We start from the raw sequence: 56674 nt of genomic DNA, 5'->3' as shown, positions 1-56674 counted from the left end.
CACGCCCGATGCCGACCAGCTGGATGCAACGCCAGGCCCTGGCGGTCCACGAACGCGCCAAGCAGGCCGACATCGTCATCACCACCGCCCTGATCCCGGGCCGCAAGGCTCCGACCCTGCTCAGCGCCGACACGGTTGCCCAGATGAAGCCGGGCTCAGTGGTGATCGACCTTGCCGCAGCCCAGGGCGGCAACTGCCCGCTGACCGTCGCCGACCAGGTGGTGGTGGAAAACGGCGTGATCATTTGCGGCCCGACCAACCTGGCGGGTGCCGTCGCCGCCGACGCATCGGCCCTGTATGCGCGCAACCTGCTGGACTTCCTGAAGCTGGTCTTCAACAAGGAAGGGCAGTTTGAAATCAACCTCGAAGACGACATCGTCGCCGCGTGCCTGATGTGCCGCGACGGCCAAGTCATCCGCAAAAACGCCTAAGCAGGGATTCAGACGATGGAAGAGCTTATCTCCCCCGGTATCTACAACCTGATCATCTTCGTGCTGGCGATTTATGTCGGTTACCACGTGGTCTGGAACGTTACCCCCGCACTGCACACGCCGTTGATGGCGGTGACCAACGCAATCTCGGCGATCGTGATCGTCGGCGCCATGCTGGCCGCTGCGCTGACCGTGACTCCGCTGGGCAAGACCATGGGCACCCTGGCCGTGGCCCTGGCGGCCGTCAACGTGTTCGGCGGCTTCCTGGTGACTCGCAGGATGCTTGAGATGTTCAAGAAGAAAGCCCCGAAAGTAAAAGAAGAGGCGCCGAAGTAATGAGCATGAATCTTGTCACGACGCTCTATCTGATCGCGTCGATCTGTTTCATCCAGGCCCTCAAAGGCCTGTCGCATCCGACCACTTCGCGGCGCGGCAACCTGTTCGGCATGCTCGGCATGGCGCTGGCGGTGCTCACCACCGTGGGCCTCATCTATAAGCTGGGCGCTGAGCTTGCCACTGCCGGCATCGGCTACGTGATCGTGGGCCTGCTGATCGGCGGCACCGCCGGCTCGATCATGGCCAAGCGCGTGGAAATGACCAAGATGCCGGAACTGGTCGCCTTCATGCACAGCATGATCGGCCTGGCCGCGGTGTTTATCGCCATTGCCGCCGTGGTCGAACCGCAATCCCTGGGCATCGTCAAACACCTGGGCGATGCGATCCCGGCCGGTAACCGCCTGGAACTGTTCCTCGGTGCCGCCATCGGCGCCATCACCTTCTCCGGTTCGGTGATCGCCTTCGGCAAGCTGTCGGGCAAGTACAAGTTCCGCCTGTTCCAAGGCGCACCGGTACAGTTCGGCGGCCAACACAAACTGAACCTGGTGCTCGGCCTGACTACATTGGGGCTCGGCCTGACCTTCATGTTCACCGGCAACCTCTCTGCCTTCGCGCTGATGCTGGCCCTGGCGTTCGTGCTGGGCGTGCTGATCATCATCCCGATCGGCGGCGCCGACATGCCGGTAGTGGTGTCGATGCTCAACAGCTACTCCGGCTGGGCTGCGGCAGGGATCGGCTTCTCGCTGAACAACTCGATGCTGATCATCGCCGGCTCGCTGGTGGGCTCCAGCGGTGCGATCCTGTCCTACATCATGTGCAAGGCGATGAACCGCTCCTTCTTCAACGTGCTGCTCGGCGGTTTCGGCAATGCGCCGGATGCCGGTGCGGCGGCCGGCTCGAAAGAAGCGCGCCCGGTGAAGTCCGGCTCGGCCGACGACGCCACGTTCCTGCTGACCAACGCCGATACCGTGATCATCGTGCCGGGCTATGGCCTGGCAGTGGCACGGGCACAGCATGCGCTGAAGGAACTGACCGAGAAGCTGACCCACCGTGGCGTGACCGTGAAGTACGCGATCCACCCGGTGGCCGGCCGCATGCCCGGACACATGAACGTATTGCTGGCCGAGGCCGAAGTGCCTTACGACCAGGTGTTCGAGATGGAAGACATCAACTCCGAATTCGGCCAGGCTGACGTAGTACTGGTGCTCGGCGCGAACGACGTGGTCAACCCGGCCGCCAAGAACGATCCGAACTCGCCGATTGCCGGCATGCCGATCCTCGAAGCGTTCAAGGCCAAGACCATCATCGTCAACAAGCGCTCGATGGCCAGCGGCTATGCCGGCCTGGACAACGAGCTGTTCTACCTGGACAAAACCATGATGGTCTTCGGCGACGCCAAGAAGGTTATCGAAGACATGGTCAAGGCTGTCGAGTAACACTGCGCCAGCGCAATACCCGAAACCCTGGCCTGCAGTAGGCTAGGGTTTTTTATTGCAGCATGAAAACCGACCAAAGGCCCTAAATCGCTGCCCGGCATTCGACCATGGTAGCGGGCCGAAAACTTTTGAAATCACTAAACTGCGCACCTTGCCTCCGTATCTCGAGATAACAATCCATGTACCGTGATCGTATCCGCTTGCCTTCGCTGTTGAACAAGGTCATGAGCGCGGCTGATGCCGCCGCACTGATCGAGGACGGCATGACCGTCGGGATGAGCGGCTTTACCCGTGCGGGTGAAGCCAAAGCCGTCCCTCAAGCTCTGGCCGAACGTGCCAAGACGTCGCCGCTGAAAATCACCCTGATGACCGGCGCCAGCCTGGGCAACGATCTCGACAAGCAACTGACCGAAGCCGGCGTACTGTCGCGACGCATGCCGTTCCAGGTCGACAGCACCCTGCGCAAGGCGATCAATGCCGGCGAGGTGATGTTCATCGACCAGCATTTGTCGGAAACCGTCGAACAACTGCGCAACAACCAGCTCAAGCTGCCTGACATTGCCGTGATCGAAGCCGTTGCGATCACCGAACAAGGCCATATCGTGCCGACCACTTCCGTGGGCAACTCGGCCAGTTTCGCGATTTTCGCCAAGCAAGTGATCGTCGAGATCAACATGGCGCACAACCCGAACCTGGAAGGCCTGCACGACATCTACATCCCGACCTATCGGCCGACGCGCACGCCGATCCCGCTGGTAAAAGTCGACGACCGCATTGGCAGCACCGCGATCCCGATTCCGCCGGAGAAGATCGTCGCCATCGTGATCACCAACAAGGCTGACTCGCCTTCCACAGTGACGCCGCCGGACGCCGACACCCAAGGCATCGCCAGCCACCTGATCAACTTCCTCAAGCAGGAAGTGGACGCCGGCCGCATGACCAACAAGCTCGGCCCGCTGCAGGCCGGGATCGGCAACATCGCCAACGCCGTGATGTGTGGCTTGATCGATTCGCCGTTCGAAGACCTGACCATGTATTCGGAAGTGCTGCAGGACTCGACGTTCGACCTGATTGACGCCGGCAAGCTGAGCTTCGCCTCCGGCAGTTCGATCACCTTGTCGGAGCGACGCAACAGCAACGTGTTCGGCAACCTGGAGCACTACAAGGACAAACTGGTGCTGCGCCCGCAAGAAATTTCCAACCACCCTGAAGTGGTTCGTCGCCTGGGCATCATCGCGATCAACACCGCGCTGGAGTTCGACATCTACGGCAACGTCAACTCCACGCACGTGTGCGGGACGCGGATGATGAACGGGATCGGCGGCTCGGGCGACTTCGCGCGTAACGCGCACCTGGCAATCTTCGTGACCAAGTCGATTGCCAAGGCCGGGGCGATTTCCAGCGTGGTGCCGATGGTCAGCCACGTCGACCACACCGAGCACGACGTCGACATCCTGGTGACCGAAGTGGGCCTCGCCGACTTGCGTGGCCTGGCGCCACGGGAGCGCGCACGGGTGATCATCGACAACTGCGTGCATCCGGACTATCGCGATGCGTTGAACAAATACTTCAACGCCGCTTGCGCGATTGGTGGCCACACCCCTCACGTCCTGCGCGAAGCCCTGAGCTGGCACATTAACCTGGAAGAAACCGGGCACATGCTCAAGGATTGATCGATACACAACCGAGCTGATGCACACAGTTTCATCAGCTCGGTTGCACCACCCTCCTTTCTGTAAAAAACTGTACTGCTGTACCGGTCTTTTCCTACCGAAATATCCCACACCCTTCTTCTAAAATGCCATTTTTGCACTGTTTCAGTGCGGACAGGTACAGTTGCCCCATTTCCGTACAGTACAGCCGCTATAAACAGTTAACTGGCCCCTCACAATACAGGTGAACTGTATCTAGAGAGTCTTGCGCGGGAGGAGGATCATTGGCATCAGTTAAACCACTACCTAATCCCGCCACAAGCGGAAGGATGTCATCATGGAACGTACACTCAGTTCCGATCTGTTCTTTGAAGAAAAAGCTGTAAGCACCCAGGCTTCCCTGCCTCTGCGCGTTATCGCCAACCTGATGCTGTGGCAGCGCCGCATCTCCAGCCGCCATCAACTGGCTCGTCTGGATTCGCGTCTGCTGGCTGACGCAGGTATCAGCGAAGCACAACGCTACGAAGAGCTGAGCAAGCCGTTCTGGCGCTAATGAGCGCTCGCTGGCCCTGACCCACCGGGTCCACAGCCAGCAACCTGATTCGTTAAGCAAAGCCCGCCCCGGGTCACCGGAGGCGGGCTTTGTTGTGTCTGGGCCCGGGTGTTTTCGGCCCCGAACAGATCGCTTGCAAAGCAACCAGTACAGTTAAACTATTATAACAATTAGGCAGTACAATTTAGCGCCGGTGTATCTGTATCGGTCGAAACGATCCGCTCAACATGGTCTTCCAAAAAAAAGACCCTGTAAGGCGCTCCCCATGCACCCACAAACCCCGCGCACCACGTTGTTACGCCGCACCGTCGCCACGCTCGCCAGGTGGCGGCAACAGGCCCGAGAACGACACCAACTGGCCCAGCTCGACCCACGAGAGCTGTCCGACGCGGGTATCAGCCCCGGCGAGCGCCAGGTCGAGCTGTCCAAGCCGTTCTGGCGTGACTAGACAGTCAAGACGCTATTCGAATGGACAGGCCGCGGCTTAATATCCGGTCACCACGTGGCGAACCGTGTAGAACGGGCGTCTGATGCTCAATGGCATCCACATCCGTTTCACAGTGGCCGCTGCGCGTGACCTTATTTGTTCATCTACAGGAGTAACCCCATGTCCCGTCTTCGCCTGCTGAGTGCCGCCGCCCTGTTGGCCCTCGCCGCCAACGCCCATGCGTCCAGCCTCATCGTGACGACCGACTCGATCGTCGGCGCATTGAAAGCCACCTCCGATGCCAGTTCCGATGCCACCTCCTCCCTGCGTGACAACAAGGTCGTGCGCGCCGCCCGTGACGACGCCGCCAGCTTCGTCGCCAGCCAAGGCGCCATTCGTGGGGTCAAACTGGAAAGCGCTCTGGCACAGATCCGCCAGCAAGCGCCACAACTGAGCGCTGCGACAGACGCACAACTGGCCCAGGCTATTCTGGCCATCTGAAAACCCGTCGGAACAAGGGAGCGCCAGCCGCTCCCGGATGCCTCGACGCTGGCTCTCGCCCGGGCATTGCGCTAGCCTTGGCGCTCGCTTTCAGTTGTCGAGTCCCATGGCTTTTTCATACCGCCTAGTGCTGGTTCCCGTGATGTTTGCTGCCGGCTGGTCGCCATTGGCTTCGGCCTTTGATCTGTCCACCCAGAGCACTGTGGTGAGCGCTTATGCCACCAGCAAAGTGACCTCCGCGCCGTTTGACCGAAAGTGGGTGCTGGCCGCCCAGGATGACGCTGCCGCATTCATTGCCACTGACGGCCGATGGCGGGGGGCTCGGCTGGAATCAGCGCTGGATCGTCTGCGCCGCAGCCGACCAAAACTTAACGCCAGCGACCTTGAACTGGCGCAAGCAATTCTCGTCCAATAATCATCTTTGTATTTCGGAGTCATTCCATGCGTAGCCCGCTGATCGCCGCCGCTCTCGGCCTGCTGTTGTTGACCGATGTCGCCCACGCGCAGACCTTGAAGGCCACCAGTAACATCATCGTCCGCGCCTCCGCGCGCACCATTGATTTCACCTCGGACACCACCACCTCCATCCGCGACTCCAAAATCGTGCGCGAAGCCCACGATGACGCCGCCAGCTTCGTCGCCAGCAACGGCGAGATCCGTGGCGCACAACTCGAAGCCGCCTTCGACACCCTGCGCACCCGCCTGCCGGAAGCCCGTGATGCCAGCGACCAGACCCTCGCCGAAGCCATTCTCGCGCTGTGAGGCGTCTCATCGCCTGGCTCCTGGCCGGGGCTGTGCTGTTGTGTGCCGGCGCAGCCCAGGCCAGCCTGCAACTGCGGCTCATTACCGAAGGTTTGAGCCCAGCCGAACAGCAGGCCAGCCAGGCGTTGCTCGATGAAGCGCTGCGCTCACTGCCGCCGCGCTTCATCGAACAGTTGGACCGGCGCATCGATGTCGGCTGGACCGACAAGATGCCCGCCAACGCCTACGGCCAGGCCTCCCTGGTGTCCGAGCTGGACCTCAACCGCAACCTGCTCGCCAGCCTGACCGACGGCAGCGCCGCCACCCGCAAGACCAACCGCCCCCACGGCACCGTGCGCCGGGAAATGCTCGCCACCGTGCTGCATGAACTGACCCACATCTACGACCGTGCGCGCCTGTGGCCCAGCGCCGAGCGCGCGCTGATCCGACGCTGCAGCCGCCAGAACAACATCACCGGCCTGGTCGGACTGCCCGATCAATGCCGTGGCCAGAACGACCGCCGCTTCACCCTCAGCGACGACCCGCGCCTGCTCGACCTCGCCGGCTGGCCGCAATACGTCGGCCGCCGCGGTGAGCGCGAGCAGCACAACCGCCAGGTCGCGCGCAGCCCGGACCTCTACGAAACCAGCAGCCCGCTGGAGTTCGTCGCGGTCAATATGGAATATTTCCTCCTCGACCCGAGCTACGCCTGCCGCCGCCCCGCGCTGTTCCGCTATTACAAGGAACACTTTGGCTGGGCGCCGCCCGCGCAAGACACCTGCGCCAAGACCTACGCCTTCCTCAACGCCGGCAACGATTTCGCCAAGACGCCCCTGGGCCATGTCGACCCGGAACGGGTCTACGAAATCGATTACCTGCTCGCCGAAGCCAACCAGAACCTGGTCAGTCGCTGGGGCCACAGCATGTTGCGCCTGGTGATCTGCGCGCCGGGGCGCCCTCGCGGCCCGGACTGTCGGCTGGATCTGGACCAGCATCTGGTGTTGTCCTACCGCGCCTTTGTCGGTGACGTACAACTGTCGAGCTGGGACGGCCTGGTGGGCAAGTACCCGTCACGGCTGTTCGTGTTGCCGCTGGCCCAGGTCATCGACGAGTACACCAAGACCGAGTTGCGCGGCCTCGCCTCGGTGCCGCTGAAGCTGACGCGCCGGGAGATCGAGGACACCGTCGAACACGCGGCCGAAATGCATTGGAGCTACGACGGCAACTACTTCTTCCTGTCCAACAACTGTGCGGTCGAAGGCCTGAAACTGTTACGCAGCGGCAGCGCCAACCCGCAATTGACCGGTCTGGACAACATCACGCCCAACGGGCTGCTGGAGGTCCTGCAGGCGCGCGGCCTGGCCGATACCAGCGTGTTGAACGACAAGCGCGAGGCGCTGCGTCTGGGCTATCACTTCGACTCGTTCCGCGAGCGCTACCAAGCGATGTTCGACGTGCTGCGCAAGCGCCTGCCGATCCAACAGACCCAGGTCGAAGACTGGCTGTCCCTGAGCGCGCAAGAGCGCCGCCACTGGTTCGAGCAGGCCGACCTGCGCACCAGCGCCGCATTACTGCTGCTGGAACAGGCAAGCTTTCGCAAGCAATTGATGCTGGCCCAGGACGAAGTCAAACAACGCTACCTCGGCGCCCGCGAGCTGAAAAATGGCGGCATGGAGAAAGCCAACGCCACGCTGCAGCAGATTCTCGCCAACAGCGGCTTCCTCAGCCGCCCGGCAGAACTGCTGGGCAGCGGTGGCTACGGCTTGCCGCAACCTTCGGAGTCCAAGCGGCTGGAATCGGAAAGTGCCGAGCGCCAGAAACAGCTGCAATCCCTGACCGGCGAACTGGATAAAGAGGTGAGGGCGCTGCTGGACCCGTCCCGCGCCGCCGAGATTGCCGCGTGCGAAGCCAACCTCAAGCAGGTTGGCGAACATCTGCGCAAACTGCACAAAGCAGCGGGCGGCCTCGAATTGCCCTGAAAATTTGCGCATACACCAGCTGAATGTGGGAGCGAGCCCCCTCCCACATGTTGATCTGCGCAGGCCTGGAGACCGTGTGTCATTTCCACCTCACCTGTTTGATCAACGAAAGCTGGCTGAAAGCTTACGCGTCTAGGATCGCCCCCACTGCCGGCAACAGACCGGCTGTTAACAACAACAATGGTGATTCCCGATGTCCGCTCGCTCCCGCCTGTTCGCCCCCACTCCACCCGTAAGCCTCGTGCCTCTCGTTCTGCGCTGACCCCACCCGGTTCGCCATTCCTTAGCCGCGCTACGCCTGGAGTATTCCTATGCTGACTTTCCTTGGCTTTGCCATGGTCATCACGTTCATGTTCCTGATCATGACCAAGCGCCTGTCCGCGCTGATCGCCCTGATCATCGTGCCGATTCTGTTCGCGCTGTTCGGCGGTTTCGCGCCGAAGATCGGCCCGATGATGCTCGAAGGCATTACCAAGCTCGCGCCGACCGGCGTGATGCTGATGTTCGCCATCCTCTACTTTGCCCTGATGATCGACTCCGGCCTGTTCGACCCGGCCGTGCGCAAGATCCTCAAGATGGTCAAGGGCGACCCGCTGAAAGTCTCGGTCGGCACCGCCGTGCTGGCCTTGGTGGTGTCCCTCGACGGTGACGGCGCCACCACCTACATGATCTGCGTGGCCGCGATGCTGCCGCTGTACCAGCGCATCGGCATGAGCCCGCGGATCATGGCCGGCCTGATCATCCTCGCCGGTGGCGTGATGAACATGACGCCCTGGGGCGGCCCGACCGCTCGCGCCGCGAGTGCGCTGCATGTGGACCCGTCAGACATCTTCGTCCCGATGATCCCGGCCATGGCCGCCGGCGTGGTCGCGATCCTGGTGATCGCTTACATGTACGGCAAGCGCGAACGTGCGCGCCTGGGTGAACTGCACCTGCAGGGCGACGAGATCGATCACAGCGAAATCAGCGTGTCGCAATACCCGGATGCCCGCCGTCCGAAGCTGATCTGGTTCAACGGCGTGCTGACCCTGGCGCTGATGTGTACGTTGATCGCCGGCCTGTTGCCACTGCCGGTGCTGTTCATGGTGGCGTTCAGTATCGCGATGATCGTCAACTACCCGTGCCTGCAACAGCAGAAAGACCGCGTCGCCGCCCATGCCGGCAGCGTACTGGCCGTGGTGGGGTTGATCTTCGCTGCAGGGATTTTCACCGGCATCCTGTCGGGCACCGGCATGGTCGACGCCATGTCCAAGAGCCTGCTGGCGGTCATTCCAGAAGCCCTGGGCCCTTACCTGGCGGTGATCACCGCGCTGGTGAGCATGCCGTTCACCTTCTTCATGTCCAACGATGCGTTCTACTATGGCGTACTGCCGGTGCTGGCCGAAGCCGCCAGTCACTATGGCATCACCGCCGTAGAAATGGCCCGCGCCTCCATCGTCGGCCAACCCGTACACTTGCTCAGCCCGTTGGTGCCATCGACTTACCTGCTGGTGGCCCTGGCCGGTATCGAATTCGGCGATCACCAGCGCTTCACCCTGAAGTGGGCAGTGCTGGTGTGCCTGTGCATAATGTTCGCGGCGTTGCTGATGGGGATTTTTCCGCTGTTCAGCACTCTATAATCGTACCGACTCACCGCGCGGCGCTGCAGCTGGCGCGGTTTAACACTCGCTTAAAGGAATACACATGGAATGGCTGACCAATCCGGAAATCTGGATTGCCTTCTTCACCCTGACGGCCCTCGAGATCGTCCTGGGCATCGATAACATCATCATGATTTCGATCCTGGTCAGCCGCATGCCCAAGCATATGCAGGCGCGTACCCGGATCTTCGGCCTGGCCCTGGCCATGGTCACGCGAATCCTGTTGCTGCTGTCCATCACTTGGGTCATGCGCCTGACCGACGACCTGTTCGTGGTCTTCGGCCAGGGCATTTCCGGGCGCGACCTGATCCTGTTCTTCGGTGGTTTGTTCCTGCTGTGGAAAAGCTCCCAGGAGATGTACCACGCCCTGGAAGGTGAAGACGAAACCCACGAAGAGCCCAAAGGCGCCGGTGGCAAGTTCATCTACACCATCATCCAGATCGCGATCATCGACATCGTGTTCTCCCTGGACTCGGTGATCACTGCCGTCGGCATGGTGTCCCACGTACCGGTGATGATCGCGGCGATCGTGGTCGCGGTGCTGGTGATGATGGCAGCGGCCGGCACCATCAGTGACTTCATCGACAAGCACCCGTCGCTGAAGATGCTGGCGCTGTCGTTCCTGGTAGTGGTGGGTACCGTGCTGATCGCCGAATCCTTCGACGTGCATGTGCCTAAAGGCTACGTCTACTTCGCCATGGCGTTCTCGCTGGCGGTGGAAGCGGTGAACATCAAGATGCGTACCGCCATCGCGAAAAAGAAGAAACAGCAGGACCCTGTGAAACTGCGCAAGGACATTCCGGGTCAATAATCTTGATCCGCTGCTGAAATGGGGCGTTCGCGCCCCATTTTTTCATCTGCACAAAACTGACTTCATGACAGTTTTGTTTCAAACCCGACTTTAGCTATGCGATGCTGGCGCACAGCCCTTTCGCCAACTACAGCTTAAGTACAAGACGTAGAACGGCACGCGGCAATTCTCATTGGCTCCTGTTGGAGCCCACCCACACGGGGGGCCGAGCATGCTGACCTTGCTCAATCTGCTTTCCGCCGTGACCCTGCTGATCTGGGGCACGCATATCGTCCGTACCGGCATCCTGCGGGTCTACGGTTCCAACCTGCGCCACGTCATCGGGCAAAACATGTCCAAGCGCTGGCTGGCGTTCGTCGCCGGTATCCTGGTGACGGCCATGGTGCAGAGCAGCAACGCCACCGCCATGCTGGTCACATCGTTTGTCGGCCAGGGCCTGATGGGGCTGATGCCTGCCCTGGCGACCATGCTCGGCGCCGACGTCGGGACGGCGCTGATGGCCCGGGTGCTCACCCTGGACCTGTCCTGGCTGTCGCCGCTGCTGATCTTTCTCGGGGTGATCTTCTTCCTCTCGCGCAAGCAGACACGGGCCGGGCAATTGGGTCGGGTCGGGATCGGCCTCGGGCTGATCATCCTCGCCCTGCAGTTGATCGTCGAAGCCGCCGGGCCGATTACCCACGCACAGGGCGTGAAGGTGCTGTTCGCCTCACTGACCGGCGACATCCTGCTCGATGCGCTGGTCGGCGCGTTGTTCGCGATGATTTCCTACTCCAGCCTCGCCGCCGTACTGCTGACCGCCACCCTGGCCGGCGCCGGAGTGATCGGCTTGCACGTGGCCATCGGCCTGGTGATCGGCGCCAACATCGGCAGCGGCGTGCTGGCCTTCCTCAGCACCAACATGCAGAACGCCGCCGGACGCCAGGTGGCCCTGGGCAGCCTGTTGTACAAATTGATCGGCCTGTTGCTGATCATCCCGGTGCTCGACCCGCTCGTGTTGTGGATGGACAGCCTGGATTACAGCGCCCAAGGCATGGTCATCAGCTTCCACCTGCTCTACAACGTCAGTCGCTGCCTGATCCTGCTACCGAGCATCGGCCCGATGGCCCGGGTCTGCGCGTGGTTGCTGCCCGAACGGGAAGAGACCAACGGCAAGGCCACGCCGCGCCACTTGGACCTCGCCGCCCTGGCCACGCCAAGCCTGGCGCTGGCCAACGCGGTGCGGGAAACCCTGCGCCTGGGCGACCTGATCGACAACATGCTCACCGCAATGCTCGAAGTGCTGCGCGGCAAACAGACGGCCATCACCCAGGAAATGCGCAGCCTCAGCGACGACGTCGAGGCGCTCTACAGCGCGATCAAACTCTACCTGGCGCAAATGCCCCGCGAAGACCTCAGCGAACAGGACAACCGCCGCTGGGCCGAGATCATCGAGCTGTCGATCAACCTGAAACTGGCCGGCGACCTGATCGAACGCATGCTGCGCAAAGTCCAGCAGCAGAAAACGTCCCAACGTCGCCAGTTCTCCGAAGTGGGCCTGGAAGAACTCACCGGCCTGCACAGCCAACTGATTGCCAACCTGCGCCTGGGCCTGTCGGTATTCCTCAGTGCCGACCCGGAAAGCGCGCGCCAATTGCTGCGCGAGAAACGTCGCTTCCGCGCCCAGGAGCGGCGCCTGGCCCATGCCCACGTCAGTCGCCTGCAACGCAAGATCGTACAGAGCCTGGAGACCAGTTCCCTGCATTTGGAACTGATTGCCGACATGAAACGCTTGAACTCATTGTTTTGCAGCAGTGCTTATGTAGTCTTGGAAACGTCCGACACCGGCGCGCTGTCCGCCGAAGATATTGCCGACATCACACATTCGCCCTGAACGTAAGACGGCCGCTGAAGTCAGTTAACACTGACCTCACTCGCCAGGAAGCCAGTTATGCGTCGCCTGTTACTCGCCTGCCTGCTCATGGGCTCTGCACACGCCTTTGCCTTTGACCGCCTGCACGTCGAGGGTTACACCTTGCCCAACGGCCTGCAACTGCTGCTCAAACCGGGCACCGAACGCGGGCATGTGGCGATTCGCCTGGTGGTCGGCGTGGGCCTGGATGACTTCCGTTGCGAAGACAAGGAACTGCCGCACCTGCTCGAACACTTGTTGTTCAGCGGTATCGACGGCGGCGGCGAAGGCGACCTCGAAGAACGCATGCAAGCCCTGGGCGGCGAGTGGAACGCCTACACCAGCAACGCCGACACCACCTTCGTGATCGAGGCGCCCGCGCAAAACCAGCGCAAGGTCCTGGACCTGCTGCGGGCGATCCTCACCCGCACCGAACTGACCGACGCCCATATCAATGCCGCCAAGCAGGTGGTCGAGCGCGAAGACGGCGGCCATTACTCGCACCTGCAACGCCTGCTGGACCGCCAGGACCTGGGCCACACCGCCAGCAACCAATTGGCGGTCGAACTGGGCCTCAAGTGCGCCGAACGCGCCGAGGCCGGCCAGTTGACCCGCGACCAGTTGGAGCAACTGCGCAAAAACTGGTACGCCCCCAACAACATGACGCTGATCATCGTCGGCGACCTCGACAAACTGCTGCCGGCCTATCTGGAACGCACTTATGGCCAACTTGTCCCGGTCGAGCCCACCGAGCATCTGGCCCTGCCGGAAATCCAGCACGCCGCCGCCAACCGCCGCGATCTGATCCATGGCTGGGTCGGCAACGGCGCCAAACTGCACTGGTTGTTCCCCGAGCCGGTACTCGACGACCAGCATGACGAAACCTACAACCTGCTCAAGGACTACCTCGACTGGGCGCTGTATCGCCAACTGCGCCTCAAGCACGCTTTGTCCTACGGCCCGTGGAGCGAACGCGAAGTGCTCGGCGGCGTCGGTTTCCTCAGCCTGAATGCCGACCTCGAACGGGAAAACCTCGCCGAAGCCAAACAGGTGTTGCAAGACCTCACGGCCCAACTGCTCAAGGACGGCCTCGACCCGGCGGCATTCGCCCGCCTGCAAAACGCCGCCATCGCACGCCAGGCCTGGGCCGTGCAGGGCAACAGCGCGCTGGCCGACTATTACTGGAGCGCCTCGGGCGACTACGACAACGGTCACTTCAGCGACCCGGTCAAACGCATCAAGGCCGTGAGCCTGACGCAGACCAACCAGGCCATGCGCCAACTCTTCAAGCAGCCGGGCTATTGGCGCATCGAGAAACCGCTGCTGAGCTACGACATGCTGAACTGGATCGGCGCCGGTGTGCTCGGGCTGATCGCGATTGGAGTGATCGGCGTGCGCAGTTATCGCAAACGGATCGCGTAATGAGGCACCGCACCCAGGGCTAAGACGTTATTCTGTCTGGGATTTTTCCTACAAAGACTGTGACCGCCGAATGCCGAACCTGAACCACTACATCCAGCGCATCCTCGAACTGATGAAGCGCTACCCAGGGGTGATTGCACTCGGCGGTTTCATCTCGGGGGTGAGCAGCTTCATTCTGGTGGACCGCCAGCAGGGCATGGCCAGCTGGATCGCGGTGATCATGCTGGTGAGCTGGCTGTGGCTGATGCTGGAAAACAGCTTTACCCAGCTGTTCACCAAACTCTTCAAGCGCGAAATCCCCGAACCGCTGCTGCGTTACGCCACCCAGATGATCCACCAGGAAAGTCTGTTTTTCGTGCTGCCGTTCTTTTTCATCACCACCACCTGGAACAGCGGCCAATCGATCTTCACTGGGCTGCTCGGCGCGGCGGCGCTGGTGTCGATCACCGACCCGCTGTATTACAAGTGGCTGGCGCCCAAACGCTCGCTGTTCCTCGCCTTGCACACCTTGACCCTGTTCGCCGCGCTGCTCACCGCGCTGCCGATCATCCTGCACCTGACCACCGCCGAGAGTTACAAGCTGGCCCTCGGCGTGGCCATGGTCCTGTCGATCCCGAGCCTGGCCGTAAGCCTGCCGCTGCGCAGCGTCAAAGGCTGGGCGATGCTGCTCGGGGTCACGGCCGCGATTGGCTGCGCCGGATGGTTCCTACGCAGTTGGGTTCCACCGGCCACCTTGTGGATGACCGAAGTGGCGATCAGCACCCAGTTGCAAGACCGCACACCCGGCGACGATCTCAAAGAGGTCAGCGCCGCCCAACTGCGCAGCGGCGGGCTGTATGCCTATACCGCGATCAATGCCCCGCGCGGGCTGGATGAGCGGATCTACCATGTGTGGAAATTCAACGGCCAGGAAGTCGACCGCATCGCCCTGGATATCCACGGCGGGCGCAAGGAAGGCTACCGCGCCTGGACCCACAAGCAGAACTTCCCGGCCGACTCCGTGGGGCGCTGGCAAGTCCGGGTGCTGACCGAGGACGGGCAGGTGATCGGTGTGCTGCGCTTCAAAGTGACTGACACAGCACAAACGGACAACCCAAAGTAAGCTGTATCGTGCTATTACGTAGGCATTGTGGATAGCCAGACAAGCTCGGAGCTTATGACCACTCGTACCTCGGCCGGCACAGCCCACCTCGATACGTCCACCGCCCCCCCGTTACTCAGGATTACGGGGGACTGGACGCTTGCCCACTACACAAACCTGAAGAAACTGTCGGACAAACTCGACGGCCAATACGACGCCGGTGCCCGCATCGACCTCAATGGCCTCGGTGCCCTCGACACAGCCGGCGCCTCACTGCTGGTGGAGCTGCTGGGCCCGGACCGCATCGAGCAATCTGCCGAGCAGACCGATTGCAGCCTGTCCGCCGCCGACCGCGCGCTGCTCAAGACCGTCTACCGCTCCCTGAACGATTTCTGCGTACCGGAAAAAGCGCCGGAAGAAGCCGCCGGCATCCAGTTGCTGGCGCGCATCGGTGCCGCGGTGGACACAGTGTGGCTGGACAGCAAGCAACTGCTGGGCTTTATCGGCCTGATCCTGGAAACCTTCGCCCGCAGCATTTTCCGGCCCAAGCGCTGGCGCGTGACGCCGATGGTTGCGCATATCGAACAGACCGGCCTCGACGCCGCGCCCATCGTCGCCTTGCTGACGTTTCTGGTGGGCGCCGTGGTGGCATTCCTCGGTGCCACGGTACTCAAGAGCTTTGGCGCGACAATTTTCACCGTGGACCTGGTGGCGTTCTCCTTCCTACGGGAATTCGGCGTCTTGCTCACCGCGATCCTGATCGCCGGCCGCACCGCCAGTGCCTTTACCGCACAGATCGGCTCGATGAAGGCCAACGAAGAAATCGACGCAATCCGCACCCTGGGCCTGGACCCGATGGAGTTGCTGGTATTGCCTCGGGTACTGGCACTGCTGGTGTCGCTGCCGATGCTGACGTTCCTGGCGATGCTCTCGGGGATTGTCGGCGGCGGGGTGGTGTGTGCGCTGACTCTGGATATTTCACCGGCGATGTTCCTCTCGCTGCTGCAGTCGGACATTGGCGTGAAGCATTTCCTGGTGGGCATGGTGAAAGCGCCGTTCTTCGCCTTCCTGATCGCCGCCATCGGTTGCCTGGAAGGCTTCAAGGTCAGCGGCAGCGCCGAGTCGGTCGGCGCCCATACCACCTCCAGCGTGGTGCAATCGATTTTTGTGGTGATCGTGCTCGATGCAGTCGCCGCGCTGTTCTTCATGGAGATGAGCTGGTGAGTCGCCGACCCCGAGCGCCCAGCGAGGCGGTGATCGAAGTCCGTGGGCTGTGCAATCGCTTTGGCAGCCAGAGCGTGCATGAAAACCTCGACCTGGATCTGTACAAGGGCGAAATCCTCGCCGTGGTCGGCGGTTCCGGCAGCGGCAAGTCGGTGCTGCTGCGCAGCATCGTCGGCCTGCGCCGGCCCAGCGCAGGCGAGGTACGGGTATTCGGCAAGGACTTGTCGAACCTGCCGGAGCATGAGCGCTCCCTGGTGGAACGACGCTTTGGCGTACTGTTCCAGAAGGGCGCGCTGTTTTCCTCGCTGACGGTGATCGAGAACGTCGCGCTGCCGCTGATCGAACACGCCGGCCTGAGCCGCGCCGACGCCGAGCACCTGGCTGCGGTCAAACTGGCCCTGGCCGGGTTGCCGTTGTCGGCGGCCGACAAATACCCGGCGTCGCTGTCCGGCGGCATGATCAAGCGTGCAGCCCTGGCCCGTGCCCTGGCGCTGGACCCGGACATCCTGTTCCTCGACGAACCCACCGCCGGGCTCGACCCGATCGGCGCCGCGCAATTCGACCAACTGATCCTGACCCTGCGCGATGCGCTGGGCTTGAGTGTGTTCCTGGTCACCCATGACCTGGACACGCTGTACACCATCACCGACCGCGTGGCGGTGCTGGCGCAGAAGAAAGTGCTGGTGGCCGATGCCATCGATGTCGTCTCGGAAACCGACGACGCCTGGATTCACGAATATTTCCACGGCCCCCGGGGCCGCGCGGCATTGGATGCCGCTCAACCGCTCAACGAGGTATGACATGGAAACCCGAGCCCATCATGTGATGATCGGTCTGTTCAGCGTGATTGTGGTGGTCGGCGCGATGCTGTTCGGCCTGTGGCTGGCCAAGTCCAGCGTCGACACCGCGTTCCAGGATTACGAAGTGATTTTCAACGAGGCGGTCAGCGGCCTGTCCCAGGGCAGCTCGGTGCAGTACAGCGGGATCAAGGTGGGCGATGTCATCAGCCTGCGCCTGGACCCCAAAGACCCGCGCCGCGTGCTCGCGCGCATCCGCCTCTCCGGGCAGACGCCGATCAAGGAAGACACCCAGGCCAAACTGGCGCTGACCGGCATCACTGGCACATCGATCATCCAGCTCAGCGGCGGCACACCGCAAAGCCCGAAACTCAAGGGCAAGGACGGCAACCTGCCGGAGATCATTGCCTCGCCATCGCCAATCGCGCGGTTGCTGACCAACAGCAACGACCTGATGACCAGCATCAACCTGCTGCTGCACAACGCCAACGAAATGTTCTCCGCGCAGAATGTCGAGCGCATCAGCAACACCCTGGACCACCTGGAACAAACCACCGGCGCGATTGCCGAGCAGCGCGGTGATATCAAGGTGGTGATGCAGCAACTGATGCAGGTCAGCAAGCAGGCCGGTGCCGCCCTGGAGCAGACCACTGCGCTGATGCGCAATGCCAACGGCCTGCTCAACGATCAAGGCAAGCAGGTCTTCGGCAGCGCCGAACAGGCGATGAAATCCCTTGAGCAAAGCACCGCGACCATCAATACCTTGCTGACCGATAACAAGGACTCGGTGAACAGCGGCATGCAGGGCCTCAACGAACTGGCGCCGGCCGTGCGCGAACTGCGCGAAACCCTCGGTTCGCTGCGCGCCATCTCCCGCCGCCTGGAAGCCAACCCCAGCGGTTACCTGCTGGGCAGCGACAAGAACAAGGAGTTCACGCCATGAAGCGTGCTTACCAACTGATCGCCCCCGTGGCCCTGGCGCTGGTCAGCGCGTGCTCGATCCTGCCCAGCCCCAACCCGTCCGACGTCTATCGCCTGGCCTCGGCCCCGGCGACCACCCAAGCGGCGCCGGTAGCCTGGTCGCTGCGCGTGACCAAGCCGCAGACCAGCGAGTTCCTCGACAGCTCGCGCATTGCCGTGGTGCCCCAGGGTGATCTGATCAGCAGCTACGCCAACTCACGCTGGAGCGACCCGGCGCCGGTGCTGCTGCGTAACCGCTTCATGGATGGCTTCCAGCGCGATGGCCGGGTGACACTGCTGAGCAGCGACGAGACCAACCTGCAGGCCGACTACGAGTTGGGCGGGCAATTGCAGGCGTTCCAGAGCGAATACCGCGGCAACGCGGTGGAGGTGGTGATCCGCCTGGATGCGCGGCTGGTGCGCGGCAGCGATCAGCGGATCATTGCCAGCCGCCGGTTTGAAGTGCGCCAGCCGGTCGGCGACAACAAAGTGCCGGCGGTGGTGGCCGGGTTTGGGCTGGCGGGGGATCAGTTGAACAAGCAGGTGGTGGATTGGGTGGTGGCGCAGGGCAACACTGCGCCGAAACGCTGAGGGCCTCATCGGGAGCAAGCTCCCTCCCACAGTTGACCGCGTTTCGTCAGGATGAATACGGTTGAGTGTGGGAGGGAGCTTGCTCCCGATAGCTATCCAAGCCTTAACCGAAAAACCAGTAGCACACCGCAATCGCCGCCACCACACCAGCAAACTCCGCGAGCAATGCACAACCCACCGCATGCCTTGCCCGCTGAATGCCCACCGAGCCGAAATACACCGCCAACACATAGAAGGTGGTCTCGGTACTGCCCTGAACCGTCGCCGCCACCAACGCCGGGAAGCTGTCGACGCCCTGGGTCTGCATGGTCTCGATCAACATCGCCCGTGCGGCACTGCCGGAGAACGGCTTGACCATCGCGGTCGGCAGCGCGTCGACGAAGCGCGTGTCCAGGCCGGTCCAGGCCACCACATGACGAATGCCTTCCAGGCCAAAGTCCAGCGCGCCGGACGCACGCAACACGCCCACCGCGCAAAGCATCGCCACCAGGTATGGCAGCAGGTTCTTGGCGACGTCGAAGCCTTCTTTGGCCCCTTCGACAAACGCCTCGTACACCTTCACCTTGCGCAACGCGCCGACCAGCAGGAACAGCATGATCAGACCAAACAGCGTCAGGTTGCCGAGGATCGACGACAGCCCGGCCAGCGCCGTGGCGGACAAGGTCGCCAGCAATGCCATGAAGCCGCCCAGCAGCAGTGCGCCCGGGATCAAATAGGCCAGCACCACCGGGTCCCACAGCCGCAGGCGCTGCATCACCGCCACCGAGAGCAGGCCCGTCAGGGTCGACGCGCTGGTGGCCAGCAGGATCGGCAGGAACACCAGCGTCGGGTCGGCCGCGCCTTGCTGGGCGCGGTACATGAAGATGGTCACCGGCAACAGCGTCAGCGAGGACGCGTTGAGCACCAGGAACAGAATCTGCGCGTTACTCGCGGTATTGGGGATCGGGTTGAGTTCCTGCAACGCCTTCATGGCTTTCAGGCCGATGGGCGTGGCGGCGTTGTCCAGGCCCAGGCCGTTGGCGGCGAAGTTGAGGGTGATCAGGCCGATGGCCGGGTGGCCGGCCGGCACTTCCGGCATCAGCCGGCGGAACAGGGGGCCCAGGGCCTTGGCCAACCAATTGACGATCCCGGCTTTTTCGGCGATGCGCAAAAACCCCAGCCATAACGTCAGGGTGCCAAACAGCAACACCATGACCTCCACCGACAATTTGGCCATGGCGAAAATGCTTTCCACCATCGCCGCAAAAATCCCGGCGTTACCGCCCACCAGCCATTGCGCCAGTGCTGACACCATTGCCACGACAAAGAAGCCAAGCCACAGGCCATTGAGCATCAGTTGAATCCCCCGAAAGATGGGGCGAATGATAGCGGGGCTGGCAGAAACGACAAACCCCGGATTTCCCGGGGTTTGTTCGCATCAGGCTGGCCTCAGCCGCGGCTGGTCTCGCCGACCGGCAGCACTTGCTTGGTGCGCCAGTGCGGCAGGGAGTTCCAGTAGCGCTCGCCCTTGGCATCGTCGTACATGCCTTCCCAACGGGAGATAACCAGTACCGCCAGGGCGTTGCCGATCACGTTGAGCGCGGTACGCGCCATGTCCATGATTCGGTCGACGCCGGCAATGAACGCCAGGCCTTCCAACGGAATGCCCACGCTGCCCAGCGTCGCCAGCAACACTACGAAGGACACACCCGGCACACCGGCGATGCCCTTGGAGGTGACCATCAGCGTCAACACCAGCATCAGTTGCTGGCCGACCGACAAATCAATGCCATACAGCTGCGCGATAAAGATCGCCGCGATGCTCTGGTACAGGGTCGAACCATCGAGGTTGAACGAATAACCGGTCGGCACCACGAAGCTGCAGATGGCCTTCGGCGCGCCGTAGGCTTCCATCTTCTCGATCACACGCGGCAGCACGGTTTCCGAACTGGCGGTGGAGTAGGCCAGCACCAGCTCATCCTTGAAGATACGCATCAGCTTGATCACCGAGAAGCCGAACAGGCGTGCGATCAGGCCCAGGACCACAAAGGCGAAGAACAGGATGGCGACGTAAACCAGGATCACCAGCTTGGCCAATGGCAGCAGGGAAGCGAAGCCGAAGTTGGCGACGGTCACCGCGATCAGCGCGAACACACCGATAGGCGCGTACTTCATGATCATGTGGGTGACTTTGAACATGCTCTCGGACACGCCCTGGAACATCGTCACCAACGGTTCGCGCAGCTCAGGCTTGAGGCTCGACAGGCCCAGGCCGAACAGCACGGAGAAGAAGATGATCGGCAGCATCTCGCCACGCGCGACGGCGGCAAAGATGTTCGACGGGATCAGGTTGAGGATGGTCTGGACGAACGCATGCTCATGCTGCACTTCCGCTGCGGTCGCCTGGTACTTGGAGATGTCCACGGTACCCAGGGTACTCATGTCGATGCCCGTACCGGGGTGGAACAGGTTGGCCAGCAACAGGCCGACCACGATGGCGATGGTGGTGACGATTTCGAAGTAAAGGATGGTTTTGACACCGATGCGCCCGAGCTTTTTCGCGTCACCGACACCGGCAATGCCGACGATCAGCGAAGAAATCACAATCGGGATCACGATCATCTTGATCAGGCGGATAAAGATATCGCCCGCTGGCTGCAGCACATTGCTGATCCACCAGGCCTTTTCAGCACTGAAATGGTTGAGCACGGCACCGATTGCGATACCCAGCACCAAACCGATGAGGATCTGCCAGGCGAGGCTTAGCTTTGCCTTCTTCATGTCATTACCCTTACTTCAAGTGAACTTAAGGCAAATGCGCCAGCTGCAACGCTCGGAAGCGAAAAAGTGTGTGCATCTGCCTCCGTAGAAAGTCATCGCCGCATGGCCGAAATGGCTTACTGGCAGGCGAAAAAAGGCGCAACTATTCCCATGCAAGGGGGCGACGTCTAATGCCGTAAACGCCTACCCCATGCCGAATCGGCATGGCTTTTTTTAAGAATAACTGTCCGAACGGTCAGTTCAAATGCGACATGTTGCCCGGTGAATATGCCGTGAACCGGTCAAATCAGGCTCGCTCAGAGATTCAGGAGACCTCAGGGCATTCGCGAAAATGCCTGTGTATTCAGGGGCCTGTTGTCTGAAATGTCCTATAGCGCAGGCAAAATTTTCTCGATAGATGGTCGCCCCGACATACCCAGTAATGATTGGGCTCGGGCGAAAAGAAGACTCTCGGCTATGAGCGGCATAAGAAGCGGGGATGAACGTCATAAGCGCGCCGCAAATCCAGCAAGCTCGAAAGCGGGTGGACTTGCGGCGCAGCTTTTCACCTGACCCGGCCCTTGCGCAGGCACTCCCTGTCCCCGTAGGTCGCGCCGATCGCGAAGGATCAGAGCAACCCGGCCCCCTGGTCATGCATCACCCTTGGCGAGCGATGCAAACAGAAAGAAGCGCACAGGCTTCTTTCTATGGACGCCAGTCCCGTAGACGACAAATGCATCAGACGGAACCTAGTACCAATTCGGATCTTTCTTAAGCTGCTCCATCAGCAGTTTTTGCATGCCTGCGTCCGGCTTACCGATAAACCGGTAATCGGCGTGCCGGGTCGGGGACTTGTCCGCCGGCAGGCCGGCCGGGACTTCCACCAACATGGCGTAGGCATCTTCCTTGTCGTAACTGAAGGCGACGATCAGGCGCTTGTTTCGGCAGGTGTCTGCGGTTTCGCAGAGCGGCCCGACCAAGTACTTGTCGCCACCTTCTTCGACGGCATTCATTTGCTCGGCGGCGCCAGACAGGTTCATGACCCATTCTGGCAGGCGCTCTTCTTTCTTCACCACGCTTTGCCAGGTTTCACGGTACTGCGGGTCCGCGCCGAGCAATTCGTTGGCGCGGCTCTGGCCGTCGTGAGCGGCCATCGCCAAGCCGCTGCCGCCCAGGAGCAGGACGGCAGCCATGGTTTTGAGGGACAAACGGGTCATATTCAGCCTCGGCCACGACGACCAAAGAAGAACGAAGCGATGAACATCACCAGGAAGACCACAAACAGGATCTTGGCGATACCCGTGGCGGTGCCCGCGATACCACCGAAGCCCAGGACTGCAGCCACAATGGCGATGATCAGAAAAGTGATTGCCCAACTCAACATGGTGATTCTCCTTACGCTTTTATAGGGGGTGACAGCGGTACTGCCGTGCAATCGCTCAACTCAAGCGACCTTTTATTGCCTAGAACACCCAACGTTCCTGGGATGGCAGTTCATTCAGGGCAGACGCCTGGTCAACCATCCGCAGTTGGGGAACGGTTACATCGGCAGAAACGCTGCCAACGGAACGGCTATCAATGGAACGAAAGTGGGTCTGGGTCATCGCCGGACGTTCGAAATGCGGGGTTTGCTGCTGACTCTGCTGCCAATGCTGCAGCTGCTGGCCGCCAATCAACGTGACCATCAAGGCCAGGCTAGCGAACAGGCCTTGTTGCAAGCGCAGTGGCGATACATGCAGTGAGCTGAGGCTTGGGCGAGTCATGCTGCTTTCTCCCGCATTTTGATTATTCGTTAGGAGAGCTATTGCAGAGCGCATGCCAGTTTTTTTACAAAATAATATTCAACTAAATCAATAAGTTAGATATATGCGACCGGAGCAAAGCCCAGCATCCTGCACGATGGCCGCCTGGGCGCCGTGCGAAATGCACGATCGCCAGCGGTCGGATCGACGGATAGAAAACCCATCGAGCGTTGCCGAAGTGGCAAGAAGGCATGAAAACGCCATTGGGCGCAGGCTTTGTAGGAATGCAGGCAGATAGCTGCACGACGTTGCGTTTTATCGATCAGAATGAACCATGCAACTTGCCCGATTATTCCGGGACTAAACACCATCATTCATATTAAGGAGCGCGGGACAGATGGAATCAGCCAAGGAACTTCAAGGCCGCATTCTTTTGGTGGACGACGAATCCGCGATCCTTCGTACCTTCCGTTATTGCCTGGAAGATGAGGGCTACACCGTAGCCACCGCCAACAGCGCCGCCCAGGCCGATGCCTTGATGCAACGCCAGGTGTTCGACCTGTGCTTCCTCGACCTGCGCCTGGGCGAGGACAACGGCCTGGATGTGTTGGCGCAGATGCGTATCCAGGCGCCGTGGATGCGCGTGGTGATTGTGACCGCGCATTCCGCCGTCGACACCGCGGTGGATGCCATCCAGGCCGGCGCGGCTGATTATCTGGTCAAACCGTGCAGCCCCGACCAACTGCGTTTGGCCACCGCCAAACAGCTGGAAGTGCGCCAGCTCTCCGCGCGCCTGGAAGCACTGGAAGGCGAAGTGCGCCAACCGAAAGACGGTCTCGACTCCCACAGCCCGGCGATGATGGCGGTGCTGGAAACTGCGCGCCAAGTGGCCGGGACTGACGCCAACATCCTCATCCTCGGCGAGTCCGGCACCGGTAAAGGCGAGCTGGCGCGGGCCATTCATGGCTGGAGCAAGCGCTCGAAGAAATCCTGCGTCACCATCAACTGCCCGTCGCTGACGGCGGAGCTGATGGAAAGCGAACTGTTCGGCCATAGCCGCGGAGCCTTTACCGGCGCCAGCGAAAGCACCTTGGGCCGGGTCAACCAGGCGGATGGCGGCACGCTGTTTCTCGACGAGATCGGCGACTTTCCCCTCACTCTGCAACCCAAGTTGCTGCGTTTTATCCAGGACAAGGAATACGAGCGCGTGGGCGACCCGGTCACCCGGCGCGCCGATGTACGCATCCTCGCGGCCACCAACCTGAATCTCGAAGACATGGTGCGCGACGGCCGCTTCCGCGAAGACTTGCTGTACCGCCTCAACGTCATCACCTTGCACCTGCCGCCGTTGCGCGAACGCAGCGAAGACATCCTGGCCTTGGCCGACCGCTTCCTCGCCCGCTTCGTCAAGGAATACGCCCGCCCGGCGCGGGGCTTCAGCGATGAGGCACGCGAAGCGCTGCTCAACTACCGCTGGCCGGGCAATATCCGCGAGCTGCGCAACGTGGTGGAGCGCGCGAGCATTATCTGCCCGCAGGAAAAAGTCGAAATCAGCCACCTCGGGATGGCCGAACAGCCGACCAACAATGCCCCCCGTATCGGTGCAGCGTTGAGCCTGGACGAGCTGGAAAAAGCGCATATCGGCGCGGTACTTGCCACCAGCGACACCCTGGATCAGGCGGCCCGCACCCTGGGCATCGACGCGTCGACGCTGTACCGCAAACGCAAACAGTACAACCTGTGAGCGGCACCCTATGAAGTTAGCGATGACATTGCGCACTCGGTTATTCCTGAGTATCTCAGCGCTGATCACCGTCGCCCTGCTGGGGTTGATCCTGGGCCTGGTCAGCGTGATGCAGATGGCCAAGACCCAGGAGTCGTCGATCCGCAGCAACTTCATCACCCTCGACCTGGGACTCAAACTGCGCCAGAGCCTGGGCGATCAGTTGATGATGATGCTCGAACAGCGCCCCAATCCCGAGGCGCTGCAAGCGTCCGAACAGCGTTACTTCGAGCTGCTCGACCAAGGCATTGCGCATGAACAGCGCGACGGGAACAGCGGCGGTTTCAGCCGGGCCCGGGCCGACTATCAGCGCTTCCTGGCGGCTTTTGACGAGTCTCAACAAGCGTCCCCACCGCCCGGCAGCAAAGAGAAAATCACCGAAACCTTCAATGTCCTGCGTAACGGCCTGATCGCCGAGCACAAGCAGGCCTTGGAAAACATCAGCGCCAGCGAACATAAATCCCGCGAGCGCGCCTTGTTGATCGCCGGGCTGCTGGGGTTGGTTGGCCTCGCGGTGTTGATCATCGGTTTTGTTACCGCCCATGGCATCGCCCGACGGTTTGGCGCGCCGATCGAAGCACTGGCCAAGGCCGCCGACAAGATCGGGCAAGGCGATTTTGAAGTGACCCTGCCCATTTCTTCGGCAGCGGAAATGAACCAACTGACCCGGCGCTTCGGCATCATGGCCGAAGCCTTGCGCCAGCATCAGGCAACCAATATCGATGAGTTGCTCGCCGGCCAGCAGCGCCTGCAGGCGGTACTCGACAGTATCGACGACGGCCTGTTGATGATTGACCGGCAAGGCCGCCTGGAGCACCTCAACCCAGTGGCACAGCGCCAGTTGGGCTGGGACGAGGAACGTCTCGGCCAGGGCCTGGGCGAGGCGCTGGGTCGCCCGGAAATGGACGATCAGCTGCAACTGGTGCTGCGTGGCGGCAGCCTGGAGCGCGCGCCGGACGACCTGGAAGTGGAAGTCGAGGGCGAACTGCGCCTGCTGACCTACAGCCTGACGCCGGTGAGCCACACCCAGGGGCATATCCTCGGTGCCGTGATGGTGCTGCATGACGTCACCGAACAGCGCGCCTTTGAACGGGTACGCAGCGAGTTCGTGTTGCGCGCCTCCCACGAACTGCGCACGCCGGTGACCGGTATGCACATGGCCTTCGGTTTGTTCCGCGAACGCGCGAAGTTTCCTGCGGAGTCCCGTGAAGCGGACCTGCTGGATACGGTCAATGAAGAAATGCAGCGCCTGATGCAACTGATCAACGACTTGCTCAACTTTTCGCGCTACCAGAACGGCCTGCAGAAACTCACCCTGGCCCCGTGCGATGTCACCGACCTGCTGGAGCACGCACGGGCGCGCTTTGCCGAGCCGGCGAATGCACAACACATCGAACTGCTGGTAGAAGCCCAGCCCGACCTGCCTCGGCTGTATGCCGACCAGGCGCAACTGGAACGCGTGCTCGACAACCTGTTGGGCAACGCCCTGCGCCATACCGCCGAGGGCGGGCAGATCCGTCTGCAGGCACGGCGCCATGGCGAGCGGGTGATCATCAGCGTCGAGGACAACGGCGAAGGTATCGCCTATGGCCAACAAGGGCGCATCTTCGAACCCTTCGTGCAGGTGGGTCGCAAGAAAGGCGGCGCCGGCCTGGGGCTGGCGCTGTGCAAGGAGATCGTGCAACTGCACGGTGGCCGCATGGGCGTGTATTCGCGGCCGGGGCAGGGCACGCAGTTCTACATGGCGTTGCCGCTGTAGCGATTAACGCCGGTCGAGGGCACGCAGGATCGCGGCACTCTCGGCATCCGGCGTGCCATCGAACAGCGCAGGGCGAAAGTGCATCTGGAACGCGGCGAGCACATGGCGCGTGGCGACGTCCAGCTCACCAGTCTGCGGCGTCTGGTAGCCCAGGTGCGCCAACGCTTCCTGGAACCAGGTGATGCTCGGCAGTTCCGTGGCGTACTGCGCCTGGAAGCGTGCCACCGCCTGCGCGTCGGGCCAGACGCCCAAGCCTTTCTCGGCCAGGCGCTTCCATGGGAACAACGGCCCCGGGTCCAGCTTGCGCAGCGGCGCGATGTCGCTGTGACCGATGATGTTTCTGGGGTCGATGCCGTTGCGCGTGCTGATGTCCTTGAGCAACACCTCCAGGGATTTCACCTGCGCTTCGGAATACGGGTACCACACGCGGCCCGTCGGCGTGTCGCGGAACCCTGGGTTGACGATCTCGATCCCGATGGAGCTGGAGTTCAGCCAGGTGCGGCCCATCCACTCGCTTTCCCCGGCATGCCAGGCGCGCTGGCTTTCATCCACCAGCTTGTAGATGGTGCCCGAAGCGTCGTCGCCGATCAGGTAATGGCTGCTGACCTGACCATGGGTCAGCAGCGCCAGGGAGCGTTCGAGGTTGGTCGAGGTGTAATGGACGACCACGAACTGCACGCGGTTGTCATGGTTGACCGAAGGGTGGCTGGTATCCAGGCGCGGGCCGCTGGCGCAGCCGCTGAGCAGGAGGAACACAAAGGCGAAGTACACGGATTTCATGGCGGATAACGTTACGCTGAAGACGATAATGCAACAGTGTAACGTACCGTTTGTGGCCCGAACGTCAAATTACAAAATGGAACATCTTTTAGGCCGCCTGCACCCGGTTACGTCCCGCTGCCTTGGCCCGGTACAACGCCTCGTCGGCGCGCTTGAGCGCCAGGTCGCTGCGCTCGCCGGGCTGGAACTGCGCCACGCCCATCGACACCGTGATCGTCACCGGCTCGCCCTTGAAGTGGAACGGGCAGACTTCAATCGCCGCACGCAGCGCTTCGCCGGCGGCGAGGGCATTCGCCAGGGGTGAGTCGGGCATCAGCAACACAAACTCTTCGCCGCCGAAGCGCGCAATGAAGTCGCCGGGGCGCAGGCGCTTGCGCAGCACGCTGGCGATGATTTTCAGCACTTTGTCCCCGGCCAGGTGCCCGTAACCGTCGTTGATACGCTTGAAGTGATCGAGGTCCAGCATCGCCAGCGACAGGCTGTTGCCGCGCTGATGCCAGAGGTTGACCTCATGGTCCAGGCGCTCGCTCCACGCGGCACGGTTGGGCAAGCCGGTAAGCGGATCGACCAACGCTTTCTGGCGCTGTACTTCGAGGTGATCGCGATAACCCTGGGCCTCCTGCTCCATATTGGCGACGCGTTCGGCGAGCCCTTTCAAGCGCTCCGCCACTTCCTGCTCGCGCAGGTCACGCTGCTGCTGGTGCTGGTCCATGGTGCCGAGCAGGCCTTCAAGGTGGCTTTCCAATACCTGCTTGAGGCTGTCCAGGTCGGCGGCGCCCTGCACACTGCTTTGCAGGCCGTCGACCTGTTCGCGGATTTGCGTGTCCAGCTCACGGGCGGCCGAGCGACTGTCGGCATAGCCTTCGCTGGCCGTCTGCAGATGGCCCTGGAATGCTTCGAGGCGTTCGTTGAGCTGCTTGAGGTAGGCCTCGAACTCATGCTGGCCGCTGTCGGTGATCGCCAGCATCAGCGTGGCCAGGTCATCGAGGATCGGCAGCAGTTCGTACCAGTTCAAACCATGGGCCAGGCGCTCGCGCATGGCTTCGGCCTGGGGCCGGTGGCGCTCGGGCAGGGACAGGTCTTCCAGCAGGCCAAGCAAGGTGTCTTCAATGTGTTTGGCCACGGAGCTGTAGGACGGCTCCGGCGAATCGGGCAGGGCGTAGATTGCGTCCGCCAGCAGCTCGTCCGGGTCCGGCGCGTCCAGCACCGGCGGCAGTGACAGGCTGCCGATGACGGTTTGTTGCGGTGCATCGACCTGAACCGGCGGTGGTTCGATAAGCGCGGCGAGTGCGCTTTCGGCGCCAGGTTCTGGCGCCGCTGCTGGAAGCGCGGCAGGCGCCGCCACTTCGACGGGCCGGGCGATCGGCACGGGCTGGGGCGCGGCTTCGGGGGCGACGACCGGGCTCACGACCTCGGCCACCGTGGCCGCCTTGGCTGCCGCCACCGGTTCCGGCGGTTCCGGCGGGGGCGGGGCCGAGCCTTGCGGCAACGGCGCGAACGCCCGCAGGGCCTGGGCCAACTCGTCGGACTGGGGCGGCGGTGCCGCCTCGGCGACAGGTTCGGGCACCGGCCTGGCGGCGGCGACGGGCGCAGAAGGCGCAGAAGGCGGCGGCGCGGGCTCGCCGGTCGGCGCCTCACTCGCAACTTCCTTGGCGCCAAACAGACGTTGCAGCAGGCCGGGACCGGGGCGTGGGGTTTCGCCGTCCGGTTCCAGGTTATTCAACGCCTGCCCTTGCAGGTTGCTCAACTCACTGAGCAACAGCGGGATCTCGCGCGCCTGGCCCACGCGGCTATCCAGCTGCTTGGCGAAGGTTTTCAACGGGCGGGCCACCTCGCGGGGCAGCGGCAGTTTCTGCAACTGCGCAACCAGGGCCGTGAGCGCGGCGCTCATCTGGTCAATCCGGGTTTCGCGACGCTGCTCCGAATCCAGTACGGCTTTTTCCAGGCGCGGCAGCAATGCGGCGAGGGCGGCATCCATGTCGTCGCTGCGCACCACGTCGCGCATTTCCTTCATGCATTGATCGACCGCGCGGTCGGTGCCTTCAGCGGCCAACGTACTGCGCACCAAGCCTCGGCGCAGCAGGTCGAGGCGGGCGGCCCAGCGGCGTTCGAGTTTGTCTTGTTGATCGATGCTTTTAAGGTATTTCTCTTTCCAGCGCTGGGCTTCGTCGCTCATGCAAGGGGTCCGCGAGGGCCGGGGCTCAACGCGGGCAATGCATCCACCGTGAGCGAACCCGGCAGACGAATCTCTACCGCGACCGGCAGGTGATCGGAGATGGGCTGCGCCAGCACCTGCACACTTTCAAGCGTGAGGGTCGGACTGAGCAGGATGTGGTCAAGACAGCGTTGCGGGCGCCAGCTGGGGAACGTGGCTTCGACTTGCGGCGCCAGCAACCCAAGGTCACGCAACGGGGAATTCTGCAGCAGGTCGATGGCATGGGTGTTCATGTCACCCATCAACACCTGATGCTTGTAGCCGCCAATCAACTCACGCACGTAGGCCAACTGCAGGTTGCGGGTCCGCCCCCCGAGCGCCAGGTGCATCATCACCACCACCAGGGCTTCCGAACCTTCGCCAAAACGCACGAGGATCGCGCCACGACCCTTGGGGCCCGGCAATGGGTGATCTTCGATGGCCGATGGCTTCAGGCGGCTGAGCACGCCGTTGCTGTGCTGCGCCAGACGCCCGAGGTTGCGATTGAGTTGCTGATACCAGTAGGGAAATGCACCCAACTGGGCCAGGTGTTCCACCTGGTTGATGTAGCCGGAGCGAATGCTGCCGCCGTCGGCTTCCTGCAGGGCGACCAGGTCGAAGTCGCCCAAAAGGTCGCCGATCTTCTGCAGGTTGCCGGCCCGCCCGTTGTGGGGCAGCAAGTGCTGCCAGCCACGGGTGAGGTAGTGCCGGTACTTCTCGGTACTGATACCCACCTGGATATTGAAGCTGAGCAGCCGCAGGCGGCTGTCCGCCGGCAGGCCCGTGGATTCCAGGTGAGCTTCGTTGACCTGCGGGTCATGCAGACCGACAACGCGTTCGGTACCCCAGCGACGCATGGCAGGCCCCTTACTTGGCGGCGCGTTCTTTGGCGATCAACTGGTCGGCCACATTGAGGGTCGCTTCAGGACCGCCGGTGGTGCCCAGGTCGAAACGGTACTTGCCGTTGACGATCATGGTCGGAACGCCTTGCACGCCATAAGCCACGGCGAGTTTCTTGGCGGCTTCGATCTGGCCCTTGATGGCGAAGGAATTGAAGGTGGCCAGGAACTTGTCCTTGTCGACACCTTGGGTCGCGACGAAGTCAGCCATGTCCTCAGGCTTGGTCAGGCGCTTGCCTTGTTTCTGGATCGCCTCGAAGACAGCGTTGTGAACCTTGTGCTCGACACCCATGGCTTCCAGGGTCAGGAACAGTTGGCCGTGGGCATCCCATGGGCCGCCGAACATGGCAGGGATGCGTTTGAAGTTCACGTCCTTGGGCAGTTTCTCAACCCATGGGTTGATGGTTGGCTCGAAGGCGTAGCAATGCGGGCAGCCGTACCAGAACAGCTCCACCACTTCGATCTTGCCCGGCACCGAAACCGGCACGGGGTTGGCCAATTCCACGTAGGTTTTACCGGCTTCAAGCGGCACATCGGCGGCTTGTGCGGTCATGCCGAAGAGGCTGGCGGTGACGAGAGCGGCGCTGAGGATCAGATTACGCATGCTTTACTCCTGGACAAATAAAGTCGCCTCACGCGACCTTTGTTGTGACAGGTCTGCGCGGGCATGAGTTCGTTAGTGTAACGGCACCGGCCACAAAAAAGGGCGGCCTAGGCCACCCTTTTTATGCTTGCATCAACGGATTAATCGAGCGTTAACGCAGCCCTCGATCAGTGCAGCCCCTGAATGTATTGGGAAACCGCTTCGATGTCCTTGTTGCTCAGCTTGGCGGCAATGCTCTGCATGATTTTGGTATCGCCGTCGTTGGTGCGATTGCCTTCACGGAAGTCCGTCAGTTGCTTGGCGACGTACTGCGCATGCTGGCCACCCACATGCGGGAAGCCCGCAGCGGCGTTGCCCACGCCGTTAGGCGAGTGGCAACCGATGCAGGAAGGCATGCCTTTGTCGAGGTTGCCGCCACGGAACAGTTCTTCGCCACGGGCCACTTGCTTCGGATCAGCAGCTCCCACACTGCCTTTCTGGCTGGAAAAATAGGCCGCGATATCGGCCAGGTCCTGATCGCTGAGGTTAGTCAGCAAGCCGGTCATTTCCAGGACCGTGCGCTTGCCGTCCTTGATGTCGTGCATCTGCTTGGTCAGGTAACGCTCACCCTGGCCGGCCAGTTTAGGGAAGTTCGGCGCCGGGCTATTACCATCCGGTCCATGGCAAGCACCACACACGGCGGCTTTCGCCTGACCCGCAGCAGCGTCGCCTGCAGCATGGGCAACACCGGTGATGCCCAAGGTCAACAGCAGACTCACGATCAGTTTGTTCATCAGCTAATCCAACTACGGCTAAGGGTTTAAGAGTTATCTAACCGGGTTTACTCACCATCCACTCAATGATGGCCTGGTAATCCTCGGTACTGCAGTCCATGCACAAACCACGCGGCGGCATTGCCTTGAAACCCTGGGTCACGTGTTGCACCAGCGTGTCCATGCCTTGCGCCAGTCTGGGCGCCCAGGCTGCCTGGTCACCCCGCTTCGGGGCGTTCGGCAGTTGGCCGGCATGGCAAGCCACGCAAACTCGGTTGTACACCGCTTCCGGTTCCTGTGTAGCCTGAGCGCCGTAAAGCGGCATCAAGACACCGACAGCAAGCAACCATCTGGTCATACATCGACCTTTTCAGGGTTTGGGAGCGTTTTGCGTTCTAATGCGCAATAAAGGTCTATCGCTCCCGTGAACTTCATCCTTCGCTGGGACAAAGCACACACAAAATCTGCGGCATTATATACTGGCGCTACTGAAACGGAAACGACACCGCTTGCCGCACCCTTTTTCGGCACCGCCCATATCGGAAATCTCATGCAACTCAAGAACCCCATCCTCGGCCTGTGCCAACAGTCCACCTTCATGCTCAGCGCCGCCAAAGTGGACCAATGCCCCGATGACGAGGGCTTTGAAGTCGCCTTTGCCGGCCGTTCCAACGCGGGCAAATCCAGCGCCCTGAACACCTTGACCCATGCCAGCCTGGCGCGCACCTCGAAAACCCCGGGCCGCACGCAGTTGCTCAACTTCTTCAAGCTAGACGATGATCGACGTCTGGTCGACCTTCCGGGCTACGGTTATGCAAAAGTACCTATCCCGCTGAAGCTGCACTGGCAGCGTCACCTCGAGGCTTACCTGGGTGGCCGGGAGAGTTTGAAGGGTTTGATTCTGATGATGGACATCCGTCATCCAATGACCGACTTCGACCTGCTGATGCTCGACTGGGCAGTCGCCAGCGGCATGCCGATGCATATCCTGCTGACCAAAGCCGACAAACTGACCTATGGCGCCGCCAAGAACACGCTGTTGAAGGTGCAGGCGGAAATCCGCAAAGGTTGGGGTGACACCATCACCATCCAGCTGTTCTCGGCGCCAAAGCGCCTGGGCCTGGAAGAAGCCTACACCGTGCTGGCCGACTGGATGGAATTGGCCGACAAGGGCGCAGAAACCGCGGAGTGACTTTTGCGCAGGCAAAAAAAACCCCGGACTTCGTATGGGGAGGGGAAGTTCGGGGTTCAAGCTCCGGACCGCTAGGGCGGGGTCCAGATATCTGCCAACACTTAACACAACATAGGAGCATTGAAGGGCTTCACCGCCCATTCAGTAACTCTGAGTGGCATTTCATGAGTTAAGTTCCGGCAGGTACAAAAAACTATTTGCAATAAGCGACGGCGTTTTCGGATCTAAAGCGTTCTGCCACCACCCTCGGCGGTGGCAGAACCGCGCTATCAGTGCGCTTCGTCCCAGTTATCACCCACGCCCACTTCCACCAGCAGCGGCACATCCAGCGTCGCCGCGTGGCTCATGTGCTGGCGGATCTCGTCACGCACTTGATCGACCAGATCCTCGCGAACCTCCAGCACCAGCTCATCGTGTACCTGCAGGATGACTTTGGCATCCAGGCCTGACGCGGTCAGCCAGTTATCCACCGCCACCATGGCTTTCTTGATGATATCCGCCGCGGTGCCCTGCATCGGCGCGTTGATCGCCGTGCGCTCGGCGCCTTTGCGCAGCGCCGGGTTCTTCGCGTTGATGTCCGGCAGGTACAGGCGGCGACCGAAGATCGTCTCGACATAACCCTGCTCGGCCGCCTGGGCGCGGGTGCGCTCCATATAGGCCAGCACGCCCGGATAGCGGGCGAAATAACGGTCGATATAGGCCTGGGACTGTTTACGATCGACACCGATCTGCTTGGCCAGGCCAAACGCGCTCATGCCGTAGATCAGGCCGAAGTTGATCGCCTTGGCGCTGCGACGCTGGTCGGTGGTGACCGCGCCCAGCTCCACGCCAAATACTTCGGCGGCGGTGGCCTTGTGTACGTCCAGGTCATTGCGGAAGGCGTGCAGCAAGCCTTCGTCCTTGGCCAGGTGCGCCATGATCCGCAGCTCGATCTGCGAGTAGTCCGCCGCCAGCAGCTTGTAGCCTTTTGGCGCGACGAACGCCTGACGAATCCGCCGGCCTTCAGCGGTGCGGATCGGAATGTTCTGCAGGTTCGGATCACTCGACGACAAACGCCCGGTGGCCGCCACCGCCTGGTGATACGAGGTATGGATGCGCCCAGTGCGCGGGTTGATCTGCTCAGGCAAGCGGTCGGTGTAGGTGCTTTTCAGCTTGCTCATGGAGCGGTACTGCATCAGCACCTTGGGCAGCGGGAAATCCTGCTCGGCCAGTTCGGCAAGCACCGCTTCGGCGGTCGACGCCTGGCCCTTGGCGGTCTTGCTGAGAACCGGGTGGCCGAGTTTTTCGTAGAGGATCGCGCCCAATTGCTTGGGCGAGCCCAGGTTGAACTCCTCACCGGCGATGGCAAATGCCTCACGCTCCAGTTCGACCATCTTCTCGCCCAGCTCAACACTCTGCACGCCGAGCAACTTGGCATCCACCAGCGCGCCCTGACGCTCGATACGCGCCAGCACCGGCACCAGCGGCATCTCGATATCGGTCAGCACGCTGACCAGGCTGGGGATCGCCTGGAGTTTTTCGAACAAGGTCTGGTGCAGGCGCAGGGTGACGTCGGCATCTTCAGCCGCGTAAGGGCCGGCCTGTTCGAGGGAGATCTGGTCAAAGGTCAGCTGTTTGGCGCCTTTACCCGCAATATCCTGGAAGCTCACCGTGGTGTGACCCAGGTATTTCTGAGCCAGGCTGTCCATGTCATGCCGTGTGGCGGTGGAGTCGAGGACGTAGGATTCGAGCATGGTGTCGTAGGCAATGCCCTGCACCGTGATGCCACAATTCTGATCGCCACCGATGGCACAGTTGGCCAGGATATTCATATCGAACTTGGCGTGCTGGCCCACCTTGAGCTTGCTCGGGTCTTCGAGGATCGGCTTGAGCGCGCGCAGCACCGTGTCGCGGTCCAGCTGCTCCGGCACGCCCATGTAGGAATGGGTCAGCGGGATGTAGGCCGCTTCGTAGGGCTGCACCGCGAACGACAACCCAACCAGCTGCGCTTGCTGTGCATCGATGCCGGTGGTCTCGGTATCGAAGGCGAACAGCTTGGCCTCGCCGAGCTTCTTCAGCCACACATCGAAACGCGCCTGATCGAGGATGGTCTCGTACTTGAGCTCGGTGCTGACGACCGGCGCATTCTCGGCGACCGGAGCCGCCACCTCCAAGCCGGTGCGCTTGGCGTCGCGCTGCACTTCCTCGAACCAGCTTTTGAACTCCAGGAGGGTGTACAGCTCCAGGAGTTTTTCGCGATCCGGCTCGATCAGGTGCAGATCATCCAGGCCCACGTCCAGCGGCACGTCGATCTTGATCGTCGCCAGTTGATAGGAGAGGAAGGCCATGTCCTTATGCTCTTGCAGCTTGGCCGGCAGGGTCTTGGCCCCACGGATAGGCAGGCTCGGCACAATATCCAGATTTTCATACAGCTCTTTCAGGCCGCCATTGACGCCCACCAGCAAGCCAGAAGCGGTCTTCGGACCAATGCCCGGAACGCCAGGGATGTTGTCGGACGAATCGCCCATCAACGCCAGATAGTCGATAATCTGCTCCGGAGCGACGCCAAATTTCTCCTTTACGCCCTCCACATCCATGGCGCTACCGGTCATGGTGTTGACCAAGGTAATGTGCCCGTCCACCAGCTGCGCCATGTCTTTGTCGCCGGTCGAGATCACCACCGGGCGGTCCGCGGCTGCGCTGCTGCGGGCCAGGGTGCCGATCACGTCATCGGCTTCGACGCCTTCGACGCACAACAGCGGGAAACCCAGGGCAATCACGCTCTGGTGCAGGGGCTCGATCTGCAGGCGCATGTCGTCGGGCATGCTTGGGCGGTTGGCCTTGTATTCGGCGTACATTTCGTCGCGAAAGGTCCCACCCTTGGCGTCGAACACGACCGCGAACGGGCTGTCCGGGTACTGCTTGCGCAGGCTCTTGAGCATGTTCAACACGCCCTTGACCGCACCGGTCGGCAGGCCTTTGGAAGTGGTCAGCGGTGGCAGCGCGTGGAAGGCGCGGTACAGATATGAAGAACCGTCCACCAGGACGAGGGGGGCTTGGCTCATGAGCAGGATCAACCTTTTCGGCGGGTCAGGCGCTAGAATAGCCGGACCACAGACAACAAAGGGACAAGGTTATCATGCGCTCATTCAATCGCCTGCTGTTGACCGGCTTGTTTGCATTCGCTCCGATGGTTGCCATGGCGGCCGACAGTGCGCCTTCGGGTGATCCGGAAGTTACCATTCGCACAGAGGGCGACAGAACCATTCAGGAGTACCGTCAAAACGGTTTCCTGTACGCAATCAAGATAACGAAGAAAGGCTTCCCACCGTATTTCCTGGTGCGCGCGGACGGAACCGATGCGAATTTCATCCGCTCTGACCAACCGGATATGCTGATCCCGTCATGGAAGATCTTCGAATGGAAATGATTTCTTAACTTCAATTGGCGCCGCACACCGCGGCGCCCGTACTGGCAGTTTTAACCATGTCTGTGTTCACCCCCCTGGCTCGGCCCGAGCTGGAAACCTTTCTTGCCCCTTACGGGCTCGGCCGCCTGCTTGATTTCCAGGGGATCGCCGCGGGTAGCGAAAACACCAATTTCTTCATCAGCCTGGAACAGGGTGAGTTCGTCCTGACCCTGGTCGAGCGCGGCCCGGTGCAGGAAATGCCGTTCTTCATCGAACTGCTCGACGTGCTCCACGACGCCGACTTGCCGGTGCCTTACGCCCTGCGCACCACCGACGGCGTGGCCCTGCGCGAATTGGCCGGCAAACCGGCGCTGCTGCAACCGCGCCTGGCCGGCAAGCACATCAAGGACGCCAATGCCCAGCACTGCGCCCAGGTCGGCGACCTGCTTGGCCATCTGCACCTGGCGACCCAGGGCGACAAGGTGCTGGAGCGCAAGACCGATCGCGGGCTGGACTGGATGCTCAGCGAAGGCGCGCAGTTGATTTCGCACCTGGACGCAGCGCCGCAACGCCTGCTGCGCGACGCACTGGATGAGATCGAGGCCCACAAGGCGCAGATCCTCGCCCTGCCGCGCGCGAATATTCACGCGGATCTGTTTCGCGACAACGCGATGTTTGAAGGCACGCACCTGACGGGCTTGATCGACTTTTACAACGCCTGCTCGGGCCCGATGCTGTACGACGTGGCGATCGCCCTGAATGACTGGTGCTCGGACGCCGACGGCGTACTCGACGGCCAGCGCGCCCGCGCACTGCTCGGGGCTTATGCGGGGTTGCGCCCGTTTACCGCGAAAGAAGCCGAGTTGTGGCCGACGATGTTGCGCGTGGCGTGCGTGCGGTTCTGGTTGTCACGCCTGATCGCGGCGGAGTCGTTTGCCGGGCAGGATGTGTTGATTCATGACCCGGCGGAGTTCGAGCATCGGCTGGCGCAGCGCCAGCAGGTCGCGATCCAGCTGCCGTTCGCGCTCTAAAATGCGGGAGGGGGCTTCTTGCTCCCTCCTACAGACGTTATGCCTGGGCTTTCAGAGCGACTCCAGGCAGCCCGCCAAGTCATTGCCCAGCTTGTCCAGCACCTGTTCGTAACCTTGAGCGGAAGCCGGGGTGTACCCCCCCAACGCATCCAGCTCCGCCAATTTCACCGGCAAACCGGCCACCAGCGTTTCCGCCAGGCGCGGACGCAGCGGCGGCTCACTGAACACGCAGGTCTTGCCGACTTCCTGCAAACGTGTACGCATCGCCGCCACATGCTGGGCACCGGGCTGCACTTCGGCGGCCACGCTGAACACACCGGCGTGCTTGAGGCCGTAGGCCTCTTCGAAATAATCAAAGGCTTCGTGGAACACAAAGTAAGGCTTGTCGTGGATGCCGGCCATCCGCGCTTTCAAGCGCGCGTCCAACGCATCCAGTCGGCTCACGAACGCCTTCACGTTGAGCTGGTAGCGCTCGGCATTGGCCGGGTCCGCGGCGCTGAGGTCGGCGCCCATGCGTGCGGCAATCACCCGGGCGTTGAGCGTCGACAACCACAGATGTGCATCCAAAGTGCCTGGGCGATGATCGTGGTCATGTTCGTCGGCATCGTCGGCGTGGGAATGGCTATCTTCGGCGAAACGGCGGAGTTTCATGCCCGGAAGATCCTGCACGGCCACCGTCGGCAGGCTGCGCCCCTTGAGGACGCGGGGCAGGAAGCCTTCCATGTCCGGGCCGATCCAATACAGCAAGTCCACCGACTGCACGCGCCGCACGTCGGATGGGCGCAACGCATAGTTATGCGGCGAGGCCCCCGGCGGCAACAACACCTCGGGAACCGCCACGCCGTCCTGCACAGCCGCAGCAATCAACTGCAGCGGCTTGATGCTGGTCAGCACCTTGACCTCCGCCTGAGCGGCACCCGCGGTGAGCAAACTGGCGACAAATACGACAAAAACGGGAAAAAGTCGGGACACGATGACCACTCAATGGTGTAGGAACGGGTAACATAATAACGTCTCTATCAAATATCTGTCGCCGCTCATGCCTATAACACCGCTTGCCAGCCGTCCCCACGACCACTCTCACTGCGTGCATACCGCGCTGTCGGAGGCCGACACCCTCTGCGCACGGCAGGGTCTGCGCCTGACCGCCCTGCGTCGGCGCGTGCTGGAACTGGTCTGGCAGAGCCACAAGCCGCTGGGCGCCTACGACATCCTCGGCGTGCTCAGCGAGCAGGACGGTCGCCGCGCCGCGCCGCCCACGGTGTACCGCGCGCTGGATTTCCTGCTGGACAACGGCCTGGTACACCGCATCGCGTCACTCAACGCCTTCGTCGGCTGCAACCACCCGGAACACGCGCACCAGGGGCAGTTCCTGATCTGTCGCAAGTGCCACGCCGCCATTGAGCTTGAGCAAAGCAGCATCAGCGACGCCATCATCCAGAGCGCCGCCGACGTCGGCTTCAAGGTGGAAGGGCAAACCGTCGAAGTCGTCGGGCTCTGCGCCGGTTGCCAGGGGGCTTGATGAGCAACGCGTTAATCCGCCTGGAGCAGGTCGGGGTCACGTTCGCTGGGCAAAACGTGCTGGATAACATCGCGCTGAGCGTCGAACCGGGGCAGATCGTCACGTTGATCGGCCCCAATGGCGCCGGCAAGACCACCCTGGTGCGCGCCGTACTCGGCCTGCTCAAGCCCGACACCGGCAGTGTGTGGCGCAAGCCCAAGCTGCGTGTCGGCTATATGCCGCAAAAACTCTTCGTGGACCCGACGCTGCCCTTGTCGGTGCTGCGCTTCCTGCGCCTGGTGCCGGGCGTGGACCGCGCCCGCGCGCAAGCCGCGCTCAAGGAGGTCGGTGCCGAACAGGTCATCGACAGCCCGGTGCAAAGCATCTCCGGCGGTGAAATGCAGCGCGTGTTGCTGGCCCGCGCCCTGTTGCGCGAGCCGGAACTGCTGGTGCTCGACGAACCGGTGCAGGGCGTCGACGTCGCCGGCCAGGCCGAGTTGTACAGCTTGATCACCCGCCTGCGCGACCGCCTTGGCTGCGGCGTGCTGATGGTCTCTCACGACCTGCACCTGGTGATGAGCACCACCGACCAAGTGGTGTGCCTCAACCGCCACGTGTGCTGCTCCGGCCATCCGGAGCAAGTCAGCGGCGACCCGGCGTTCGTCGAGCTGTTCGGCAAGAACGCGCAGAGCCTGGCGATTTATCACCACCATCACGATCACGCCCATGACCTGCATGGCGCCGTGGTCGACGATCCCGCCACACCCCACACTCACGTTCATGGAGATAGCTGCAAGCATGGCTGATTTTCTGCTCTACGCCCTGCTGGCAGGCTTGGCTCTGGCGCTGGTGGCGGGCCCGCTGGGCTCGTTCGTGGTCTGGCGGCGCATGGCCTATTTCGGCGACACCTTGTCCCACGCCGCATTGCTGGGCGTGGCCCTGGGCTTTCTGCTGGATGTGAGCCCGGCCATCGCCGTGACCGTCGGCTGCCTGCTGCTGGCGGTGCTGCTGGTGACCCTGCAACAGCGCCAGCCGCTGGCCTCCGACACGTTGCTGGGCATCCTGGCGCCCAGCACTCTGTCCCTGGGCCTGGTGGTGCTGAGCTTCATGCATGAAGTACGCATCGACCTGATGGCTTACCTGTTCGGCGACCTGCTGGCGATCAGCCCCACGGACCTTGCGTGGATTCTCGGCGGCAGCGCAGCCGTGCTGGTGCTGCTGGTGACGCTGTGGCGCCCGCTGCTGGCAATCACCGTGCATGAAGAACTGGCCACGGTGGAAGGCTTGCCCGTGCCCGCGCTGCGCATGACCTTGATGTTGTTGATCGCCGTGGTGATCGCTGTCGCGATGAAGATTGTCGGCGTATTGTTGATCACGTCACTGCTGATCATTCCCGCAGCCGCCGCCCAGCGCCACGCCCGCTCGCCGGAACAGATGGCGATCGGCGCCAGCGTACTGGGGATGCTGGCAGTGTGTGGGGGCCTGGCGCTGTCCTGGTTCAAGGACACGCCGGCAGGGCCGTCGATTGTGGTCACGGCGGCCGCCCTGTTTCTGCTGAGTTTTGTCCTGCCCCGTCGAGGGGTGTAGACTTGCTCGCTTTTTGCGCAAATAGAGAGTCGCAGGAATGAAGCCGTTCACCTCCCGTTATCTGCTCCTTGCCGCATTTTCCCTGCTGCTGGGCGCTTGTCAAAGTACCCCGCCCGCCGCCCCCGAGGCCCCGGACGCACGCGCTGTCGCCATCGCGCAACTGGAGCAAAACCTGGCCAGCAGCGAGCTGGCCACCGCCGAAGACCAACTGGCCGCGCTGCAAGCCCAGTCGCCCAACGATCCGGCGCTCGAGGCTTACCAGCGTCAACTGGCCGAGGCCTACCTGCAACGCAGTCAGATCGTGTTGCAAAAAGGTGATGTCAACGCCGCCGCTACCGCCCTCAGCCGCGCCCGCGCATTGATGCCCAAGGCTCCGGCGCTGACCGGTGGCGTCAACAGCGCCATCACCCACGCGCGCAAAGCCGAGCTGGACAAAGCCGAGGCCGCCCTCAAGGCCGCCGAAACCAAGCCCGTCGCCAAGGTCATCGACCCGGCCGCGCAGAGCACCACCGTGGCGCTGAACCTCACAGACATCGAAGAGCTGCGCCATCAGCTGGATGCCATCGCCACCGACGTGGTGAATTACCAGTGCGATGTGACCATCCAGGCACCGCGCACCCAGGATTACCCGTGGCTGGCGACCTTGCTGAGCAAACGGGTCAAGCGCATTGATTCGGGCTACGACCTGACGATTCACCGGCAGATCCTGAAGACTATTCCGGCGCAGGTTGTGCTGATTCCGCGCAAGGCGGAATAAAGCCATCGGGGGCAAGCCCCCTCCCACATTTTGAACGGTGAATACATTCAAAGTGTGGGAGGGGCGGTGCGACGATTCGACTTGCCCCCGATGGCGATCTAACCAACAGCAGATGACTTAAGCCGGAACCGCCTTGGCCTTCGGCTCACGATCCCAGACCCGATGCTGGGCAATCGCTTTAAAGAACGCCTTGAACGCCTTGGCATCCGCCCCCACGATCAACCCCGCATCCGCCTCGAGCTTGAGCAGATCGAGCAAGGGCTGCGCGTCACTGGCCACGGCAATCGCCTTCAGGTGCTTGTAGGCCTCCAGCAGGTAGTGCAACGCCACGCCGTCCCCACTCAACACCTTGATCGACGCCTTACCGCCGGGCACGAACACCGCATCAAACGCAATCGAGGGCAGGCCTGCCATCGACGCATCCACCGCCAGATGCTTGCCATCGGCCGTGGTGACCGGCGCCGAGGTCGGCCCGAGCAACTTGGCGTGTGCGCCCTCGGCTTGCAGCGCTTTCTTCAATGCAGCAATTGCCGCGCCGTCGACACCATCAGCCGCCAGAATCGCCACTTTGCGCGTTTTGATATCGCCCGACAGCAGGTTCACCTGGCTCAACGCCGGCGACGCTTTCACCGACGCCTTGCGCGGCGGCACCGTGCCTTTGGTCGGTGCGGGCAGGCCCAGGTTCTGTGCAACGCGCCTGGCCAGTTCCAGGTCGATGTTGGCCAGAATCTCATTGACCTGACGGGCACGGATAACCTCGCGCTCCACCTTGCCCAACTCAAAACTGTAGGCCGCAATGATGTGCTCTTTCTCATGGTGGCTCATGCTGTTAAAAAACAGCGTGGCCTGGGAGAAGTGATCGCCAAACGACTCACTGCGCTCGCGCACCTTGTTGGCATCGACGCGCTCGTAATAGGTTTCGAAACCACCCTCCTGAGCCGCGGGCGGTGTTTCTTTCGGCCAACCGCCATCGATCGAATTCGGCTCATACGCAGCCCGGCCCTTATCGATCACAGTACGATGCTGGGCATCCCGCTGACCATTATGGAAAGGCACTACAGGCCGATTGATCGGCAGCTCATGAAAGTTCGGCCCACCGAGTCGGCTGATCTGGGTATCCGTGTAGGAAAACAGGCGGCCTTGCAGTAGCGGGTCGTTGGTGAAGTCGATACCCGGCACGATATGGCCAGGGCAAAAGGCGACTTGCTCGACTTCGGCAAAGAAGTTGTCGGGGTTGCGGTTAAGCACCATCTTGCCCAGCGGCGTAATCGGCACCAACTCTTCGGGGATGATCTTGGTCGGATCGAGCAGGTCGAAGTCGAACTTATGCTCGTCTTCTTGCGCAACGATCTGTACACCCAACTCCCACTCAGGGTAGTCACCGCCCTCAATCGCTTCCCACAGATCGCGACGGTGGTAATCGGTATCTTTACCGGCAAGCTTTTGCGCTTCGTCCCACACCAGGGAACAGGTGCCGACTGTTGGATGCCAGTGGAATTTCACGAAGCTCGATTTACCTTCGGTATTGATCAAGCGAAAGGTGTGAATACCGAACCCCTGCATGGCACGCAGGCTTTTCGGAATAGCCCGGTCAGACATGGCCCAGATCACCATGTGCGCCGATTCCGGCTGCAGCGAGACAAAATCCCAGAACGTATCGTGGGCCGAGCCTCCGGTAGGCATTTCATTGTGCGGCTCAGGCTTTACCGCATGCACAAAGTCAGGAAACTTGATCGCATCCTGAATGAAAAATACCGGCATGTTGTTGCCCACCAGGTCGAAGTTGCCTTCCTCGGTGAAGAACTTCACGGCAAAACCGCGCACGTCGCGCACCGTATCGCCCGAACCACGCGGGCCTTGCACGGTGGAAAAACGCACGAACACCGGCGTTTTATGCTCGGGGTTACGCAGGAAACCGGCCTTGCTCAGCGCCGAATGGTTCTCATAGGTCTGAAAATAGCCATGCGCGCCCGTACCGCGCGCATGCACGATGCGCTCCGGGATACGTTCATGGTCAAAATGCGTGATTTTTTCACGCATGATGAAGTCTTCCAGCAGCGAGGGGCCGCGGGCACCGACTTTCAAGGTGTTCTGGTTATCGGAAATCTTCACGCCTTGGTTGGTACGCAGCGCCTGGCCGGTCGCGTCGCTACGGAATGCCTCCAGGGCCTGCAGCTTGGCGTTGGTGTTGCCACGGTCCAGGGTATCGGTGCCCGCCAGTTCACTCTTCGGCGGGATGGCTGGCTTGTGGGTACTCATCAGACAAAACTCCTTATTCAAAGTGGCCAGAGCGGTCCCCGGCTCGTTTGAGCAAAACCCCAGGCACGGCACCCGGGAAATCGAGTTGCTGAAGTAGTGACTGACACGAATTTGCACCGTTCCTTTTTTATGACCTTTGATCGCGTTATTGCCAAATCACTGGTTGAATGCGAAATAAATGCTAAGAACCGCTATACGGACAGGCTAAAATGCGCGCCCGGCTAACCGCTGATCCCTTTTCCATGCGCCCCACAAGGTTCGCTACGTGATCGAGTTTCATAACGTCCATAAAACCTACCGCGTCGCCGGTAAGGAAATCCCCGCGCTTCACCCCACCAACCTGCGCGTCGAGAACGGCCAGGTGTTTGGTCTGATTGGCCACTCCGGTGCGGGAAAAAGTACCTTGTTGCGCCTGATCAATCGCCTCGAGCAACCCAGCGGCGGGCAGATCAACGTCGATGGCGAAGAAGTCACGGCCCTGGATGCCAACGGCCTGCGCCGTTTCCGCCAGCAGGTCGGGATGATTTTCCAGCACTTCAACCTGCTGGCCTCCAAGACCGTCGCCGACAACGTGGCGCTGCCGCTGACACTGGCCGGCGAATTGTCGCGCAAGGCCATCGACCAGCGCGTCGCCGAACTGCTGGCGCGCGTCGGCCTGTCGGACCACGCCAAGAAGTACCCGGCGCAACTGTCCGGCGGCCAGAAGCAGCGCGTCGGCATTGCCCGCGCCCTGGCGACCAAGCCGAAAATCCTGCTGTGCGACGAAGCCACCAGCGCCCTTGACCCGCAGACCACCGCCTCGGTGTTGCAACTGCTGGCCGAGATCAACCGCGAGTTGAAGCTCACCATCGTACTGATCACCCACGAAATGGACGTGATCCGCCGCGTATGCGACCAGGTGGCCGTGATGGATGCCGGCGTGATCGTCGAGCAAGGCTCGGTGGCCGACGTGTTCCTGCACCCCAAGCACCCGACCACCAAGCGCTTTGTCCAGGAAGCCGATCAGGTCGACGAAAGCGAGCAGCGCGATGACTTCGCCCATGTACCGGGCCGCATCGTGCGCCTGACGTTCCAGGGCGAAGCGACCTACGCACCGCTGTTGGGTAACATCGCCCGCGAAACGGGTGTGGACTACAGCATCCTCGCCGGGCGTATCGACCGCATCAAAGACATCCCCTACGGGCAACTGACCCTCGCCATCACCGGCGGTGACATGGAAGCGGCCTTTGCCCGCTTCACCGCCGCCGACGTCCACATGGAGGTGCTGCGCTAATGGAAGTCCTGATGAGTTTCTTCGCCAATATCGACTGGTCCGAAATCTGGCTCGCCACCGGCGACACCATGACCATGCTGTTCGGTTCGCTGTTCTTCACCGTGCTGCTCGGCCTGCCCTTGGGCGTGCTGCTGTTTCTGTGCAGCCCGCGCCAGCTGTTCGAGCAAAAAGGCCTGTACGCGTTGCTGTCGCTGAGCGTGAACATCCTGCGCTCGCTGCCGTTCATCATCCTGTTGATCGTGATGATCCCGTTCACCGTGCTGATCACCGGCACCTCGCTGGGCGTGGCCGGTGCGATTCCGCCGCTGGTCGTGGGCGCAACGCCGTTCTTTGCGCGCCTGGTGGAAACCGCGCTGCGTGAAGTGGACCGCGGCATCATCGAAGCCACCCAGTCCATGGGGGCCAGCACGCGCCAGATCATCACCCATGCTTTATTGCCTGAGGCCCGCCCCGGCATTTTCGCGGCGATTACGGTGACGGCAATTACACTGGTGTCCTACACCGCCATGGCCGGCGTCGTCGGTGCCGGCGGCCTGGGCGACCTGGCCATCCGTTTCGGCTACCAGCGCTTCCAGACCGATGTGATGGTCGTCACGGTGGTGCTGTTGTTGATCCTGGTGCAAATTCTGCAAACCGTCGGCGACAAGCTGGTGGTGCATTTTTCTCGAAAATAACGACTATTGCCGGCTATACGCCGATAAATGCCCGAACAAGGAGCTTGCTGGATGAAAAAACTACTGGTTGCTTTCGCCGCCGTCGCCGCGTTTTCGGCCCACGCCGAGACCATCACGGTTGCCGCCTCGCCGGTGCCCCACGCGGAAATCCTCGAATTCGTGAAGCCGGCACTCGCCAAAGAGGGCGTGGACTTGCAGGTCAAAGTCTTCACCGACTACGTGCAGCCCAACGTACAAGTGGCCGAAAAGCGCCTGGACGCCAACTTCTTCCAGCACCAGCCGTACCTGGATGAGTTCAACAAAGCCAAGGGCACGCACCTGGTGAGCGTCGGCGCGGTCCACCTCGAGCCCCTGGGCGCTTACTCCAGCAAGTACAAGACCCTGGCCGACCTGCCTGACGGCGCCAACGTCGTGATCCCGAACGACGCCACCAACGGCGGCCGTGCGCTGTTGCTGCTGGCCAAGCACAACCTGATCACCCTGAAGGACCCGACCAACATCCTGTCGACCATCAAGGACATCACCGCCAACCCGAAAAAACTCAAGTTCCGCGAACTGGAAGCCGCCACGTTGCCGCGCGTGCTGACCCAGGTCGACCTGGCGCTGATCAACACCAACTACGCGCTGGAAGCCAAACTGGACCCGTCCAAGGACGCTCTGGTCATCGAAGGCAGCGACTCGCCTTACGTGAACATCCTGGTGACCCGCGAAGACAACAAAGACTCGGACGCCGTGAAGAAGCTGGTCGCAGCCCTGCACACGCCTGAAGTGAAGAAGTTCATCGAAGAGAAGTACAAAGGCGCGATCAAGCCAGCGTTCTGATCCGACTCGCTCCCCAACACACCGCAGATCAAACAATGTGGGAGGGGGCTTGCTCCCGATAGCGGCAGTTCAGTCGATGCATACGTTGACTGACCCACCGCCATCGGGAGCAAGCCCCCTCCCACCTGTGTTTTGTGTTGCCTGTTATTTGCGCTGCAACAGCCCTGGCAACTGCGCCACCAGTTTCTGGTTGTTCAGCGGCGCACGAATGAACCCACGCTGGGTGCCATCCGGACCGATCAGCGCGAGGTTGCCGCTGTGGTCGACCGTGTAGTTCGGCTTGGTCGTGTCCGCCGGAATGAACGGGATGCTCACCGCGTTCGACACCTTCTGCACATCGTCCACATTCGCGCCGGTCAGGCCTTCGAATTGCGGGTCGAAATAGCCCAGGTATTGCTTGAGCTGAGTCGGCGTGTCGCGGTTCGGGTCGACGCTGACCAGGATCACCTGCAACTTATCCACAGCCTCTTTGGGCAACTCGCTCTTGATCTGGCGCAGTTGGGCGAGGGTGGTGGGGCAGATGTCCGGGCAGAAGGTGTAGCCGAAGAACAGCAGGCTCCACTTACCCTTCAACTCGTTGACCAGCACCGGCTGGCCGTCCTGGTTGGTCATGGTCACCGGCGGCAATTGGCGGCTTTGCGGCAGCAGGATGATGCCGGCATCGATCAAGGCGGTCGGGTCGCCCTGGCCCTTGCCCGAGAGCACTTTGTTGACGGTCAGGCCCATGATCAACGCGACAATGGCCACCAGAATGAAGACAGTTTTTTGAGTTCGGGTCATAGGTTCAACAGTAAGTAGTGGTCTACAAGCAGGGCGATAAACAGCAGGAACAGGTACCAGATAGAGTACTTGAACGTGTTGATCGCCGCGTGCGGCTGAGCGCCACGGTACAGCACCCAGGCCCATTGCAGAAAGCGTGCGCCCAACACCAGCGCAGATCCGAGGTACAGCAGGCCGCTCATATGGATGACGTAGGGCATCAGGCTCACCGCCAGCAGGACGCAGGTGTAGAGCAGGATATGCACCTTGGTGTAGTGCTCGCCATGAGTGACCGGCAGCATCGGAATATCGGCCTTGGCGTATTCCTCCTTGCGGTGAATGGCCAGGGCCCAGAAGTGCGGCGGGGTCCAGGCGAAGATGATCAGCACCAGCAGCAGCGGCTCGGCGCTGACATGCCCGGTGACCGCAACCCAGCCCAACAGCGGCGGCGCCGCGCCGGCCAGGCCACCGATGACGATGTTCTGCGGCGTCGCGCGCTTGAGAAAGCCGGTGTAGATCACCGCATAACCGAGCAACGAGGCCAGCGTCAGCCAGGCCGCCAGCGGGTTGGTGAACGCCAGCAGCAGCGCCAACCCGGCAACAGCCAGAAACAAAGCAAAGGCCAGCGCCGCCCCGGGCGATACACGCCCTTGAGCGATCGGGCGCTTTTGCGTGCGCGCCATCAGCGTATCAATGCGCCGATCGACGACGTGGTTGACCACCGCCGCGCCACCGGCACACAGGGCGATCCCCAGGTTGCCGAAGATCAGCACCGCCCACGGCACCCCGGCGCGGGTGGCGAGGAACATGCCCACCAGCGAGGTGATGAGCATCAGCACCACCACTTTCGGCTTGGTCAGCTCCAGGTAGTCACGCCAGATCGCCTGGCCGTGACGCGCGCCGATCAAGGTCGCCATGGCATCTCTCCTTTGAGGGTGATAAGGCCCGATACGTGTTTACGCGGGCTGAAGCGCCAGCCGAACGGCATCTGGCGGCGCACCCGGACCAGGCTGGTACGGGCGTGGTAATTGACCAGTACCAGGGTCAGCAACAAGGCTGCGCCACCGGCGTTGTGACCGACCGCCACCGGCAGCGGCAGGTGGAAATACACGTTGCTCAGGCCCAGGCCGATCTGTGCCGCCAGGGCGATCAGCAGCAGGCCCGCGAGCCGGGTCATGCCCACCGCGCGCAGCTGCCAGGCCAGGCCCAGCAATACCAGGGTGACCAGCAGCGCGCCGATGCGGTGGGTCAGGTGAATGGCCGTGCGCGCGTCGCTGTCGAGCTGGCCGCCGAGGTAATTGGGGCCGATGTGCTGGGTCAGGTGGAAGCCATTGGCAAAGTCCGCCGCCGGCCACCACTGGCCGTGACAGGTGGGCAAATCGATACAGGCCACCGCCGCGTAGTTGGAACTCACCCAGCCGCCCAGTGCGATCTGGCCGATCACCAGCACCAGGCCGGCGGTGGCCCAATATTGCAGGCGCTTGGGCACGATCAGCGCGGGCAGCACACCGGACAGGCGCAGGGTCAGCAGAAACAACAGGCTCAAGGTCGCAAAGCCGCCCAACAGATGCCCGGTCACCACTTGCGGCCAGAGCTTGAGCGTCACCGTCCACATACCGAACGCCGCCTGGGCGAACACCACCGCCAACAGGAACAGCGGCAACTTCACCGGCTGGCCGGGGTCGCGCCGATGCCGCCACGAGCGCGCCGCCAGCAGCACGATCAGCAGGCCCAGGGTGCCGGCAAAGTAACGATGGACCATCTCGCTCCAGCCTTTGTCGGCCTCCACCGGCGTGTCCGGGAAATGCAGCTCGGCATGGGCCAACTGGGCGTCGCTTTGCGGCACGCTGATAAAGCCGTAGCAGCCCGGCCAATCCGGACAACCCAGGCCGGCGTGGGTCAGGCGCGTATAGGCGCCGAGCAATACGACAATCAGCGCCAGCAAGGTGGCAAACAGCGCGAGGCGAAATCCAGGTTTGGCCATAACGATGCCCTTATCCGATGTTCGACAGTTTCAACAACTGGCGCAGGTCGTTGAGCAAGTCCTTGCCCTTGACCGTCGTGTCGTAGCGCAGCACCAGGTTGCCGTGGGGATCGACGATCCACAGTTGCGCCTCGCCCGGTGCGGCAGCGGCTTTGCCGAAGGTCGTCAGGTCCAGCGGGTAGCGTTGCAATTGCGGGTATTCGGCCTTGAGCCTGGCCTCGTAATCGGCGCCGACCGGCTGTGCACTGGCCAGGGCATGACTGGCCCGGGACGCATCGCGGCCGAGGCCGATCTGCAGCTGCCGCGCCAGGTACACCAGTTGCCGGCACTCGGCGGCGCAGGCGCTGGGCGCGGTGACGAGCAACTGCCAGCGCTGTTCGTCCGCCTGCACGCCGATATCGGCGCGGGTCTGGCCATTGCCGATCAGTTCGCCGTGGTAACTGCGACTGTCCGGCACCCAGAACTGCAGTTTGTACATAAAGGTGGCGAGCGCCATCGGGCCGATCACCATCAGCAGGATCAGGATCAGTTGCCAGCGGCCTTTGCGCCGGTCGGGCGTCGCTGGCGCATCAGACATGTTGAGTGGATTCATGGCCGCTCCCATGGTGCTTCTCCTTTGCGTTGTGCCATCCGAGGTAGAGGTAAAGGCTGAGCAGCGCCAGCGCCATGGCGAACCATTGCACCGCATAGGCCAGGTGTTTTTCCGGGCCCATGGCAACGATGGGCCAGGTGGTGTCGTAGGTGCCGGGGCCGGCTTCGGCGCGCAGTTCGTAGGCAAAACCGCTGCGCCCCAGTTCGGCCCACAACGTCGCCGGATGCAGCGCGGTGAGCAGGCGCGGCCAGTGCGCGGTCGCCGGGTCGGCGTGCAACTGGAAGGTTTCGCCGGGCGCGACATACACCCAGGCGTCAAGATTCACCGGCTGTTCCGGCGTGCTGAAGACGGGCGGCGCGCGCCGATCCGGCCAGGGCAACCAGCCGCGATTGAGCAGCAGCCACAGGCCGCTGGCCTGGTCGTGAAACGGTTGCAGCAGCTCGACGCCGGCCTTGCCATTACGCATGCGGTTGTCGAGCAACACACTGTGCTCGCCGTCGAATTGACCGCGCAGATGCACGCGACGGAAGGCCGGATCAGCCATGCTGTCGAGTTGGGCACTGCCCACCGGCTCAGCGGTGCGGCGCTCGGCATAGCTGTCCACCATCAGCTGTTTTTCATGGCCGCGCGACAGTTGCCAGAACCCCAGGCCCACCATCAGCGGCAGCAACACGAGCACCACCAACGTCGGCGCGATACCGGGGCGAAAGCGCTGGATGGCACTGGCTATACTGGATTTCATCGCCCCTCCCCTATAAGCCCTGGAGCCAGACCATGCTCAAAGCCGCCATTGCCCTGATGCTGATCGCGACCGTCGCGAGCCTGTTCAGTGGCTTGTTCTTCCTGGTCAAGGACGAGGGCCACTCCAACCGCCTCGTCACCGCCTTGACCGTGCGTGTCGTACTGGCCGTGATCACCGTGGCGTTGATCGCCTGGGGCTTTTTCAGCGGCCAGTTGGTGTCGCATGCGCCTTGGTAGCGCGCCTCACAGCACATACACGAAGAAAAACAGGCCGATCCAGACCACATCCACAAAGTGCCAATACCAACTGGCCGCCTCGAAACCGAACTGGTGCTCGGCATTGAAGTGCCCGCGCAAGATACGCATCAGCATCACGAACAAAATAATCGTGCCGATGGTCACGTGGGCCCCGTGAAAACCGGTGAGCATGAAGAAGGTCGCGCCGTACACGCCGGAGCCCAACGTCAGGCCCAGCTCTTTGTAGGCGTGGATGTATTCCTCGGCCTGGAACCCAAGAAACCCCAGGCCCAGCAGCACCGTGATCGCCAGCCAGAGCTTCAGCGCACCGCGATGGCCTTTGCGCAGCGCATGGTGGGCGATGGTGATGGTCACGCTGGAACTCACCAGCAGGATGGTGTTGACCAACGGCAGGCCCCACGGGCTGATGGTGCCTTCGGGCGCGGGAAACAGCGTGGGATCGGGGTTGTTGAGCAGCGGCCAGACAAACTCGAAATTCGGCCACAGCATATGCGCGATGCCTTTGGAGCCTTCGCCCGCCAACCACGGCGCCGACATATGCCGCACATAAAACAGCGCACCGAAGAACGCGATAAAGAACATCACTTCGGAAAAGATGAACCAGGTCATGCCCCAGCGGAACGAGCGGTCCATCTGCGCGCTGTACAACCCGGCGCGGCTTTCCTTGATCACCGCGCCGAACCAGCCGAACAGCATGTAGGCCAGTAACAGGCCACCGACGAAAAAGATCCACGGCCCGTGGGATTCCGGGCGCGCAGCCTTCAGGTCGTTGAACCACACGCCCAGGCCATACACGGTGATCAGCAGGCCAACCGTAGCAATTATCGGCCATTTGCTTTGCGCTGGTACGTAGTACGTATCATGAGTCGACATGTATTCGCTCTCCTGATTGAGCGGGCAAACAGTAGCTAGCCGCCGCTATGGACAGCCACGGGCGGTTGGCGCGCGGTGATATCAAACAGCGTGTACGCCAGGGTCAAATGCTTCACATCCTTGGGCATGTCGCGATCGACAATGAAGCGCACCGGCATTTCGATGCGCTCACCGGGTTGCAGCACTTGCTGGGTGAAGCAAAAACACTCGGTCTTGTGGAAGTACATCGCCGCTTCAGCCGGGGAAATGCTCGGGATCGCCTGGGCGGTCATCGGCTTGTCGCTGGGGTTGTAGGCCACGAAGAGCATTTCGTTGACCGCGCCGGGGTTGACCACGATCTCATCGGCCTTGGAATGGAACTCCCAGACCATGTCGATGGCATTGGTGGACAGGAACTGCACCCGCACCTGGCGCGACGGATCGACGATCTGCTCGCCCTCATACTGCCCGGCCGTCTTGCCGTTGATGCCGAACGCCTTGCACATCACGTCGTAGATCGGCACCAGGGCAAAGCCGAAGGCGAACATCGCCAGCACCAGGATCAACAGGCGGGTGACCAGGCGCTTGAGTGGCACGGAGTCAGCCATGGCGATCACCCGACAGTGTGGGAGGGGATTTGTGGAAGCCGGTTCATTTGACCTCCGGTGGCGTGGTGAAGGTGTGGTACGGCGCGGGCGAGGGCACGCTCCACTCCAGGCCTTCAGCGCCGTCCCACGGCTTGGCCGGTGCTGGCGGGCCGCCGCGGATGCACTTGATCACGATAAACAGGAAGAAGATCTGCGTGGCACCGAACATGAACGCGCCGATGGACGAGACCATGTTGAAGTCGGCGAACTGCAGGTTGTAGTCCGGCACCCGACGCGGCATGCCGGCCAACCCGACGAAGTGCATCGGGAAGAACGCCATGTTCATGCCCACGAAAGACAGCCAGAAGTGCAGCTTGCCCAGGGTTTCGTCGTACATGTGGCCGGTCCATTTCGGCAGCCAGTAGTAGGCTGAGGCGAAGATGCCGAAGATTGCGCCAGGCACCAGTACGTAATGGAAGTGCGCCACCACGAAGTAGGTGTCGTGGTACTGGAAGTCTGCCGGCGCGATGGCCAGCATCAAGCCGGAGAAACCGCCGATGGTGAACAGGATCACGAACGCCACCGCAAACAGCATCGGCGTCTCGAACGTCAGCGAGCCTTGCCACATGGTGCTGACCCAGTTGAACACCTTCACCCCCGTCGGGACGGCGATCAGCAGGGTGGCGTACATGAAGAACAACTCGCCCACGAGCGGAATGCCGACCACGAACATGTGGTGCGCCCACACGATGAACGACAGGAACGCGATACTCGCCGTGGCGTAGACCATCGAGGTGTAGCCAAACAGCGGTTTGCGCGAAAAGGTCGGGATGATCGAGCTGACGGCGCCGAAGGCCGGCAGGATCATGATGTACACCTCGGGATGGCCGAAGAACCAGAACACATGCTGGAACAACACCGGATCACCACCGCCGGCGGCACTGAAGAAGCTGGTGCCGAAGTGGATGTCCATCAGCATCATCGTCACGCAGCCGGCCAGCACCGGCATCACCGCGATCAGCAGGAAGGCGGTGATCAGCCAGGTCCACACGAACAGCGGCATTTTCATCAGGGTCATGCCCGGTGCGCGCAGGTTGAGAATGGTGGCGACCACGTTGATCGCGCCCATGATCGAACTGATGCCCATCAGGTGGATGGCGAAGATGAAGAACGTCACGCTTTCCGGGGCGTAGGTGGTGGAGAGCGGGGCGTAGAAGGTCCAGCCGAAATTCGGCCCGCCGCCCGGGGTGAACAGGGTCGAGACCAGTAGCAGGAACGCCGCCGGCAGCAACCAGAAGCTGAAGTTGTTCATGCGCGGCAGGGCCATGTCCGGCGCGCCGATCATCAGCGGGATCATCCAGTTGGCCAGGCCGACGAACGCCGGCATCACCGCGCCGAACACCATGATCAAGCCGTGCATGGTGGTCATCTGGTTGAAGAACGCCGGCTCGACGATCTGCAGGCCGGGCTGGAACAGCTCGGCGCGGATCACCATGGCGAACGAGCCGCCGAGCAGGAACATGGTGAAGGCGAACCACAGGTACATCGTGCCGATGTCTTTGTGGTTGGTGGTCAGCACCCAGCGCATCAAACCCTTGGCGGGGCCGTGGGCATGGTCACTGGCGTGGCCATGGTCATCGATCACAGCGCTCATGGCCGTTCTCCTGCAAACGAGTGGGCGGGGCGGTTCAGCGCATTCGCAATGAAGTGAGTCATTTGCTTTCCGCCTGTTTCAGAGCCAGCACGTCTTTGGGCGTGACCATGTCGCCTTTGTTGTTGCCCCAGGCGTTGCGCTCGTAGGTCACCACCGCGGCGATATCCACTTCCGAGAGTTGCTTGCCGAAGGCGGCCATGGCGGTGCCGGGCTTGCCGAAGTAGACGCGGTGCAGGTGGTCTTCCTTGCTTCCGGTGGCGATCGGCGAGCCTTTGAGTGCCGGGAACATCGGCGGCAGGCCCTGGCCTTCGGCCTGGTGACAGGCCACACAGGTGGTGTGGTAGACCTTGTCGCCACGGGCGACCAGTTCGTCCAGCGTCCACTCCTTGGAGGTCAGCTCCTTGAGCTGAGCGGCCTCGGCCTTGCGCTCGCCGAGCCAGGTGTCGTAGTCGGCCTTGGACTTGACCTCGACCACGATGGGCATGAAGCCGTGGTCCTTGCCGCACAGTTCGGCGCACTGGCCCCGGTAGATGCCGGGCTTCTCGATACGGGTCCAGGCCTCGTTGATGAAACCGGGGATGGCATCGCGCTTGACCGCAAAGGCCGGCACCCACCAGGAGTGGATCACGTCCGCGGCGGTCACCAGAAAACGCACCTTGGCGCCCACCGGCAGCACCAGCGGCTGGTCGACTTCCAGCAGGTAATGTTCGCCTTTGGTGGCCTTGTTGTGGATCTGCTCGGCGGGAGTAGCCAGGTTGCTGAAGAACTCCACATCCTGGCCGAGGTATTTGTAATGCCACTTCCACTGATAGCCGGTGATCTGGATATCGATGTCCGATTCCGTGCTGTCGTAGATGTTGATCAGAGTCTTGGTCGCCGGAATGGCCATGGCCACCAGGATTAGCAAGGGCACTACGGTCCAGAGGATTTCCACGGTGGTGCTTTCGTGGAACTTGGCGGCCACCTGGCCCGTAGACCGGCGGTGAAGGATCATCGACCAGAACATCGCGCCAAATACGACAATGCCGATCACTACACAGATCCAGAAAATGGTCATGTGCAGGTCGAACACGGCGTGACTGACTTCTGTCGCCCCTGGCGCCATATTCGTTGTCCAGGCGGCATGCGCCTGACCGAATACTGACCACAACAGGAGGCCCATCCAAACATGTGGATGTCGCGTCATTGCGGGTTCCCCTTATCGTTCTTGTTATCCCGCCGGTGTGCACCTGCGTCGAAGGGAGCGGCTTCCATACTGCTTACAACCGCTTAGCCTCACCTGCTTATGCAGTCTGGCGTCATCAGCTAATCGCGTACAAAACCGAGTATAGACAGCACCTGCCACCCCGCAATGTGCAGGGGCAAATGAGCTGAAACAGACGGACGGGGCCCATAAGACCGGGGGGCGGAATCGTTTATCCGACGAACGATGGCAATTCGATATAACAGCGGCGCATAACCATGAAATAATTATGACAAATGCGTCTTAGACGCTTGTATAAACGAACTACCTTGTCCTTTCCCTTTTCCTACGCCTGCTTCACTGGAGCTTTCATGAACACCGCCGCATTGCGCGAGCAGATTTCCCTTGCCCATCAACACGAAGCCAGCACCGGCCAACTGGCCCAGCAACTCGAGAAACAATTACCGCACCTGCATTCGGCCATTACCCTGGCGGAGGGTGATCGTAACCTCGTCATGACACGCTTTGTCACTGCCTACGTCGACCTCGTCCCAGACCTGCTGGACGCCGCCAACGACGTAGCCCGCGAGGCCGGTATCGAAAGCCAGGTCAAGCCGGTACTGAAGATTGCCGAGCAGTTTTTTCTGCAACCGCCCGCGATTCTGGCGGGCCATATCGGTCTCGACGGCCTGCTGGACGAGGCCTACCTGGCCCATCGCCTGGTCGAAGAGGTCAATGACCTGTATATCAAGCATTTCGGCCAACCGTTGATTCCAGCGGACACCACCGTGGCCAATCTGATTGCCCATCAACTGATCGGTGAAACCTTTGCCAACCAGTTGGACGAAGCCGTACACCATGCGGTAGATGAAATGCTCAGCGAAGACAGCTTTGCGCTGGAATCGGTCGAGGCCTACCGCGAGCAGCTCAAAAGCCTGGCAACGGAAGCAGCGTGGAAGCGCTGGCCGTGCCTGTCGCGCAAGTTGGGCATTGAGTTGGAACTGGATCAGCAGGCCTGAATCTTCGACCTGACGCTAAACACATGCGGGAGGGGGCAAGCCCCCTCCCGCATTTTTGATCCGGTTCCGTCAGTTGGTAAACGGTGCCGAACCGATCCCCGTCGTGGTCCGCACCCGACCTTCCAAGCGACGCTTCAACCCCCGCGCCTCGATCACCAGCTTCGCGCCCTTAGCCGCATTGGCCCGGCCCCACTCCTCCAGCAACTCCAGGCAAGAATGGTCGATGTAACTGAGGTTGTTCAGCGGTACATGCAGGGTGGTTCCCGCCGGCACCGTCGACAGCACGCGGGTTAATGCCGGCACTTTCAGAAAAGTCGCCGCGCCGCTCAAACGCAATTCCATTTCACCGTGGCCGGGCAAATCGATCAGGCTGATTTTCAGGCGCGAAGCCTTGAACGCCAGTTTCAGCAACGTCAGCCCGAAACCCACCAGCACGCCGGTCAGCAGGTCGGTAAAGACGATCGCCAGCGCCGTGGCCGCGTAGGTAAACATCGGCATCCGCCCGTAGCGGCCCAACGCGCGGAACGCCTTGACGTCCACCAACTTGATCCCGGTGTACACCAGCACGCCCGCCAGGCTCGCCACCGGAATGCTTTGCAGCACGCTCGACAGCAACAGCACGAACCCCAGCAGCCACACGCCATGGAACATCGCCGACAAGCGCGTGGTGGCGCCGGCCTGCACGTTGGCCGAGCTGCGCACGATCACACCCGTCATCGGCAAGGCGCCGACCAGGCCGCAGAGCATGTTGCCCACGCCTTGCGCGGACAATTCCTTATCGAAGTCAGAACGCTGGCCACTGTGCATGCGGTCGACTGCGGCGGCCGAAAGCAGGGTTT

At 61.8% G+C, this 56674-nt stretch carries 57 protein-coding genes (2 of these 57 cut by a window edge); 33 read left to right on the top strand and 24 right to left on the bottom strand.

What is annotated here, in order from left to right:
• From TU80_RS16955 to TU80_RS16865, 19 genes are all read left to right on the top strand, one after another.
• On the top strand, positions 1–431 hold the final stretch of the coding sequence (locus TU80_RS16955; RefSeq protein WP_046381520.1) for a Re/Si-specific NAD(P)(+) transhydrogenase subunit alpha. 691 nt of this gene lie to the left of the window's left edge; the window shows 431 of its 1122 coding nt (coding positions 692–1122); the start codon falls outside the window, past its left edge; the stop codon is at positions 429–431.
• Between the two features lie 15 nt (positions 432–446).
• The gene (locus TU80_RS16950; protein ID WP_003187417.1) at positions 447–767 is read left to right on the top strand and encodes an NAD(P) transhydrogenase subunit alpha part 2; all 321 of its coding nucleotides are present in this window, start codon (positions 447–449) and stop codon (positions 765–767) included.
• Positions 767–2203: an NAD(P)(+) transhydrogenase (Re/Si-specific) subunit beta gene (locus tag TU80_RS16945; protein ID WP_017849056.1), complete on the top strand. Its 1437-nt coding sequence runs from the start codon at positions 767–769 to the stop codon at positions 2201–2203. The genes TU80_RS16950 and TU80_RS16945 overlap by 1 nt, the downstream gene beginning before the upstream one ends.
• Before the next feature lie 179 nt (positions 2204–2382).
• Positions 2383–3876 (top strand): succinyl-CoA:acetate CoA-transferase ScpC, encoded by a 1494-nt coding sequence (scpC, locus tag TU80_RS16940; RefSeq protein ID WP_017849055.1) that lies wholly within the window; start codon positions 2383–2385, stop codon positions 3874–3876.
• Between the two features lie 316 nt (positions 3877–4192).
• Positions 4193–4408, top strand: a complete 216-nt coding sequence (locus tag TU80_RS16935; RefSeq protein WP_017849054.1) for a DUF1127 domain-containing protein — start codon at positions 4193–4195, stop codon at positions 4406–4408.
• Between the two features lie 265 nt (positions 4409–4673).
• Positions 4674–4856, top strand: a complete 183-nt coding sequence (locus tag TU80_RS16930) for a DUF1127 domain-containing protein (RefSeq protein WP_046381521.1) — start codon at positions 4674–4676, stop codon at positions 4854–4856.
• A gap of 159 nt (positions 4857–5015) precedes the next feature.
• Positions 5016–5336 carry a DUF2388 domain-containing protein gene (locus TU80_RS16925; protein ID WP_017849052.1) on the top strand — a complete coding sequence of 107 codons (321 nt, stop codon included), beginning with the start codon at positions 5016–5018 and terminating at the stop codon, positions 5334–5336.
• A 106-nt stretch (positions 5337–5442) separates the two neighbouring features.
• Positions 5443–5751, top strand: coding sequence for a DUF2388 domain-containing protein (locus tag TU80_RS16920; protein ID WP_057004953.1), 309 nt, complete (start codon positions 5443–5445; stop codon positions 5749–5751).
• A 26-nt stretch (positions 5752–5777) separates the two neighbouring features.
• Positions 5778–6098 carry a DUF2388 domain-containing protein gene (locus tag TU80_RS16915; RefSeq protein ID WP_057004952.1) on the top strand — a complete coding sequence of 107 codons (321 nt, stop codon included), beginning with the start codon at positions 5778–5780 and terminating at the stop codon, positions 6096–6098.
• Entirely contained in the window at positions 6095–8056 is a 1962-nt protein-coding gene (locus TU80_RS16910; protein ID WP_057004951.1) for a DUF7844 domain-containing protein, read from the top strand. Before TU80_RS16915 ends, TU80_RS16910 begins: the two co-directional genes overlap by 4 nt.
• A 311-nt stretch (positions 8057–8367) precedes the next feature.
• A complete protein-coding gene (locus TU80_RS16905; protein WP_017849048.1) occupies positions 8368–9675 on the top strand; it encodes a CitMHS family transporter in 1308 nt (435 codons plus the stop codon).
• A gap of 64 nt (positions 9676–9739) precedes the next feature.
• Positions 9740–10507, top strand: a complete 768-nt coding sequence (locus TU80_RS16900; RefSeq protein ID WP_017849047.1) for a TerC family protein — start codon at positions 9740–9742, stop codon at positions 10505–10507.
• Between the two features lie 211 nt (positions 10508–10718).
• Positions 10719–12377, top strand: coding sequence for a Na/Pi cotransporter family protein (locus TU80_RS16895; RefSeq protein ID WP_046381524.1), 1659 nt, complete (start codon positions 10719–10721; stop codon positions 12375–12377).
• Positions 12378–12434: 57 nt separating this feature from the next.
• Positions 12435–13817 carry a M16 family metallopeptidase gene (locus tag TU80_RS16890; protein WP_057004950.1) on the top strand — a complete coding sequence of 461 codons (1383 nt, stop codon included), beginning with the start codon at positions 12435–12437 and terminating at the stop codon, positions 13815–13817.
• A gap of 70 nt (positions 13818–13887) precedes the next feature.
• Positions 13888–14919 (top strand): DUF5924 family protein, encoded by a 1032-nt coding sequence (locus TU80_RS16885; protein WP_017849044.1) that lies wholly within the window; start codon positions 13888–13890, stop codon positions 14917–14919.
• 54 nt (positions 14920–14973) lie between these two features.
• A complete protein-coding gene (locus TU80_RS16880; protein ID WP_046381527.1) occupies positions 14974–16122 on the top strand; it encodes an ABC transporter permease in 1149 nt (382 codons plus the stop codon).
• Positions 16119–16922 carry an ABC transporter ATP-binding protein gene (locus TU80_RS16875; RefSeq protein ID WP_046381528.1) on the top strand — a complete coding sequence of 268 codons (804 nt, stop codon included), beginning with the start codon at positions 16119–16121 and terminating at the stop codon, positions 16920–16922. Before TU80_RS16880 ends, TU80_RS16875 begins: the two co-directional genes overlap by 4 nt.
• 1 nt (position 16923) lies before the next feature.
• Positions 16924–17862, top strand: coding sequence for an MlaD family protein (locus tag TU80_RS16870; RefSeq protein ID WP_046381529.1), 939 nt, complete (start codon positions 16924–16926; stop codon positions 17860–17862).
• A complete protein-coding gene (locus TU80_RS16865) occupies positions 17859–18470 on the top strand; it encodes an ABC-type transport auxiliary lipoprotein family protein (RefSeq protein ID WP_057004949.1) in 612 nt (203 codons plus the stop codon). Before TU80_RS16870 ends, TU80_RS16865 begins: the two co-directional genes overlap by 4 nt.
• 103 nt (positions 18471–18573) lie before the next feature.
• Here the strand turns inward: TU80_RS16865 and TU80_RS16860 are convergent, their stop codons facing one another.
• The 5 genes from TU80_RS16860 to TU80_RS16845 form a co-directional block, all read right to left on the bottom strand.
• Positions 18574–19803 (bottom strand): nucleoside recognition domain-containing protein, encoded by a 1230-nt coding sequence (locus TU80_RS16860; protein WP_017849039.1) that lies wholly within the window; start codon positions 19801–19803, stop codon positions 18574–18576.
• A 95-nt stretch (positions 19804–19898) separates the two neighbouring features.
• A complete protein-coding gene (gltP, locus tag TU80_RS16855; RefSeq protein WP_046381531.1) occupies positions 19899–21230 on the bottom strand; it encodes a glutamate/aspartate:proton symporter GltP in 1332 nt (443 codons plus the stop codon).
• Positions 21231–21958: 728 nt separating this feature from the next.
• Positions 21959–22426, bottom strand: coding sequence for an inhibitor of vertebrate lysozyme family protein (locus tag TU80_RS16850; protein WP_046381532.1), 468 nt, complete (start codon positions 22424–22426; stop codon positions 21959–21961).
• A gap of 2 nt (positions 22427–22428) precedes the next feature.
• Positions 22429–22593 (bottom strand): DUF1328 domain-containing protein, encoded by a 165-nt coding sequence (locus tag TU80_RS31705; protein ID WP_003170804.1) that lies wholly within the window; start codon positions 22591–22593, stop codon positions 22429–22431.
• Positions 22594–22672: 79 nt separating this feature from the next.
• Positions 22673–22972, bottom strand: coding sequence for a hypothetical protein (locus TU80_RS16845; RefSeq protein ID WP_017849036.1), 300 nt, complete (start codon positions 22970–22972; stop codon positions 22673–22675).
• A gap of 376 nt (positions 22973–23348) precedes the next feature.
• Between TU80_RS16845 and algB the strand changes: the two genes are divergently transcribed.
• The gene (algB, locus tag TU80_RS16840) at positions 23349–24695 is read left to right on the top strand and encodes a sigma-54-dependent response regulator transcription factor AlgB (RefSeq protein WP_017849035.1); all 1347 of its coding nucleotides are present in this window, start codon (positions 23349–23351) and stop codon (positions 24693–24695) included.
• A gap of 10 nt (positions 24696–24705) precedes the next feature.
• The gene (locus TU80_RS16835; protein WP_057004948.1) at positions 24706–26493 is read left to right on the top strand and encodes a KinB sensor domain-containing domain; all 1788 of its coding nucleotides are present in this window, start codon (positions 24706–24708) and stop codon (positions 26491–26493) included.
• Between the two features lie 3 nt (positions 26494–26496).
• Here TU80_RS16835 and TU80_RS16830 read toward each other — a convergent pair whose 3' ends face one another.
• The 6 genes from TU80_RS16830 to TU80_RS16805 form a co-directional block, all read right to left on the bottom strand.
• Positions 26497–27273, bottom strand: coding sequence for an N-acetylmuramoyl-L-alanine amidase (locus TU80_RS16830; protein ID WP_057004947.1), 777 nt, complete (start codon positions 27271–27273; stop codon positions 26497–26499).
• 88 nt (positions 27274–27361) lie between these two features.
• Positions 27362–29449 (bottom strand): GGDEF domain-containing protein, encoded by a 2088-nt coding sequence (locus TU80_RS16825; RefSeq protein WP_057004946.1) that lies wholly within the window; start codon positions 29447–29449, stop codon positions 27362–27364.
• Entirely contained in the window at positions 29446–30324 is an 879-nt protein-coding gene (locus TU80_RS16820) for an endonuclease/exonuclease/phosphatase family protein (protein ID WP_046381537.1), read from the bottom strand. Before TU80_RS16820 ends, TU80_RS16825 begins: the two co-directional genes overlap by 4 nt.
• Before the next feature lie 10 nt (positions 30325–30334).
• Positions 30335–30970, bottom strand: coding sequence for a thiol:disulfide interchange protein DsbA (gene dsbA, locus TU80_RS16815; protein WP_017849030.1), 636 nt, complete (start codon positions 30968–30970; stop codon positions 30335–30337).
• A 167-nt stretch (positions 30971–31137) separates the two neighbouring features.
• Positions 31138–31743 (bottom strand): c-type cytochrome, encoded by a 606-nt coding sequence (locus tag TU80_RS16810; RefSeq protein ID WP_017849029.1) that lies wholly within the window; start codon positions 31741–31743, stop codon positions 31138–31140.
• A gap of 37 nt (positions 31744–31780) precedes the next feature.
• The gene (locus tag TU80_RS16805; RefSeq protein ID WP_017849028.1) at positions 31781–32080 is read right to left on the bottom strand and encodes a c-type cytochrome; all 300 of its coding nucleotides are present in this window, start codon (positions 32078–32080) and stop codon (positions 31781–31783) included.
• A 192-nt stretch (positions 32081–32272) separates the two neighbouring features.
• On the opposite strand from TU80_RS16805, the gene yihA reads away from it, so the two are divergent.
• A complete protein-coding gene (gene yihA, locus TU80_RS16800) occupies positions 32273–32914 on the top strand; it encodes a ribosome biogenesis GTP-binding protein YihA/YsxC (protein ID WP_017849027.1) in 642 nt (213 codons plus the stop codon).
• 269 nt (positions 32915–33183) lie between these two features.
• Here the strand turns inward: yihA and polA are convergent, their stop codons facing one another.
• Positions 33184–35958 carry a DNA polymerase I gene (gene polA / locus TU80_RS16795; RefSeq protein WP_017849026.1) on the bottom strand — a complete coding sequence of 925 codons (2775 nt, stop codon included), beginning with the start codon at positions 35956–35958 and terminating at the stop codon, positions 33184–33186.
• A gap of 74 nt (positions 35959–36032) precedes the next feature.
• On the opposite strand from polA, the gene TU80_RS16790 reads away from it, so the two are divergent.
• Positions 36033–36323 carry a DUF2782 domain-containing protein gene (locus tag TU80_RS16790; RefSeq protein ID WP_017849025.1) on the top strand — a complete coding sequence of 97 codons (291 nt, stop codon included), beginning with the start codon at positions 36033–36035 and terminating at the stop codon, positions 36321–36323.
• A 56-nt stretch (positions 36324–36379) separates the two neighbouring features.
• Positions 36380–37333, top strand: a complete 954-nt coding sequence (locus TU80_RS16785; RefSeq protein WP_017849024.1) for a homoserine kinase — start codon at positions 36380–36382, stop codon at positions 37331–37333.
• A gap of 51 nt (positions 37334–37384) precedes the next feature.
• Here TU80_RS16785 and TU80_RS16780 read toward each other — a convergent pair whose 3' ends face one another.
• Positions 37385–38314, bottom strand: a complete 930-nt coding sequence (locus tag TU80_RS16780) for a zinc ABC transporter substrate-binding protein (protein WP_017849023.1) — start codon at positions 38312–38314, stop codon at positions 37385–37387.
• A gap of 58 nt (positions 38315–38372) precedes the next feature.
• Here TU80_RS16780 and zur point away from each other — a divergent pair, with 58 nt between their 5' ends.
• The 4 genes from zur to TU80_RS16760 are packed head-to-tail and all read left to right on the top strand — an operon-like array spanning position 38373 to position 41178.
• Positions 38373–38855, top strand: coding sequence for a zinc uptake transcriptional repressor Zur (gene zur / locus TU80_RS16775; protein ID WP_026140288.1), 483 nt, complete (start codon positions 38373–38375; stop codon positions 38853–38855).
• Entirely contained in the window at positions 38855–39640 is a 786-nt protein-coding gene (gene znuC / locus TU80_RS16770; protein ID WP_017849021.1) for a zinc ABC transporter ATP-binding protein ZnuC, read from the top strand. The genes zur and znuC overlap by 1 nt, the downstream gene beginning before the upstream one ends.
• The gene (gene znuB, locus TU80_RS16765; RefSeq protein ID WP_017849020.1) at positions 39633–40421 is read left to right on the top strand and encodes a zinc ABC transporter permease subunit ZnuB; all 789 of its coding nucleotides are present in this window, start codon (positions 39633–39635) and stop codon (positions 40419–40421) included. The genes znuC and znuB overlap by 8 nt, the downstream gene beginning before the upstream one ends.
• Positions 40422–40458: 37 nt before the next feature.
• Positions 40459–41178 carry a PA5502 family lipoprotein gene (locus TU80_RS16760; RefSeq protein ID WP_017849019.1) on the top strand — a complete coding sequence of 240 codons (720 nt, stop codon included), beginning with the start codon at positions 40459–40461 and terminating at the stop codon, positions 41176–41178.
• Positions 41179–41295: 117 nt separating this feature from the next.
• On the opposite strand, the gene katE is transcribed toward TU80_RS16760, so the two are convergent.
• The gene (katE, locus tag TU80_RS16755) at positions 41296–43458 is read right to left on the bottom strand and encodes a catalase HPII (RefSeq protein ID WP_262375153.1); all 2163 of its coding nucleotides are present in this window, start codon (positions 43456–43458) and stop codon (positions 41296–41298) included.
• 244 nt (positions 43459–43702) lie between these two features.
• On the opposite strand from katE, the gene TU80_RS16750 reads away from it, so the two are divergent.
• The 3 genes from TU80_RS16750 to TU80_RS16740 are packed head-to-tail and all read left to right on the top strand — an operon-like array spanning position 43703 to position 46206.
• Positions 43703–44710 (top strand): methionine ABC transporter ATP-binding protein, encoded by a 1008-nt coding sequence (locus TU80_RS16750; protein WP_017849017.1) that lies wholly within the window; start codon positions 43703–43705, stop codon positions 44708–44710.
• On the top strand, positions 44710–45384 hold the full coding sequence (locus tag TU80_RS16745; protein WP_017849016.1) for a methionine ABC transporter permease: 675 nt from the start codon (positions 44710–44712) through the stop codon (positions 45382–45384). The genes TU80_RS16750 and TU80_RS16745 overlap by 1 nt, the downstream gene beginning before the upstream one ends.
• A gap of 51 nt (positions 45385–45435) precedes the next feature.
• Entirely contained in the window at positions 45436–46206 is a 771-nt protein-coding gene (locus TU80_RS16740; protein WP_017849015.1) for a MetQ/NlpA family ABC transporter substrate-binding protein, read from the top strand.
• A 144-nt stretch (positions 46207–46350) separates the two neighbouring features.
• Here the strand turns inward: TU80_RS16740 and TU80_RS16735 are convergent, their stop codons facing one another.
• The 5 genes from TU80_RS16735 to TU80_RS16715 are packed head-to-tail and all read right to left on the bottom strand — an operon-like array spanning position 46351 to position 50283.
• Complete coding sequence (locus TU80_RS16735) at positions 46351–46986, bottom strand: SCO family protein (RefSeq protein ID WP_017849014.1); 636 nt, start codon at positions 46984–46986, stop codon at positions 46351–46353.
• Positions 46983–47882 carry a heme o synthase gene (gene cyoE / locus TU80_RS16730; protein ID WP_046381540.1) on the bottom strand — a complete coding sequence of 300 codons (900 nt, stop codon included), beginning with the start codon at positions 47880–47882 and terminating at the stop codon, positions 46983–46985. Before cyoE ends, TU80_RS16735 begins: the two co-directional genes overlap by 4 nt.
• On the bottom strand, positions 47870–48949 hold the full coding sequence (locus TU80_RS16725; RefSeq protein WP_017849012.1) for a COX15/CtaA family protein: 1080 nt from the start codon (positions 48947–48949) through the stop codon (positions 47870–47872). Before TU80_RS16725 ends, cyoE begins: the two co-directional genes overlap by 13 nt.
• 10 nt (positions 48950–48959) lie before the next feature.
• Positions 48960–49553, bottom strand: coding sequence for a hypothetical protein (locus tag TU80_RS16720; protein WP_057004956.1), 594 nt, complete (start codon positions 49551–49553; stop codon positions 48960–48962).
• Positions 49519–50283, bottom strand: coding sequence for an SURF1 family protein (locus TU80_RS16715; RefSeq protein ID WP_057004944.1), 765 nt, complete (start codon positions 50281–50283; stop codon positions 49519–49521). The genes TU80_RS16720 and TU80_RS16715 overlap by 35 nt, the downstream gene beginning before the upstream one ends.
• A 32-nt stretch (positions 50284–50315) precedes the next feature.
• Here TU80_RS16715 and TU80_RS16710 point away from each other — a divergent pair, with 32 nt between their 5' ends.
• Positions 50316–50519, top strand: a complete 204-nt coding sequence (locus tag TU80_RS16710; protein ID WP_017849009.1) for a twin transmembrane helix small protein — start codon at positions 50316–50318, stop codon at positions 50517–50519.
• A gap of 6 nt (positions 50520–50525) precedes the next feature.
• Here the strand turns inward: TU80_RS16710 and TU80_RS16705 are convergent, their stop codons facing one another.
• Genes TU80_RS16705 through coxB form a run of 4 tightly spaced genes read right to left on the bottom strand, consistent with a single transcriptional unit; the run spans position 50526 to position 54819 of the window.
• Complete coding sequence (locus TU80_RS16705; protein WP_017849008.1) at positions 50526–51413, bottom strand: cytochrome c oxidase subunit 3; 888 nt, start codon at positions 51411–51413, stop codon at positions 50526–50528.
• A 35-nt stretch (positions 51414–51448) separates the two neighbouring features.
• Positions 51449–52000, bottom strand: a complete 552-nt coding sequence (locus tag TU80_RS16700) for a cytochrome c oxidase assembly protein (RefSeq protein WP_026140285.1) — start codon at positions 51998–52000, stop codon at positions 51449–51451.
• Positions 52001–52043: 43 nt separating this feature from the next.
• A complete protein-coding gene (gene ctaD, locus TU80_RS16695; protein WP_017849006.1) occupies positions 52044–53633 on the bottom strand; it encodes a cytochrome c oxidase subunit I in 1590 nt (529 codons plus the stop codon).
• Positions 53634–53691: 58 nt separating this feature from the next.
• Positions 53692–54819: a cytochrome c oxidase subunit II gene (gene coxB, locus TU80_RS16690; protein ID WP_057004943.1), complete on the bottom strand. Its 1128-nt coding sequence runs from the start codon at positions 54817–54819 to the stop codon at positions 53692–53694.
• 368 nt (positions 54820–55187) lie between these two features.
• Here coxB and TU80_RS16685 point away from each other — a divergent pair, with 368 nt between their 5' ends.
• Complete coding sequence (locus TU80_RS16685) at positions 55188–55835, top strand: hypothetical protein (RefSeq protein WP_057004942.1); 648 nt, start codon at positions 55188–55190, stop codon at positions 55833–55835.
• Between the two features lie 69 nt (positions 55836–55904).
• Here the strand turns inward: TU80_RS16685 and TU80_RS16680 are convergent, their stop codons facing one another.
• Positions 55905–56674, bottom strand: partial view of a SulP family inorganic anion transporter gene (locus TU80_RS16680; RefSeq protein ID WP_057004941.1) — the end only. 778 nt of this gene lie beyond the right edge of the window; the window shows 770 of its 1548 coding nt (coding positions 779–1548); its start codon lies off the right edge, out of view — the gene reads right to left on this strand; its stop codon occupies positions 55905–55907.

The organism is Pseudomonas veronii (genome assembly GCF_001439695.1).
Classification (GTDB): Bacteria; Pseudomonadota; Gammaproteobacteria; order Pseudomonadales; family Pseudomonadaceae; genus Aquipseudomonas; species Aquipseudomonas veronii.
This window is presented reverse-complemented; position numbering and strand designations above follow the sequence as displayed.

What these genes read in the sequence shown, in the direction of transcription:
- TU80_RS16950 (WP_003187417.1), top strand. Translation starts at nt 447, where the DNA reads ATGGAAGAGCTTATCTCCCCCGGTATCTACAACCTGATCATCTTCGTG.
- TU80_RS16945 (WP_017849056.1), top strand. Translation starts at nt 767, where the DNA reads ATGAGCATGAATCTTGTCACGACGCTCTATCTGATCGCGTCGATCTGT.
- scpC (WP_017849055.1), top strand. Translation starts at nt 2,383, where the DNA reads ATGTACCGTGATCGTATCCGCTTGCCTTCGCTGTTGAACAAGGTCATG.
- TU80_RS16935 (WP_017849054.1), top strand. Translation starts at nt 4,193, where the DNA reads ATGGAACGTACACTCAGTTCCGATCTGTTCTTTGAAGAAAAAGCTGTA.
- TU80_RS16930 (WP_046381521.1), top strand. Translation starts at nt 4,674, where the DNA reads ATGCACCCACAAACCCCGCGCACCACGTTGTTACGCCGCACCGTCGCC.
- TU80_RS16925 (WP_017849052.1), top strand. Translation starts at nt 5,016, where the DNA reads ATGTCCCGTCTTCGCCTGCTGAGTGCCGCCGCCCTGTTGGCCCTCGCC.
- TU80_RS16920 (WP_057004953.1), top strand. Translation starts at nt 5,443, where the DNA reads ATGGCTTTTTCATACCGCCTAGTGCTGGTTCCCGTGATGTTTGCTGCC.
- TU80_RS16915 (WP_057004952.1), top strand. Translation starts at nt 5,778, where the DNA reads ATGCGTAGCCCGCTGATCGCCGCCGCTCTCGGCCTGCTGTTGTTGACC.
- TU80_RS16905 (WP_017849048.1), top strand. Translation starts at nt 8,368, where the DNA reads ATGCTGACTTTCCTTGGCTTTGCCATGGTCATCACGTTCATGTTCCTG.
- TU80_RS16900 (WP_017849047.1), top strand. Translation starts at nt 9,740, where the DNA reads ATGGAATGGCTGACCAATCCGGAAATCTGGATTGCCTTCTTCACCCTG.
- TU80_RS16895 (WP_046381524.1), top strand. Translation starts at nt 10,719, where the DNA reads ATGCTGACCTTGCTCAATCTGCTTTCCGCCGTGACCCTGCTGATCTGG.
- TU80_RS16890 (WP_057004950.1), top strand. Translation starts at nt 12,435, where the DNA reads ATGCGTCGCCTGTTACTCGCCTGCCTGCTCATGGGCTCTGCACACGCC.
- TU80_RS16885 (WP_017849044.1), top strand. Translation starts at nt 13,888, where the DNA reads ATGCCGAACCTGAACCACTACATCCAGCGCATCCTCGAACTGATGAAG.
- TU80_RS16880 (WP_046381527.1), top strand. Translation starts at nt 14,974, where the DNA reads ATGACCACTCGTACCTCGGCCGGCACAGCCCACCTCGATACGTCCACC.
- TU80_RS16870 (WP_046381529.1), top strand. Translation starts at nt 16,924, where the DNA reads ATGGAAACCCGAGCCCATCATGTGATGATCGGTCTGTTCAGCGTGATT.
- TU80_RS16865 (WP_057004949.1), top strand. Translation starts at nt 17,859, where the DNA reads ATGAAGCGTGCTTACCAACTGATCGCCCCCGTGGCCCTGGCGCTGGTC.
- TU80_RS16860 (WP_017849039.1), bottom strand. Translation starts at nt 19,803, where the DNA reads ATGCTCAATGGCCTGTGGCTTGGCTTCTTTGTCGTGGCAATGGTGTCA.
- gltP (WP_046381531.1), bottom strand. Translation starts at nt 21,230, where the DNA reads ATGAAGAAGGCAAAGCTAAGCCTCGCCTGGCAGATCCTCATCGGTTTG.
- TU80_RS16850 (WP_046381532.1), bottom strand. Translation starts at nt 22,426, where the DNA reads ATGACCCGTTTGTCCCTCAAAACCATGGCTGCCGTCCTGCTCCTGGGC.
- TU80_RS31705 (WP_003170804.1), bottom strand. Translation starts at nt 22,593, where the DNA reads ATGTTGAGTTGGGCAATCACTTTTCTGATCATCGCCATTGTGGCTGCA.
- TU80_RS16845 (WP_017849036.1), bottom strand. Translation starts at nt 22,972, where the DNA reads ATGACTCGCCCAAGCCTCAGCTCACTGCATGTATCGCCACTGCGCTTG.
- algB (WP_017849035.1), top strand. Translation starts at nt 23,349, where the DNA reads ATGGAATCAGCCAAGGAACTTCAAGGCCGCATTCTTTTGGTGGACGAC.
- TU80_RS16835 (WP_057004948.1), top strand. Translation starts at nt 24,706, where the DNA reads ATGAAGTTAGCGATGACATTGCGCACTCGGTTATTCCTGAGTATCTCA.
- TU80_RS16830 (WP_057004947.1), bottom strand. Translation starts at nt 27,273, where the DNA reads ATGAAATCCGTGTACTTCGCCTTTGTGTTCCTCCTGCTCAGCGGCTGC.
- TU80_RS16825 (WP_057004946.1), bottom strand. Translation starts at nt 29,449, where the DNA reads ATGAGCGACGAAGCCCAGCGCTGGAAAGAGAAATACCTTAAAAGCATC.
- TU80_RS16820 (WP_046381537.1), bottom strand. Translation starts at nt 30,324, where the DNA reads ATGCGTCGCTGGGGTACCGAACGCGTTGTCGGTCTGCATGACCCGCAG.
- dsbA (WP_017849030.1), bottom strand. Translation starts at nt 30,970, where the DNA reads ATGCGTAATCTGATCCTCAGCGCCGCTCTCGTCACCGCCAGCCTCTTC.
- TU80_RS16810 (WP_017849029.1), bottom strand. Translation starts at nt 31,743, where the DNA reads ATGAACAAACTGATCGTGAGTCTGCTGTTGACCTTGGGCATCACCGGT.
- TU80_RS16805 (WP_017849028.1), bottom strand. Translation starts at nt 32,080, where the DNA reads ATGACCAGATGGTTGCTTGCTGTCGGTGTCTTGATGCCGCTTTACGGC.
- yihA (WP_017849027.1), top strand. Translation starts at nt 32,273, where the DNA reads ATGCAACTCAAGAACCCCATCCTCGGCCTGTGCCAACAGTCCACCTTC.
- polA (WP_017849026.1), bottom strand. Translation starts at nt 35,958, where the DNA reads ATGAGCCAAGCCCCCCTCGTCCTGGTGGACGGTTCTTCATATCTGTAC.
- TU80_RS16790 (WP_017849025.1), top strand. Translation starts at nt 36,033, where the DNA reads ATGCGCTCATTCAATCGCCTGCTGTTGACCGGCTTGTTTGCATTCGCT.
- TU80_RS16785 (WP_017849024.1), top strand. Translation starts at nt 36,380, where the DNA reads ATGTCTGTGTTCACCCCCCTGGCTCGGCCCGAGCTGGAAACCTTTCTT.
- zur (WP_026140288.1), top strand. Translation starts at nt 38,373, where the DNA reads ATGCCTATAACACCGCTTGCCAGCCGTCCCCACGACCACTCTCACTGC.
- znuC (WP_017849021.1), top strand. Translation starts at nt 38,855, where the DNA reads ATGAGCAACGCGTTAATCCGCCTGGAGCAGGTCGGGGTCACGTTCGCT.
- znuB (WP_017849020.1), top strand. Translation starts at nt 39,633, where the DNA reads ATGGCTGATTTTCTGCTCTACGCCCTGCTGGCAGGCTTGGCTCTGGCG.
- TU80_RS16760 (WP_017849019.1), top strand. Translation starts at nt 40,459, where the DNA reads ATGAAGCCGTTCACCTCCCGTTATCTGCTCCTTGCCGCATTTTCCCTG.
- TU80_RS16745 (WP_017849016.1), top strand. Translation starts at nt 44,710, where the DNA reads ATGGAAGTCCTGATGAGTTTCTTCGCCAATATCGACTGGTCCGAAATC.
- TU80_RS16740 (WP_017849015.1), top strand. Translation starts at nt 45,436, where the DNA reads ATGAAAAAACTACTGGTTGCTTTCGCCGCCGTCGCCGCGTTTTCGGCC.
- TU80_RS16735 (WP_017849014.1), bottom strand. Translation starts at nt 46,986, where the DNA reads ATGACCCGAACTCAAAAAACTGTCTTCATTCTGGTGGCCATTGTCGCG.
- cyoE (WP_046381540.1), bottom strand. Translation starts at nt 47,882, where the DNA reads ATGGCGACCTTGATCGGCGCGCGTCACGGCCAGGCGATCTGGCGTGAC.
- TU80_RS16725 (WP_017849012.1), bottom strand. Translation starts at nt 48,949, where the DNA reads ATGGCCAAACCTGGATTTCGCCTCGCGCTGTTTGCCACCTTGCTGGCG.
- TU80_RS16720 (WP_057004956.1), bottom strand. Translation starts at nt 49,553, where the DNA reads ATGGGAGCGGCCATGAATCCACTCAACATGTCTGATGCGCCAGCGACG.
- TU80_RS16715 (WP_057004944.1), bottom strand. Translation starts at nt 50,283, where the DNA reads ATGAAATCCAGTATAGCCAGTGCCATCCAGCGCTTTCGCCCCGGTATC.
- TU80_RS16710 (WP_017849009.1), top strand. Translation starts at nt 50,316, where the DNA reads ATGCTCAAAGCCGCCATTGCCCTGATGCTGATCGCGACCGTCGCGAGC.
- TU80_RS16705 (WP_017849008.1), bottom strand. Translation starts at nt 51,413, where the DNA reads ATGTCGACTCATGATACGTACTACGTACCAGCGCAAAGCAAATGGCCG.
- TU80_RS16700 (WP_026140285.1), bottom strand. Translation starts at nt 52,000, where the DNA reads ATGGCTGACTCCGTGCCACTCAAGCGCCTGGTCACCCGCCTGTTGATC.
- ctaD (WP_017849006.1), bottom strand. Translation starts at nt 53,633, where the DNA reads ATGAGCGCTGTGATCGATGACCATGGCCACGCCAGTGACCATGCCCAC.
- coxB (WP_057004943.1), bottom strand. Translation starts at nt 54,819, where the DNA reads ATGACGCGACATCCACATGTTTGGATGGGCCTCCTGTTGTGGTCAGTA.
- TU80_RS16685 (WP_057004942.1), top strand. Translation starts at nt 55,188, where the DNA reads ATGAACACCGCCGCATTGCGCGAGCAGATTTCCCTTGCCCATCAACAC.